This window comes from Vibrio sp. CUB2 (assembly GCF_001557945.1).
In the GTDB taxonomy this organism is placed as follows: Bacteria; Pseudomonadota; Gammaproteobacteria; order Enterobacterales; family Vibrionaceae; genus Vibrio; species Vibrio owensii.
Window position 1 is genome coordinate 57,672 of record NZ_LNRB01000016.1, and the last position, 57,671, is coordinate 115,342.

General features: G+C 46.4%; 50 protein-coding genes (2 of these 50 cut by a window edge). 17 read left to right on the forward strand and 33 right to left on the reverse strand.

All coding sequences use genetic code 11. The features are described 5' to 3' along the window. The 3 genes from treB to gmhB all read right to left on the reverse strand — a co-directional run. A protein-coding gene (gene treB / locus ATB78_RS21560) for a PTS trehalose transporter subunit IIBC (protein WP_061010442.1) crosses the window boundary here: on the reverse strand, nucleotides 1–1,164 show its 5' portion. It extends 261 nt beyond the left edge of the window; 1,164 of the gene's 1,425 nt are visible here — the first part of the coding sequence; its start codon is at nucleotides 1,162–1,164; the stop codon falls past the left edge of the window. A 175-nt stretch (nucleotides 1,165–1,339) separates the two neighbouring features. Then, entirely contained in the window at nucleotides 1,340–2,287 is a 948-nt protein-coding gene (gene treR / locus ATB78_RS21565; RefSeq protein WP_061010444.1) for a trehalose operon repressor TreR, read from the reverse strand. 74 nt (nucleotides 2,288–2,361) lie between these two features. Continuing rightward, a complete protein-coding gene (gmhB, locus tag ATB78_RS21570; protein WP_005381961.1) occupies nucleotides 2,362–2,913 on the reverse strand; it encodes a D-glycero-beta-D-manno-heptose 1,7-bisphosphate 7-phosphatase in 552 nt (183 codons plus the stop codon). 343 nt (nucleotides 2,914–3,256) lie between these two features. On the opposite strand from gmhB, the gene metN reads away from it, so the two are divergent. Genes metN through ATB78_RS21585 form a run of 3 tightly spaced genes read left to right on the forward strand, consistent with a single transcriptional unit; the run spans nucleotide 3,257 to nucleotide 5,800 of the window. After that, nucleotides 3,257–4,291, forward strand: a complete 1,035-nt coding sequence (gene metN, locus ATB78_RS21575) for a methionine ABC transporter ATP-binding protein MetN (protein WP_005440122.1) — start codon at nucleotides 3,257–3,259, stop codon at nucleotides 4,289–4,291. Then, nucleotides 4,281–4,958 carry a methionine ABC transporter permease gene (locus tag ATB78_RS21580; protein WP_009705638.1) on the forward strand — a complete coding sequence of 226 codons (678 nt, stop codon included), beginning with the start codon at nucleotides 4,281–4,283 and terminating at the stop codon, nucleotides 4,956–4,958. The genes metN and ATB78_RS21580 overlap by 11 nt, the downstream gene beginning before the upstream one ends. 32 nt (nucleotides 4,959–4,990) lie before the next feature. Continuing rightward, nucleotides 4,991–5,800 (forward strand): MetQ/NlpA family lipoprotein, encoded by an 810-nt coding sequence (locus tag ATB78_RS21585; RefSeq protein WP_039841788.1) that lies wholly within the window; start codon nucleotides 4,991–4,993, stop codon nucleotides 5,798–5,800. An 87-nt stretch (nucleotides 5,801–5,887) separates the two neighbouring features. Here the strand turns inward: ATB78_RS21585 and ATB78_RS21590 are convergent, their stop codons facing one another. The 4 genes from ATB78_RS21590 to syd form a co-directional block, all read right to left on the reverse strand. Next, nucleotides 5,888–7,078, reverse strand: coding sequence for a YibE/F family protein (locus ATB78_RS21590; protein WP_061010446.1), 1,191 nt, complete (start codon nucleotides 7,076–7,078; stop codon nucleotides 5,888–5,890). Between the two features lie 90 nt (nucleotides 7,079–7,168). Continuing rightward, nucleotides 7,169–9,364 (reverse strand): 5'-nucleotidase C-terminal domain-containing protein, encoded by a 2,196-nt coding sequence (locus tag ATB78_RS21595; protein WP_061010448.1) that lies wholly within the window; start codon nucleotides 9,362–9,364, stop codon nucleotides 7,169–7,171. 317 nt (nucleotides 9,365–9,681) lie between these two features. Beyond that, nucleotides 9,682–10,458 (reverse strand): Zn-ribbon-containing protein, encoded by a 777-nt coding sequence (locus ATB78_RS21600; protein WP_061010451.1) that lies wholly within the window; start codon nucleotides 10,456–10,458, stop codon nucleotides 9,682–9,684. A gap of 2 nt (nucleotides 10,459–10,460) precedes the next feature. Then, complete coding sequence (gene syd, locus ATB78_RS21605) at nucleotides 10,461–11,006, reverse strand: SecY-interacting protein (protein ID WP_061010452.1); 546 nt, start codon at nucleotides 11,004–11,006, stop codon at nucleotides 10,461–10,463. A 107-nt stretch (nucleotides 11,007–11,113) separates the two neighbouring features. Between syd and queF the strand changes: the two genes are divergently transcribed. The 5 genes from queF (at nucleotide 11,114) to xni (ending at nucleotide 18,503) form a co-directional block, all read left to right on the forward strand. Beyond that, nucleotides 11,114–11,959: an NADPH-dependent 7-cyano-7-deazaguanine reductase QueF gene (gene queF / locus ATB78_RS21610; protein ID WP_020196465.1), complete on the forward strand. Its 846-nt coding sequence runs from the start codon at nucleotides 11,114–11,116 to the stop codon at nucleotides 11,957–11,959. 160 nt (nucleotides 11,960–12,119) lie between these two features. Beyond that, nucleotides 12,120–14,402: a hypothetical protein gene (locus tag ATB78_RS21615; protein WP_061010454.1), complete on the forward strand. Its 2,283-nt coding sequence runs from the start codon at nucleotides 12,120–12,122 to the stop codon at nucleotides 14,400–14,402. Nucleotides 14,403–14,500: 98 nt separating this feature from the next. Then, complete coding sequence (locus ATB78_RS21620; protein ID WP_009705632.1) at nucleotides 14,501–16,066, forward strand: GGDEF domain-containing protein; 1,566 nt, start codon at nucleotides 14,501–14,503, stop codon at nucleotides 16,064–16,066. Nucleotides 16,067–16,285: 219 nt separating this feature from the next. Next, on the forward strand, nucleotides 16,286–17,662 hold the full coding sequence (gene ppnN, locus ATB78_RS21625) for a nucleotide 5'-monophosphate nucleosidase PpnN (protein ID WP_061010456.1): 1,377 nt from the start codon (nucleotides 16,286–16,288) through the stop codon (nucleotides 17,660–17,662). 58 nt (nucleotides 17,663–17,720) lie between these two features. Beyond that, nucleotides 17,721–18,503 carry a flap endonuclease Xni gene (gene xni / locus ATB78_RS21630; RefSeq protein WP_020196462.1) on the forward strand — a complete coding sequence of 261 codons (783 nt, stop codon included), beginning with the start codon at nucleotides 17,721–17,723 and terminating at the stop codon, nucleotides 18,501–18,503. A gap of 78 nt (nucleotides 18,504–18,581) precedes the next feature. Here xni and rlmM read toward each other — a convergent pair whose 3' ends face one another. The 7 genes from rlmM to pomA all read right to left on the reverse strand — a co-directional run bounded on the left by rlmM (nucleotide 18,582) and on the right by pomA (nucleotide 25,474). Beyond that, entirely contained in the window at nucleotides 18,582–19,673 is a 1,092-nt protein-coding gene (gene rlmM / locus ATB78_RS21635; protein WP_020196461.1) for a 23S rRNA (cytidine(2498)-2'-O)-methyltransferase RlmM, read from the reverse strand. Continuing rightward, on the reverse strand, nucleotides 19,670–20,068 hold the full coding sequence (locus ATB78_RS21640) for a DUF423 domain-containing protein (protein WP_005440144.1): 399 nt from the start codon (nucleotides 20,066–20,068) through the stop codon (nucleotides 19,670–19,672). Before ATB78_RS21640 ends, rlmM begins: the two co-directional genes overlap by 4 nt. Further along, the gene (locus ATB78_RS21645; RefSeq protein WP_061010457.1) at nucleotides 20,058–20,681 is read right to left on the reverse strand and encodes an alpha/beta family hydrolase; all 624 of its coding nucleotides are present in this window, start codon (nucleotides 20,679–20,681) and stop codon (nucleotides 20,058–20,060) included. Before ATB78_RS21645 ends, ATB78_RS21640 begins: the two co-directional genes overlap by 11 nt. Further along, a complete protein-coding gene (locus ATB78_RS21650) occupies nucleotides 20,662–21,582 on the reverse strand; it encodes a transcriptional regulator GcvA (protein ID WP_009705628.1) in 921 nt (306 codons plus the stop codon). Before ATB78_RS21650 ends, ATB78_RS21645 begins: the two co-directional genes overlap by 20 nt. A 521-nt stretch (nucleotides 21,583–22,103) precedes the next feature. Next, nucleotides 22,104–23,552: a tRNA uracil 4-sulfurtransferase ThiI gene (gene thiI / locus ATB78_RS21655; protein ID WP_032802606.1), complete on the reverse strand. Its 1,449-nt coding sequence runs from the start codon at nucleotides 23,550–23,552 to the stop codon at nucleotides 22,104–22,106. 200 nt (nucleotides 23,553–23,752) lie between these two features. Beyond that, on the reverse strand, nucleotides 23,753–24,697 hold the full coding sequence (locus ATB78_RS21660) for a flagellar motor protein MotB (protein ID WP_020196457.1): 945 nt from the start codon (nucleotides 24,695–24,697) through the stop codon (nucleotides 23,753–23,755). 15 nt (nucleotides 24,698–24,712) lie between these two features. Further along, nucleotides 24,713–25,474: a flagellar motor protein PomA gene (gene pomA, locus ATB78_RS21665; protein WP_020196456.1), complete on the reverse strand. Its 762-nt coding sequence runs from the start codon at nucleotides 25,472–25,474 to the stop codon at nucleotides 24,713–24,715. A gap of 265 nt (nucleotides 25,475–25,739) precedes the next feature. On the opposite strand from pomA, the gene xseB reads away from it, so the two are divergent. From xseB to dxs, 3 genes are read left to right on the forward strand one after another with little or no spacing between them, the layout of a single operon-like run. Then, entirely contained in the window at nucleotides 25,740–25,982 is a 243-nt protein-coding gene (gene xseB / locus ATB78_RS21670; protein ID WP_005427560.1) for an exodeoxyribonuclease VII small subunit, read from the forward strand. 21 nt (nucleotides 25,983–26,003) lie between these two features. Beyond that, nucleotides 26,004–26,888, forward strand: coding sequence for a (2E,6E)-farnesyl diphosphate synthase (gene ispA / locus ATB78_RS21675; RefSeq protein ID WP_005440174.1), 885 nt, complete (start codon nucleotides 26,004–26,006; stop codon nucleotides 26,886–26,888). Between the two features lie 19 nt (nucleotides 26,889–26,907). Next, nucleotides 26,908–28,773 carry a 1-deoxy-D-xylulose-5-phosphate synthase gene (gene dxs / locus ATB78_RS21680; protein ID WP_061010459.1) on the forward strand — a complete coding sequence of 622 codons (1,866 nt, stop codon included), beginning with the start codon at nucleotides 26,908–26,910 and terminating at the stop codon, nucleotides 28,771–28,773. A 91-nt stretch (nucleotides 28,774–28,864) separates the two neighbouring features. Here the strand turns inward: dxs and pgpA are convergent, their stop codons facing one another. The 14 genes from pgpA to ATB78_RS21750 form a co-directional block, all read right to left on the reverse strand. Further along, nucleotides 28,865–29,368 carry a phosphatidylglycerophosphatase A gene (gene pgpA, locus ATB78_RS21685; RefSeq protein WP_005440178.1) on the reverse strand — a complete coding sequence of 168 codons (504 nt, stop codon included), beginning with the start codon at nucleotides 29,366–29,368 and terminating at the stop codon, nucleotides 28,865–28,867. A gap of 58 nt (nucleotides 29,369–29,426) precedes the next feature. Then, nucleotides 29,427–30,392: a thiamine-phosphate kinase gene (gene thiL / locus ATB78_RS21690; protein WP_009705623.1), complete on the reverse strand. Its 966-nt coding sequence runs from the start codon at nucleotides 30,390–30,392 to the stop codon at nucleotides 29,427–29,429. Nucleotides 30,393–30,470: 78 nt separating this feature from the next. Continuing rightward, nucleotides 30,471–30,938 carry a transcription antitermination factor NusB gene (nusB, locus tag ATB78_RS21695; RefSeq protein WP_005440182.1) on the reverse strand — a complete coding sequence of 156 codons (468 nt, stop codon included), beginning with the start codon at nucleotides 30,936–30,938 and terminating at the stop codon, nucleotides 30,471–30,473. After that, the gene (gene ribE, locus ATB78_RS21700) at nucleotides 30,938–31,408 is read right to left on the reverse strand and encodes a 6,7-dimethyl-8-ribityllumazine synthase (protein ID WP_005440184.1); all 471 of its coding nucleotides are present in this window, start codon (nucleotides 31,406–31,408) and stop codon (nucleotides 30,938–30,940) included. Before ribE ends, nusB begins: the two co-directional genes overlap by 1 nt. A gap of 169 nt (nucleotides 31,409–31,577) precedes the next feature. Then, nucleotides 31,578–32,687 carry a bifunctional 3,4-dihydroxy-2-butanone-4-phosphate synthase/GTP cyclohydrolase II gene (gene ribBA, locus ATB78_RS21705; RefSeq protein ID WP_005440186.1) on the reverse strand — a complete coding sequence of 370 codons (1,110 nt, stop codon included), beginning with the start codon at nucleotides 32,685–32,687 and terminating at the stop codon, nucleotides 31,578–31,580. 158 nt (nucleotides 32,688–32,845) lie between these two features. Further along, nucleotides 32,846–33,499 (reverse strand): riboflavin synthase, encoded by a 654-nt coding sequence (locus tag ATB78_RS21710; RefSeq protein WP_061010462.1) that lies wholly within the window; start codon nucleotides 33,497–33,499, stop codon nucleotides 32,846–32,848. Between the two features lie 11 nt (nucleotides 33,500–33,510). Next, complete coding sequence (gene ribD / locus ATB78_RS21715) at nucleotides 33,511–34,635, reverse strand: bifunctional diaminohydroxyphosphoribosylaminopyrimidine deaminase/5-amino-6-(5-phosphoribosylamino)uracil reductase RibD (RefSeq protein WP_061010464.1); 1,125 nt, start codon at nucleotides 34,633–34,635, stop codon at nucleotides 33,511–33,513. 7 nt (nucleotides 34,636–34,642) lie between these two features. Continuing rightward, nucleotides 34,643–35,092, reverse strand: a complete 450-nt coding sequence (nrdR, locus tag ATB78_RS21720; RefSeq protein ID WP_005424846.1) for a transcriptional regulator NrdR — start codon at nucleotides 35,090–35,092, stop codon at nucleotides 34,643–34,645. 126 nt (nucleotides 35,093–35,218) lie between these two features. Beyond that, nucleotides 35,219–36,469: a glutamate-5-semialdehyde dehydrogenase gene (locus ATB78_RS21725; protein WP_027726718.1), complete on the reverse strand. Its 1,251-nt coding sequence runs from the start codon at nucleotides 36,467–36,469 to the stop codon at nucleotides 35,219–35,221. A gap of 15 nt (nucleotides 36,470–36,484) precedes the next feature. Then, a complete protein-coding gene (gene proB / locus ATB78_RS21730; protein WP_005440196.1) occupies nucleotides 36,485–37,624 on the reverse strand; it encodes a glutamate 5-kinase in 1,140 nt (379 codons plus the stop codon). Nucleotides 37,625–37,746: 122 nt separating this feature from the next. Next, on the reverse strand, nucleotides 37,747–38,136 hold the full coding sequence (gene crl / locus ATB78_RS21735; protein WP_009705620.1) for a sigma factor-binding protein Crl: 390 nt from the start codon (nucleotides 38,134–38,136) through the stop codon (nucleotides 37,747–37,749). A gap of 118 nt (nucleotides 38,137–38,254) precedes the next feature. Next, the gene (frsA, locus tag ATB78_RS21740; protein ID WP_041060356.1) at nucleotides 38,255–39,502 is read right to left on the reverse strand and encodes an esterase FrsA; all 1,248 of its coding nucleotides are present in this window, start codon (nucleotides 39,500–39,502) and stop codon (nucleotides 38,255–38,257) included. Between the two features lie 90 nt (nucleotides 39,503–39,592). Further along, the gene (gene tet(34), locus ATB78_RS21745; protein WP_005440202.1) at nucleotides 39,593–40,057 is read right to left on the reverse strand and encodes an oxytetracycline resistance phosphoribosyltransferase domain-containing protein Tet(34); all 465 of its coding nucleotides are present in this window, start codon (nucleotides 40,055–40,057) and stop codon (nucleotides 39,593–39,595) included. A gap of 305 nt (nucleotides 40,058–40,362) precedes the next feature. Continuing rightward, nucleotides 40,363–41,652, reverse strand: a complete 1,290-nt coding sequence (locus tag ATB78_RS21750) for an NCS2 family permease (protein ID WP_005440204.1) — start codon at nucleotides 41,650–41,652, stop codon at nucleotides 40,363–40,365. A gap of 1,035 nt (nucleotides 41,653–42,687) precedes the next feature. Here ATB78_RS21750 and ATB78_RS21755 point away from each other — a divergent pair. Continuing rightward, nucleotides 42,688–44,160, forward strand: coding sequence for an aminoacyl-histidine dipeptidase (locus tag ATB78_RS21755; RefSeq protein ID WP_039841822.1), 1,473 nt, complete (start codon nucleotides 42,688–42,690; stop codon nucleotides 44,158–44,160). Nucleotides 44,161–44,237: 77 nt separating this feature from the next. Here the strand turns inward: ATB78_RS21755 and ATB78_RS21760 are convergent, their stop codons facing one another. Further along, nucleotides 44,238–44,777: a DUF3332 domain-containing protein gene (locus ATB78_RS21760; protein ID WP_005440209.1), complete on the reverse strand. Its 540-nt coding sequence runs from the start codon at nucleotides 44,775–44,777 to the stop codon at nucleotides 44,238–44,240. A 330-nt stretch (nucleotides 44,778–45,107) separates the two neighbouring features. Between ATB78_RS21760 and ATB78_RS21765 the strand changes: the two genes are divergently transcribed. From ATB78_RS21765 to ATB78_RS21775, 3 genes are all read left to right on the forward strand, one after another. Continuing rightward, complete coding sequence (locus tag ATB78_RS21765; RefSeq protein ID WP_005440211.1) at nucleotides 45,108–46,178, forward strand: succinylglutamate desuccinylase/aspartoacylase family protein; 1,071 nt, start codon at nucleotides 45,108–45,110, stop codon at nucleotides 46,176–46,178. Between the two features lie 249 nt (nucleotides 46,179–46,427). After that, on the forward strand, nucleotides 46,428–48,614 hold the full coding sequence (locus ATB78_RS21770; protein ID WP_061010466.1) for a TonB-dependent receptor: 2,187 nt from the start codon (nucleotides 46,428–46,430) through the stop codon (nucleotides 48,612–48,614). A gap of 108 nt (nucleotides 48,615–48,722) precedes the next feature. Then, entirely contained in the window at nucleotides 48,723–49,136 is a 414-nt protein-coding gene (locus ATB78_RS21775) for a hypothetical protein (protein WP_061010467.1), read from the forward strand. An 85-nt stretch (nucleotides 49,137–49,221) separates the two neighbouring features. On the opposite strand, the gene ATB78_RS21780 is transcribed toward ATB78_RS21775, so the two are convergent. Further along, complete coding sequence (locus tag ATB78_RS21780; protein WP_009705616.1) at nucleotides 49,222–49,524, reverse strand: DUF3622 domain-containing protein; 303 nt, start codon at nucleotides 49,522–49,524, stop codon at nucleotides 49,222–49,224. Between the two features lie 411 nt (nucleotides 49,525–49,935). Beyond that, nucleotides 49,936–53,832 carry a phosphoribosylformylglycinamidine synthase gene (gene purL / locus ATB78_RS21785; protein ID WP_061010469.1) on the reverse strand — a complete coding sequence of 1,299 codons (3,897 nt, stop codon included), beginning with the start codon at nucleotides 53,830–53,832 and terminating at the stop codon, nucleotides 49,936–49,938. 323 nt (nucleotides 53,833–54,155) lie between these two features. Between purL and mltF the strand changes: the two genes are divergently transcribed. After that, nucleotides 54,156–55,760 carry a membrane-bound lytic murein transglycosylase MltF gene (gene mltF / locus ATB78_RS21790; protein WP_061010471.1) on the forward strand — a complete coding sequence of 535 codons (1,605 nt, stop codon included), beginning with the start codon at nucleotides 54,156–54,158 and terminating at the stop codon, nucleotides 55,758–55,760. A gap of 287 nt (nucleotides 55,761–56,047) precedes the next feature. After that, nucleotides 56,048–56,182, forward strand: a complete 135-nt coding sequence (locus tag ATB78_RS30285; protein WP_005447629.1) for a hypothetical protein — start codon at nucleotides 56,048–56,050, stop codon at nucleotides 56,180–56,182. A 100-nt stretch (nucleotides 56,183–56,282) separates the two neighbouring features. Here the strand turns inward: ATB78_RS30285 and tadA are convergent, their stop codons facing one another. Together tadA and ATB78_RS21800 are read right to left on the reverse strand one after the other, a co-directional pair. Then, nucleotides 56,283–56,816, reverse strand: coding sequence for a tRNA adenosine(34) deaminase TadA (tadA, locus tag ATB78_RS21795; protein ID WP_061010473.1), 534 nt, complete (start codon nucleotides 56,814–56,816; stop codon nucleotides 56,283–56,285). Between the two features lie 377 nt (nucleotides 56,817–57,193). Next, nucleotides 57,194–57,671, reverse strand: the 3' end of a protein-coding gene (locus ATB78_RS21800) for an AbgT family transporter (RefSeq protein WP_005440222.1). It continues 1,082 nt past the right edge of the window; 478 of the gene's 1,560 nt are visible here — the last part of the coding sequence; its start codon lies off the right edge, out of view; it ends in the stop codon at nucleotides 57,194–57,196.

The following is a 57,671-nucleotide window of genomic DNA, read 5'->3' on the forward strand; positions in this document are numbered from 1 at the left end:
ATACATCGCTGGCTCAGTCACACCAAGGTAAGCTGAGATAGCCGCAGGTACTGAGATATCACGCTCGCCATGTTTTTTACTGATGATAATGATGCCAACTACCGCAGACGCTTGAGCAATGTTTGAAAGCGCAATCAGAGGCCAAATTGGCGTGCCGCCCAGCTCTTGCATCAGTTGAAGGTCAACCGCGTTGGTGGTGTGATGAATACCGGTAATTACCAATGGCGCGTATAGGAAGCCGAAGATGGTAGAGCCAATCATTGCGAAGTCACCCGTCATGGCTGCTTTTGCTGCGAATGCAACGCCGTCACCCAGCATACGACCGAATGGACCAATGATAGAGTGCGCAAGAATCACAGACACGATGATAGAGACAAACGGCACAACCACTAGGTAAAGGTAAGACGGAATGATGCGTTTTAAGTTGGTTTCAATAAACGCCAGTGCCATACCAGCGAGCATTGCCGGAATCACTTGTGCTTGGTAGCCCACTTTCTCGATGGCGAATAAGCCAAAGTCCCATACTTCAGGCACTTGCTTACCAATTAGATAGGCGTTCATTAACTGTGGCGAAACCAGCGTGACACCCAATGTGATACCCAGAATTGGAGTACCACCGAGTTTTTTCACTGTCGACCAACACACGCCAACCGGTAGGAAGAAGAAGATCGCCTCACCAATTAGCCATAAGAAAGAGTGTACCGTAGCCCAAAACTGGCTGATTTCCGTTAGCGTTTGACCATCAAACATCTTGATGTCGCCAATCACGTTACGGAAGCCAAGAATCAGACCACCGGTGATGATCGCAGGTAGCAGTGGTACAAAGATTTCAGCAAGGTGGGAAATACCACGCTCAACGATGTTCATGTTTTGACGAGCAGCGTTCTTAGATTCATCTTTGCTCGATTCACTTTTGCCGCTTAGCTCGATCAGTACTTTGTAAACTTCATCAACTTCAGTGCCGATGACGACCTGAAATTGACCTGCGTTGGTAAAGCAGCCCTTCACCATAGGCAGTGCATCTAACTGTTTTGTATCGGCTTTGTCAGTGTCATTCAACACGAAACGCAAGCGAGTTAAGCAGTGGCTTACACTGGCAATATTGTCCGATCCCCCGACCAGCTCAATAAGACGCAGTACATCTTGACGCGCAATCTTACTCATAACTTTGTCCACCCTGTATTGGATACATTCAATTCATCGTTTTATTTTTATAATGGGAACATTCCCATTTGATGATTTAAATAGTGCCATTTCGCATTCAAAAACAAAATGGGAACAGTCCCATTAATTGAGAATGATCACAGTATAATTTTAGAGCAGATCATCGAAAGGTGGATTAATGACGGATAGGCTGCTGGGTAAAATGCACCACAGACTCATCACCATTTAATTGATTAATCAGCATGTTAGCGGCCTTTTCACCAGCATGAGAGTAGCCAGGATCCACGCTGAAGACATTAGGGAAGAGAAAAGAAAGCAATTCGTTACCACCGACACCGGTAACCACCACATCCTCACGTCCCACTTCTTGCAGACGTTTAATTACACCGAGAGCGATAGTGTCACTGGCACAAGCGATGGCTTGCGTATCGGATTGAAGGACTTGATCCACCAGCTGATAAGCACTTTCGTGGTTGAGCTTGCCGGTTTGGAAGCAAGGTTCGATGCGCTTTTGCTCACACCAAGTTTGGTAAGCGTTGAGGCGAGCAAGACCCGTGGTGCGGTCTTCTGGATCAACACCAATGTAGGCAATACGAGAAATAGATTGTTGTTCCAGATGAGAGAGCGCCATATCGATAACGCCTTGGTTGTCGTAGTTGATCGAGGAAACCATTTGCGTGTCCATCGCGATCACGACAATGCGATTGCCCCACTCCGCCAAAGCTTGCTCATCACATCCAGTAAAGCCAAACACGATCACCCCATCGACATTGCGACGTTTAAGCACATCCAAATGCTCATTGGTTTTATCGCGATCGAATTGGCTCTCCATGATCACCACGTCATACCCTGCTGAGTACAAAGCGTTGAGCATGGTCCCAACAGCGCGGTTTTCCGATGGTGAATCCAAACGAGAGATGATTACACCGATCACTTTCTGGCTGCCACCACGCATCGACTGCGCCGACTTTGATGGGACGTAGCCTGATTCACGAATGATTTGCTCTACCTTCTCACGCGTTTGCGGTTTTACCTTGGGATCATTGGTAAGCACACGACTAACCGTCGATTTGCCCACGCCAGCCAATTTCGCGATATCAAGAATGGTGAGTTTTTTGCTCATAAGTGTTCAGACTAAAAGAAGGAATCAAACAAAAGGGAAGCAGCGGCTTCCCTTATCTCAGTCAGTAATGAAGATTACTTGTTTAGGTACGCAGGCACGTCTGCAATGCTATCTAATACTACCGTTGCAATCGCTTCGCCTTGTTCTGTTACTGGCTTACCAGTGCGAACCAAAATCTTAGTGCCAACGCCTGCCGCTTCTGCTGCCATCATGTCTTCGGCTTTGTCACCGATCATCACAGATTTCTCCATGTCGATCTTCAAGAAGTCACGTGCAGAAATGAACATGCCTGGTTTTGGCTTACGGCACTCACAATCTTGCTTGTACTCACCAATGCCATGTTCAGGATGATGTGGACAGTAGTAGATGCCATCGAACTCAACGCCATTATCAGCGAAGTTCCAGTCCATCCACTGAGTCAGAGATAAGAAACGGTCTTCGCTGAATTTACCACGTGCAATGCCAGATTGATTGGTCACAAGCACCAACAGGTAGCCTTTATCTTTCAGCGCTTTTGTCGCTTCAAAGACACCGTCAATGTACTCAAAATCATGTTCGTCATGAACGTAGCCGTGGTCAACGTTGATCACGCCGTCACGATCGATAAAAACAGCAGGTTTTGCCAAAACGTATTTCTCTATTTACTCGGTTTCATCAGATTATTACATACCTTATAAGCACTCACACTATCTAATTGGCGTGAGTGGGCGACAAAACAGTTGATTTGTCGCCCGAGAATCGGTAAATCTTGAATATCCCTCTTTTATATTCCTTTCCGCCAAACATCCTCTGTTTTATTTTCCCAACAGAACATCCATACATTTAGACGTCTAGACGTAAAAATATCTATTGACTTACTACTGCTTAACCCATAGCATCAACTGAGAATTGAGATAGAGTTCAAAATTTACTCCTGTTAAAAGCCGTTTTTAACAGCGAAGTTCCCAGTATCTCTGTGCAGGTTGAAACATGATAGAAATAAAAAACGTCAATAAAGTGTTCTACCAAGGCAGTAAGGAAATTCTTGCCCTTAAGGACATTAATCTAGATATCGCGAAGGGCACCATCTTTGGTGTTATCGGCTCATCGGGCGCGGGTAAAAGTACCCTGATCCGTTGTGTGAACATGCTGGAAGCCCCAACATCGGGTTCCATCATCGTAGATGGCGTTGATCTAACCAAATTAAGCAAAAAGCAATTGGGAGAAACTCGCCGTAACATCGGGATGATCTTCCAACACTTTAACCTGCTGTCGTCTCGCACCGTTTTCGACAATGTCGCACTCCCTCTTGAGCTAGCAGGCAAAGACAAATCGCAAATCACAACAAAAGTCACTGAGCTACTTAAGCTTGTTGGTCTTTCAGACAAGCATGAAAGCTACCCAGCAAACCTAAGTGGTGGTCAAAAGCAACGTGTGGCAATTGCACGTGCACTGGCATCAGACCCTAGCGTTCTGCTGTGTGACGAAGCAACCAGTGCGCTGGATCCAGCAACGACTCAGTCCATCTTAGAACTACTCAAAGAAATCAACCGCAAGCTAGAAATCACCATTCTTCTGATCACTCATGAAATGGAAGTGGTTAAGAGCATCTGTCACGAAGTGGCGATTATCGGTGATGGTGAGCTAGTAGAAAAAGGCACTGTCGGTGAAATCTTCGCGCATCCGAAGACTGCACTGGCACACGAGTTTATTCGCTCTACTTTGGATCTTTCTATCCCAGAAGATTACCAAGCTCGCTTACAAACCACGCGCGTGGAAAACAGCTACCCATTGGTTCGCCTAGAGTTTACTGGTGCAACTGTGGATGCCCCTCTGATGACGCAAATCGCTCGTAAGTACAACATCGACGTGAGCATCCTAAGTTCTGATCTCGATTACGCTGGCGGCGTGAAGTTCGGCATGATGGTCGCAGAACTGTTTGGTAGTGAAGAAGACGATAACGCAGCAATTGAATTCCTGCGTGAGCACAACGTGAAAGTTGAGGTACTTGGCTATGTCCTTTAATACGATTTCTGAATGGCTGAGCTTAAACAGCAACCTACTTTTAGGCGCAACGTGGGAAACCTTCTACATGGTAGCGGTTGCAGGCATCGTTGGTTTCGCGGTCGGCATTCCTCTAGGTGTGATTCTGCATACCACTAAAAAAGGTGGCCTGCTGGAAAACACCAAACTCAACGGCATTCTTGGCGCGATCGTCAACGTGGGTCGTTCAGTTCCTTTCCTAGTATTGATGGTTGCGATTATCCCAGTAACCAAACTGTTGGTTGGTACCTTTATCGGTACAACCGCAGCAATCGTACCTTTGACCATCGGTGCAATCCCATTTGTGGCGCGTCTAATCGAAGGCGCACTACTGGAAGTTCCATCAGGTTTGGTTGAAGCCGCACAATCTATGGGTGCGACACCAACACAAATCATCACAAAAGTTCTGCTTCCTGAAGCAATGCCGACTATTGTTAACTCAGTGACGATTACCCTAGTAACACTAGTAAGCTATTCAGCAATGGCGGGGACAGTAGGCGGCGGCGGTCTTGGTGACGTAGCCATCCGTTATGGCTTCCACCGTTATGATGTAGTCATCATGGCCGTGACTGTCGTGATGCTGATTGTTCTTGTACAAATTATTCAGTCTATCGGTGATGCAATCGTACGCCGCGTAGACCACAGATAAGAATTGAAAATACCAATTATAAGGAGATAAAGATGAAATTTAGCCTTAAGAGTCTTTTGACTGTTGCAACTGCCGCTTCTGCACTGGTTCTTGCTGGTTGTGGCGAAAAAGAAGTTGACGTGAACAAAGTAAAAGTTGGCGTTATGGCAGGTGCGGAAGCACAAGTTGCTGAAGTTGCAGCAAAAGTTGCTAAAGAGAAATACAACCTGGACGTTGAGCTTGTTACCTTTACTGATTACGTAACACCAAACGCAGCGCTAGATGATGGCTCGATCGACGCAAACGCGTTCCAACACAAGCCATACCTAGACCAGCAAGTCGCTGACCGTGGCTACAAGCTAGTAACGGCTGGTAACTCTTTCGTATACCCAATTGCTGGTTACTCTAAGCAAGTAAAATCAGTGGATGAGATCGAAGATGGCGCTCGTATCGCAGTACCAAACGATCCAACCAACCTTGGTCGTTCACTTCTACTGCTTGAACAACAAGGTCTGATCGAACTGCGTGATGGCGTTGGTCTACAAGCAACAGTACGTGACATCGTTGGTAACCCGAAAAACATCACTATCGTGGAGCTAGATGCAGCACAACTTCCACGCTCTCTTGATGACGTAGCGGTTTCTATCATCAACACGACTTACGCAAGCTCAATCGACCTAACACCTGAGCGTGATGGCATCTTCGTAGAAGACAAAGAGTCTCCATACGTAAACCTAATCGTTGCTCGTGAAGACAACGTTCAAGCAGCTAACGTACAAAACTTCGTGAAAGCATACCAAACTGATGAAGTTTACGAAGCAGCGAAAGACATCTTCAAAGGTGGCGTAGTGAAAGGTTGGTAATCCCCTTTTTCTACAACACTTGAAACTTAAAAAGGGCGCTCATCGGAGCGCCCTTTTTGCATTTGCTTTCATCGCGGCTTTATATCGTTAGAACAACTGAACTTCGCCTTGCTCAACATCCTTTTGCATCTGTTCTGGCTGCGAATCCAATTGAGGATGTTTAAACACATAAGGCGCTAAAAACGCAGTAAAAGGGATAGTAAGCACAATGCCTACACTACCCGCTAACGCATTCACCACTGCAAGTCCCACCAACGGCATGTTCATAAACTGGCTCGCTGGCATGTTAAGCCCCCACACCATCATGATGGTCGTCAATGACCCTCCAGCAAACGCCAAGATCAAGGTGTTAGTCATGGTACCCATGATGTCTCGACCAATGTTCATCGACGCTCTAACCAACTGCTTTGGTTTGAGTTTCGGGTCGGTTTGTTGCAGCTCCGCGTACGCCGATGCAATCGAAATCGCAACGTCCATAACAGCGCCAAGTGCCGCAACGACAATCGTCACGAACATCAACCAACGGATGCCCATCTTCACCGACGTTAGGTAAATCACGTCTTCGCCTTTGTCGAGGTAAATGCCCGACAAGTGTGCCATTTCGCCAAACCACTGCGCCATTACACCCGCAGCGATTACGCCAAGTAACGTGCCGCCCATGGCGCATAAACTCTTCCGGTTATAGCCAGAAACAAGAATAAAACTGACCACGATGATCACCACCATCAATAAGATGCTGACCAACATCGGATTCCAACCCGCAAAAATACTCGGCACCAACACGCCAACGATCAAGGCAGCAGTGAAATAGAGCGCGACCATCGAGTTGATGCCCTCTTTCTTACCAAAGCTCAGCAGCAGCGCACAAAACAGCGCAAGCATCAGGTAAATAGCGTCCGATCGTTTGTGGTTATACGCCCAATAAACGGTGCCATTGGTGGTTTCGCGGATCATCATAATGAAAGTATCGCCTTCACTGACATACACGTTGTGCTGGCGACTAAGAGGATTGGTGACTTCCACCTCTAAGCCTTCGCTCTCTCCCTCAAGGATTTTTGCCATGAAAACTTGTTTACCTGTCATCACATCCGGCACGAGCGGATCAGGCGCAACATGGTTTGAGATTGAACGTGTGACGGTCGCTTCGACAAACTCTTGCTGCTGACGAGATTTAGGACGGAAATCTTCACTCCACGAAGAAGAAAACTGAAAGATAAGCGTGGAGATAAGGGTAATAAGTAGGGTGAAACCCCATCGGTTATAGATTCTTTTGATCATGAAGCACTCTTCTACATCACTCACTAAACGGGCTTTGCCTATGGTGAGTAAAATTAGGCGCGGTAAAGATTACCGCGCCCACATGCAGGATTAATGAGTTGGGTTACAACCTGCGACTTTCTCATCAAGGGTCGCCGCGTCTTTGTTAGGGTTAACAAAGTAGCTAGACGAATCATTGATGTTCACAGACTTAACAATCGCTGGGTATTTCGGGTTTTCCAAGTCAATCGAGACACAGATTTCCATGTTCTTCAATTGATCCCACAGCGCTTTGCCTTCGCCCTCACGCAGTGTCGTGATATCACCGCTTGGTAGGTATTGAGTGAATGACCAGTTACCAACGCTACCACTGAAATCTGCCACGTTGATACCTTTGTTCTCTTCAACATACGCCGTCAGCATGTCGCGAATTGCGTAGACTTGTTCATTCACTGAGTCATAGAACACGTCGTCTTTGCTCGCCCAACCAAACTTCTGGATTTGCGAACCAAAGCGGTAGCTGTTCATCGCCACTTTGTAAGTCGCGTTTGGATCGAACTGCTCGCCACCAATGCTGGTGATGTTTACTCGACTACCTTCATTCGTCACCGTGTTGTTTTCATCTAGCTCTAAAGACGGTTTGCTTAGATCCACAGTGAACTCGATGTCACCATCGAATTGATCGTACAGGTAAGCTGGCGCGTCTTTCTTAAACGACACCGTAATGTCACCCGGTTGGTACTGGTTGAAGTAAGAGTATGACCACTCAATGAAGCGTTTTAGGTTCGCACCAGTCATCTCAACGCCAAGCAAGGTGTTGTCATACTTGTACAAGTTGGTCGATTTACCTTTGGTGTACACTTCACCATCGATAAGGTTAGATTGATCAGAGAACAGCGACGCAGCAGACACAACCGCACCATTATCTTTACCAACCGCATCTTCAATTTTCTGCATTTGGATTTGGTTAATCACGTCCATTAATGGCGTATCAACCACTTTCGCAAGGTGAATCGTCGAGTACAAACGCTCTGCCGTGTAGTTGTAATCCGTCGCAGTCGCTTCATCAGGGTAACCTGTTGTGCTTGGTGTGAAGTTACCCGTTACACGGCCAAGCTCGCGAGTGGCGTCTTCAACCGAGATATCGTGCACGTATTGGAATTTCGCTTGCAGCGCTTGCTCTTCTTCCACTTTCTTCGTGCCAATGTTGGTCAACGTGGTGTCTTCCATCGTCCACTTGCCATCGACTTTCTTCAATTGAATTTCAGCTTTCGCTAGGTAAGCACCCCACTTGCCTGGTTCAATGATTTTCACACTTTGCGCGCGATTGTCTTGGTTGTATTCGCCAGACTTCGCTTTATCTTCAATCAGCGTATTTTCACCGCCAATTTCTGATGTGGATTTGCTGATTGGTGCTACAGTGCCGTCTGCGTTCACTTGCTCGATGTAGTTCGCGTGTTCGTGACCCGCTAAGATGACGTCGAATTTATCTGCCATTGCTGACGCGATTTCGTAAACGCCCACACCACCGTCTTCTTGTCGACCAAGGTGAAGCGCACCAACAATCACATCTGGATTGTATTCAGACATCAGTTGATCAACCGCTTCTTTGGTTGCATCTAATTCGTTCTCAAACTTCAAGCCTTTGAAGTGATCCGGTGCAGATGCTTCCCAGTTCGGCACGTTCGATGGCGTTAGACCAACGATCGCCACTTTCACGCCTTCCACTTCAAACATTTGGAACGCACGAATGTAGTTCACATCGTTGCTTTCCCATTTGATGTTTGAAGACAGTACCGCACCATTAAAATGATCGAGGTTGCGATCGACAAACGAACGCTCAAAGTTGAATTCATGGTTGCCTGGTACCCAAACGTCAAAGCCAAGAGAGTTCATGCTCTCAACCACTGGGTGAGTTGGATCATCGTTGAATAGTTGCGCGGAGTTGCCCTGAACCGTATCACCGATATCAATCAGGATCATGTTTGGATGTGCCGCTTTTTGATCAGCAAGCAAAGTGGCCACACGAGTAATACCAGCGTCATCGTCTTCTGCGTTCAGCGCGTAGTCAAAACCAAACAAACGACCGTGTAGATCCGATGTTGCGGCGATAGCAATGGTTACTTCATCCGCTTGTGTTGCTTCACCTTTCACAACCACATCTGGCGTGTTGGTTAGTGTTTTACCTTCTGCGACTACAGGGCTGTAATCCGACGGTACCTCTACGTACTTGGTGTCATCGTCGTTACAACCAGCCATTAAGCCGACAACAGCAATGCAGACTAGGCTTCGTTTAAATAAAGTCATCTCAATTCCTTCCAGATTATTTTTTTATATATATTTTCGGAAGGGGCCCTCTTCCCAAAACCTCAAAAAGGATATGGATATTATTTGAAATTTTTGAGAAGCAAACGTTTCAATGCTTATAAACCATGCAACTGAGTTACATTTTTCTTTAAAAATGAACAAAGATCACAATCAAGGGGATGAGAGGAATGGTCAGTGAAAATGCTTTTTGAATCAATATATTGACAAAATCAATAATAGATAATTTAACTAAGCAGCTTCGATCCATTTATCGCGATAGAAAAAAGCTGGCATAGACGCCAGCTTTAAAAAATAGACTACTTGATGTGGTCCCAAGAGATGTTGGAAACGATTCGGCAATCGTCGCACTTAAAGTAGAAGATGTCGTGTAGTGGCTCACCGAGTAACCACTCACCACCACACTTTGGACACTTACGCGCTTTTTCCGCTTCAAGTGACTCACCACCAACTCGATATTGGTAGTAATAGGTCGGGATCTTAGTGAGGTATTCAATACGACCTCGCAAATCCCATCCACGGCGGAACAACACACTGTCAGCATCGCAAATTTCGTGCAATGCCGCATGTTCTGCACGGCAGCCACCAGCCATTTGGATTTCATCACACGCTTGCCATTCGGTTTGCCATTTCACCACCGCTTTGTGGTCACCATTCAGTGTTGCACCATTGCGGTAAAGTGGAATTGGCAACAGTGTCTCGCCACTGCGCAGTGGAGAACAAGTATGAACGTACGTGGTGTAGAGCACTTGCCAGCTTGGTGTTTCTTCTTCCGCCGCTTCTTCTGAGTTCAAATCACGACCCAACATGCGCATTTTCGGCGCAAGCAGCGACGCTTCTGACAAACGGTTCATGCACACTTTGACGAAATCAGAATGGTAGCGAGGGTGCAAACTGTCTTGCTCTGGGCAAACCACGCGAACATAAAATTCGCCATCACCCATTACGATAGGAAATTCACGACCCAAAACTTGTCCGTTGTAACGCAATGCGTCCATCAGACCATTAATCGCTTTATCAACCGCGCTTACGGTGGTGTTATCAAAACACTCAAACTGCAACTCAACAACGTACATGCTTACACCGCTGCCTCAAGTTTGCTTAGAAACTCGGCCAGTGTTTCAGCCAATACGTCACGTTTATCAGAACCCAAGCGCTCAAGAATGACATTACCGGTTAAGTTACAGATTGAAATCACATCCAGCTCGGCATCAGTCGCTGCAATAAATACCGTCGGCTTTAGTTTTAGGCGACGCTGAGTTACCAAGTGACCAAGAATGTTCTCTTGCAGACGAGTAAAGTCATCGTCACTCCAAACTTGCAGCAGTGTCAGTTCATTGCCTTGCCAAGTCGCTTCCATATCTGCGCTGTATTGCGAACCATAGAAAAGCTTGATGTCTTCATGCAATGTCAGCTCAATTGCGTTCTCAACGTTGGTGAAGTCTGCCATCTCTTCACGTGGAACCGATTTCCACAAAACGACCTCATCACGTTTCTCTTCTACACATGGAGAAACAAGATCAGCAAGCTCTTCACTGCGTGGCAGTTCGTTGTGTTTGTCTTGCCAAGCTTGTTGGTAGCGCAGGCTAAAGTCCTGTAGAGCCTGAGGAACGGTTTGGGTCATGAAGGTCTCCTGGTTTGTTTTTATCAGGTTGCGGTATCTGCCGGATGGCAATTAATCAGCGGATTCAGTAAAATTCTCGCCATTCTAATCGAAAATGACCACAAAGTATGAGCAAATATTCTGACGCTAAAGAGCTTGCTGGCCTGACTCTGGGTAAAAAGACCGAGTACGCAAACCAATACGACGCAAGCTTACTGCAACCGGTACCTCGCAGCCTAAACCGTGACGACCTTGAACTTGGCGACAGCCTACCGTTTATGGGCCACGACATTTGGACGCTGTACGAGCTATCTTGGCTAAACAGCAAAGGCTTGCCTCAAGTTGCGGTTGGCGAAGTCTACATCCCAGCAACCAGCGCAAACTTGATTGAGTCAAAGTCGTTCAAACTGTACTTAAACAGCTACAACCAAACGCGTTTCGCTACGTGGGAAGAAGTGACTGAGCGTTTGACGCAAGACCTATCGGCATGCGCAGGTGAGCAAGTACTTGTGGAAGTAAACCCAGTAACGCATTACACCAACCAACCTATCGTAACGATGGAAGGCGAGTGTATTGACGATCAAGACATCGAAATCACCAGCTACGATTTTGACGCTGCACTGCTTGAGGGGGCGGCTGGTGATGAGCAAGTAGAAGAAATTCTTCACAGCCATCTACTGAAATCTAACTGTTTGATCACCAACCAGCCAGACTGGGGCAGCGTAGAGATTCGCTACCAAGGCGCTAAGCTTGATCGTGAGAAGTTGCTTCGTTACCTCGTTTCATTCCGTGAGCACAACGAGTTCCACGAGCAATGTGTGGAGCGTATTTTCACTGACCTGATGAAGTACTGCCAGCCAACGAAACTGACGGTATTTGCACGTTACACACGTCGTGGTGGTTTGGATATCAACCCTTACCGCTCAACGGAACAAGACAAGCCCGCTCACAATAACCGCATGGCGCGCCAGTAATCTGAGTTGAGAATCAAAAGTGCTTGAGTTCCTCACTCAAAAACTAATTGCTTAAATACTCAAAAACGCTCAGCTATCTGTTGGATTGCTGGGCGTTTTTCTCTACTATTGTTTATTCAAAAACACGTAAATTACGACACAGTTCGAGGGAACGAAAAGGATGTTTTGGGACAGTTCGCGTCTATTTAGGCTGATTGGCTTTCTTTGCTTATTGTTAGCACAGCCACTTCACGCGACCATTTTATCTTCCGCTTTGCTTAATGAAGCTCAGCAACTGGCTGAGACCGACCCTGTACAGGCAAAGCAAGCGGCCAAAAACTACCTTTTGCAACGCGAACTGACAGAACGTCAAGGCAACGGCAGCCCTTCTTCAATGTCTCGTGAAGAGACCGACCGAAGCATCCGCACGCCAAGCAGCACGATTGAAGCACACAAAATCATCGCGCAAGCCGACTACACAATGGGCAACATTCGCTCTGCCATCAACAACCTTGATGAAGCAGAACGCCTCGCCAACGAATATCAATTGCCGTACATGAATCTTGATGTGCAACTGATGCGCAACCAAATGATTTGGATGTATGACAAAAACTATGCAGCCGCAGAAGAAAAGCTCGACCAAATCGAAAAACAGATTGAAGAAGCCAATCCAGTATTACAACGCACCGACAGTGTTCGTTATCGTTTGGTCATGCAGCGAGCACTATTAGCAGCCAACAGTGGTGACAGCGTTAATGCCGATCGCTTATACACAAAAGCGAAGACCATGCTGGAAGACAACCGTTCTGATCTGACTCTGATTGATTACCACACCGCCGTTGGCGAGTTTTATCTGAACGACAAGAAATACAACCTTGCTCTTTCTGAGCTGCTCTACGGTTACTGGCAATCCATTGAGAGCGATAGCGGCGCACGCCTTGCGAAAGTAAATCGCTTGTTGGCTCGCTTGTTCCAAGAACGCCGAGTGTATGACAAAGCGATTGAATACCTCTCTCAGGCGGCAGATTATTACGACAGCTACCCAAGTTCACCGATTTTGGCCGACGTGCTAGAGCAAATGGGTGACATCTATTTCTACCAAGGCAAGTTTAATCTGGCTTTGGTGCACTACTTCAACGTACTGGACCATGACAGCACCAGTAAAAACATCAACCGCATCATTAAGATTCGTCTGAGCTTAGCGGCCACTTACTTACAGCTCTACAACTATGCATTAGCAGAACAGTACCTAGACCGCTCAACCGATCTATTGGAGTACGCAGACCTACCTCAACTGGAAGCCAAAGCCGCCTTGTTGCAGTCTGGCTTGGCGTACCATCAAAACGACAGTAAAGACGTCATTGAAAACGCTAAACGAGCGCTCGATTTAATTGAAAAAGCCCCAGATGATACTGGCTTTATCAAACAACAATCTTACCGCTTATTGGGGCTAGGCTATGAACAAGCTGGCGAGTACCAACTGTCATTACAAGCGTATAAGAAATACGCCAGCCTAGTGCGCCTAGAACAAAAGCAGCTTAACCAAATCAGTGAAGATGCGTTCCGCCAACAAAAAGAATTTGCCGAGCAAAGTATTCATCACGTAGGCCAAGCTGAGAAATTGGCACAAGTCGAAATGGAGCATCGCAAATTCCAAAAAATCTCGTTTGCGTTGTTCATTACCGTCTTGGTCATGTTCCTGTTCATCATGCGCCGTGGTGTCATCAATCAACGCCAAACCGCTGAGATTGAAAAACTGCGCAATGACCTGTTTACCCACTCCCGTTCTCGTCTGCGTAACCTGCGCATGTTGAATGTGAAATTGTCCCGCTCATTGAAGAAATCGAGCGACACCTTCGAGCAGTGGCAAATGGGTGAATTGATTCACGAGCCTTTGAACGACCGTTTGCGCTTCGTGATGATCGATCTGCCATTCCTACGCAGCATGTACGTTCAGCATGGTTACAAAGCCGGTTTAGAGCTAGAGCGTGCTTTTGGTGAGTTCCTAGCAGAACGTATCCAGAAACCGACACGTTTGTACCATTTCTCCGATGCAAACTTGTTATACATCGAGCCAAATGCCGATCGTGACGCATCAGCAGAAGCGACGTTCGAAAAATTCCAAAGTTGGGTGGATGAGTTCGCGGCCAAGCACAACGTCAACCGCATCATCCGAATGGGCATCAGTGACTACCCATTCTTACCACGTGCATACACGGCAATTAACGATGAAGAATTACTCGATCTATTGCTGCTCGCCACACACATTGCGCGTGAAGTCAGCTTAAAAGATAAACACAGTCATTGGGTGTTCTTGAAGGCCATTGATAATGCTCCTGCAGCGAGCTTTGCAACCGGTGACATAAGGACTGCGTGCCAACACGCCATCAACCAAGGGCTAATTAAAATTCATTCTTCGTACAAGAATGAGGACGACATCAAAAAAATATTAAAAAACGGATAATTAACCAACGGTTGAGCGTGATCAGTGATGACGCTATAAAGTTTTTTGTTATTATCAAATAATCGTCAGTAGTACATGGACTTAACCGTAGTCACTTCATGGGAATCTTGGAATCCGATATTCAGTCGCAGCTTCATCAGCTGAGTTGTCAACTTGACCAACTCAGGCTGACTCATCGTGATACTTCGCTCAAATTTCAACGTGAGCAGCAAGTTCTTAAGCGAGTTGTGGCATCATTGTCTTCTGCTTGTCAGGGTTCAAACTCTCAAGTAACCAACTACCTGCGCGAAATTCAGCAAGAACTGGAACATCAAAAAGATGTCAGTACGCTGATACCTCGCTTAGCAGTGCTAGAAAGAATGCTCAAACAGCAGTCTAAGGCGATGGAAAAACAAAACGGTTATCTCGACGAACAAATCAAACACAGTGGTGAAACGCTTCAACGTATCACCGGCTTGCCTGCACAACTAAAACGTGAATTGCGCAATCTGATGAGCTTTTCTGAAGTTCACGCAGGTAAGAAAGTTGACCAAGCCACCAAGCTACTGAGCATCTACGAGCGCGCGCTCAAGATCATCACTTCCAATTCTCGCCTTAACCTTGGTGAGTTAGAACACGGCCCAGATAAGTCCCAACTAGAGTGTCTTGCAAGCGACTTGCAGCACACCATCACCGAACTCGATTTTGAAGGTGAGTCTGGCGACCAACTGTTGGATATCCGAGCTAAGTTGCTGTTGGGGGTTAACGCAGAATCTCTGATCGAACTGACTTTAAATACCCTTAAATTGGTCGTAGAAGCGACTAAATACGAGCGCAAATCATCAGAGCAATTCTTAGAGCAGTTGAATACCTCACTGTCTAGCAATCTAAAGACGGTTCATCAGAACGTCGACCAGCATCAAACCTACTTTGAACATCGCCAAGAGCTGAACTCAGAGATGACCACTTTGGTTGAACGCAGCCAAGAATCTCTGGAACACGCACAAGATCTCGAAGAGTTGAAAGGTGAAGTATCACCATTGCTGGCCAAGATGGCCTCTTTGACTGAGCGCTTAAGAATGACCGAAGAGCGCGAACAAGCCCTCCAAGAACGCTTAAGCTACAGCAAGAATCAGCTCGAAGCCGTATTTGAAACGACTCAAGACTACCGTCGCCGCTTGGAAGACCAAGCACAACGTATGCTGCTAGACCCTTTGACGAAGGTATACAACCGTGCCGCCTTCAATGATCGCTTAGAGTTGGAATACCGTCGTTGGATTCGCTCACAGCAAAATCTTCGCGTAGTTCTGTTTGATGTTGATAACTTTAAAGCGGTTAACGACAGCTATGGCTACACCGCTGGCGATAAAGCACTCAAGATCATTGCTCGCACCATGAGCAAACGCGTTGCTGATACGGAAACCGTAGCTCGTTTCGGTGGTGAAGAGTTTATCTTACTCATCCCAGAGCAAACGGAAGAGTACACTCTTGAGCTGATGAAAAACATCCAGCGCGACATCAGTAAACTGCCATTTAAGTTCCGTGAACAGAACATCATGATCACCCTAACGGCCGTCTCTACTTGCTTTAAAGAAGCGGACAACCCTGAATACGTATTAGATCGCCTTGCCAATATGCTCAAAGACGCCAAGCAGCGCGGCGGTAATCAGGTGAACTGGGGTTAAAAAGCGTTTAAAAAACAACCAAACAAACGCTTTTTACGTCTTGTTCTGTCATATTGCCTCAAATTTTCAACGGGTTATCACGTTTCTCCTCTTTTAGTCTGCTAAGCTGTTTAAACGCTATAAAACAAAGTCTGCCAACCACTGAGTAGAACGATACGTACAAGCTAAGTAGGTGAGTTGGTTTATTCCCTCAAAAGAACGCATTAGCAAGGAGGCCTTATGATTACCCATATAAGCCCCGCAGGTAGCATGGATCTGCTATCACAACTGGAAGTTGAACGTCTTAAAAAAACCGCATCAAGTGAACTTTATCTGCTCTACCGTAACTGTACACTTGCGGTCCTCAACTCCGGCAGCCACACCGATAACTCAAAAGAGCTATTAGACAAATACCTTTCGTTCGATGTTAACGTCGTACGTCGTGAGCGCGGTATCAAACTTGAACTAGCGAACCCACCTGAGCATGCATTTGTCGATGGCGAGATCATTAAAGGCATTCAAGAGCATTTATTCTCGGTTCTTCGTGACATCGTGTATGTCAACATGCACCTTGCGGATAACCAGCGTCTGAACCTCACCAATGCCACTCATATTACCAACCTCGTGTTCGGTATTTTGCGTAATGCTGGAGCACTAACGCCGGGCATTGAGCCGAACCTAGTGGTGTGTTGGGGAGGTCACTCGATCAACGCGACCGAATACCAATACACACGCGAAGTTGGTAACGAACTTGGCCTGCGTGAACTGAACATATGTACTGGCTGTGGTCCGGGTGCGATGGAAGGCCCGATGAAAGGGGCAGCGATTGGTCACGCTAAACAGCGTTACACAGAACAGCGCTACCTCGGCCTAACAGAGCCTTCAATCATTGCGGCTGAGCCACCAAACCCAATCGTGAACGAGCTGGTGATCATGCCAGATATCGAGAAACGTCTCGAAGCCTTCGTTCGTATGGCGCACGGCATCGTTATCTTCCCGGGTGGCCCTGGTACTGCCGAAGAGCTGCTGTACATCTTGGGTATCATGATGCACCCAGAAAATGCTGACCAACCTATGCCGATCGTCTTAACCGGCCCGAAAGAGAGTGAAGCTTACTTCCGCTCTATAGATGCTTTTATTGCTGATACATTGGGTGAAGAAGGTCAGAAGCACTACCAAATCGTGATTGATGACCCAGCAGAAGTGGCGCGCATCATGAAACGTTCAATGGAAGAGGTTCGCCAACATCGTAAAGAGAAAGGCGACGCATACAGCTTTAACTGGTCGTTGAAAATCGAGCCTGAGTTCCAGCTGCCGTTCGAACCAACTCATGAGGCAATGGCAAGCCTAGATCTGCATTTGAACCAACAACCGCAAGTACTGGCTGCAAGCCTACGCCAAGCCTTCTCTGGCATCGTTGCGGGTAACGTCAAAGCGGAAGGGATTCGAGAGATCGAACGCAAAGGCCCATTCACCATCAACGGTGACCCAGTATTGATGACCAAACTCGACAAGCTATTGAAAGATTTCGTAGAGCAACACCGCATGAAGCTACCCGGCGGTACCGCTTACGAGCCATGTTACCGTATTGCCCATAAGGAAAATGGTGGTCGATAGATAACTCAGCTTTGGTTACACTAGGGGCATTACGCCCCTTTTTTATTGCTAAGTCATTATGTCTATTCATCTTGTTATCATTGATGCCCTAAACCTGATTCGCCGCGTGCACTCAGCGCAACCTGATCCAACTGACATAGCAAGAACCATCACCACTACAGGTAGAACCCTGACTCGCATTCTGTCTGAAGCGCAGCCGACGCATATCATCGCGGTATTCGATCATCACGAACAAGACCGCGGCTGGCGTGCAGAGATCCTTCCGGATTACAAACAGAACCGTAAACCTATGCCTGAACCATTGATGCAAGGCTTAGACGCGATTCAACAAGCGTGGTGGGAACAAGGCATTGATTCACTACTGTCTGAAGGTGATGAGGCAGACGATCTTGTTGCTACACTCGCAACCAAAGTCGCGAGTCACGGCGAAAAAGTCACAATTGTCTCGACCGACAAAGGCTACTGCCAACTGCTCTCCCCGACTCTGCAGATCCGAGATTACTTCCAGCACCGTTGGCTAGATGAACCGTTCATCGAAAAAGAGTTTGGTGTAAAACCATCTCAGCTTGCGGATTATTGGGGATTGACGGGAATCAGCTCAAGCCAAGTTCCGGGCATTCCGGGTGTTGGCCCTAAAGCAGCCAAAGAGATCTTAACTCAATTCGAAGACATTGAAGCCGCTTACGCGAGCGAAGAACTGGTCCCTAAATATCGTAAGAAGTTTGATGAACATATTGAGTCAGCCCGCTTATGTAAAAAAGTCGCGGCGTTGAAATGCGATATCGAACTCGGCTTTAACCTACAAGACATTCGCTTTACCGGACCAAATAAAGCGCAATAGCAGCCAACTTCAGACATTAAAAAAGCGCCTATTGCAGGCGCTTTTTTGCTTCTAATCTATCGCATATCAATGCTTAGATTAGTGCGGAGAGATGTTAGACAGACACTGAATGTGAATCGTGATCTCTTCGCGATCATGGTACAAGTGCTTAGCTTGCAGCTTGAATTTCACCTTGTTCTCAATCAGGAACATTTTTAGGTTTTCAAGATCTTGCAGCACTTCGTCGTAACGACCTTTCATTGGAAGCTTCAAGTTGAAGATCGCTTCTTTCGCCCAACCTTTTAGCAGCCATTGGCCCATAAGGTGCGCAACGCGTGCTGGCTTCTCAACCATGTCACACACAATCCAAGTAACGTTCTTACGGTCTGGTTCAAACTTAAAGCCATCCACCATGTGGTGCTTGATTTGACCCGTTTCCATCAGGCTATCCGCCATCATGCCGTTGTCCACACAGTGAACAAACATCGAACGTTTTACTAGTTGGTAAGTCCAACCACCCGGACATGCACCTAGGTCAACACCCCACATACCTGGCGCTAAACGCTCATCCCACTCTTCACGAGGAATGAAGACGTGGAATGCTTCTTCTAATTTCAAAGTAGAACGGCTTGGCGCGTCTGCTGGGAATTTAAGGCGAGGAATACCCATAAAGAACTGCGAGTTGTTGCCCGGGTATGAGTAACCGACGTAACAATGACCCGGAGCCACAAAGCAGATGTGCAGCACAGGCTTCTTCGCGTTGTCTTTGTTCCACATCAGACCTTTACCACGCATCGCTTGACGCATTGGTACCGTGAACTTACGGCAGAACTTCAATAGCTCTTTTGCTTCGTTCGTGTCTGGGGTTTCAATGCGCAGATCGCCACAACGTGGGAATTCTTCGATTTCTGACAGTTCAGCAAGAATTGGGCTGATGCGGTCGTCGCTTGGTAGCGCTTCAAACTCAGCCGCCACAGCAAACATCTGACGTGCAAAAATCAGGGCGCTAAAGTCCAAACCTTTAGCAAGCTTGTCTGCGTCTCCATCTTGGTAACACTCGAAGACAACATAACCTGAGTTTTTCTTCACACGAGGGAAGCCATACACTTCCAACTGTGTCGCTTTGTCCTGAATTTCACCAGCACACTCTTTCTCAAAGCCAGAACGGCAATAGAGCATTAGTTGTTTCACTTGGAGACCTCTTTGATATTAAACGCAGCAAAAAAGAACAGACACCAACCGATCATGAACAAGAATCCTCCCATAGGAGTAATGGGTCCAAACCACTTAATGCCCGTCAGCGCCAGCGCGTAAAGACTGCCGCTAAAACAAAAGATGCCGATGATAAAGCAAATCGCGGCGATGAAAAAATACTTTTGTGCTTTTTGTCCCAAATTCAACAGCAGTAAGATGGCACACAATGCGATAGCTAAAGTATGGATGAATTGGTACAAAACGCCGGTTTCAAACACGCCTAATAAATAAGGGGATAACTTCGCTTTCAAACCGTGCGCTGCAAATGCACCTAACGCCACCGATGTTAGGCCAGAAAGACCAGTAAACGAGAGTAACCACTTACTTTTCACGGTACACCTCTTTAATAAAGGCCGCTAACTGCTCTACCGTCGAGGCAATGTTGCCTGCTTCTGTGTAACCCGAACTCTTGCGTGGCTTAAAGCTGTGGTCACCATCGGGCAAAAAGCGCACTTTCACTTGCTCTGACAACGCAAAGCCATCGAATTCTTCGCGCTTGCCGAATGTATCGCGCTCACCTTGTAGAATTAAGGTTGGCTTTTCAATGTTGGCCAGATGCTCGCCTTTGTATTTCTCTGGTTTGCCCGGAGGGTGAAAAGGAAAACCTAAACAGGCAATACCCGCCACCAGCTCATTATCGGCAAGCAAGCTCGACATGCGACCACCCATCGATTTGCCACCAATAACAATAGGTTGAGAAGTAAAGTAAGTGATCACTTCTTCATAAGCTTCCAGAAGCTTTGGCGCACGATCGGGCGGACGCTTCTTGCCATCTTCCGCTCGCTTAACCATGTAAGGGAAATTAAAACGCACCACGCGTATGCCCTGCTCAACTAATCCTTTGGCAACGGCAGACATGAAATCGTGTTCCATGCCTGCACCAGCACCATGAGCAAAAACAAATAGCGGTCCGTTTTCAGGTCCCTCAACTATCCAATGGCTCATCCAATACTTCCTCTTGTTCTTTTCTTGCAGTGGCCAACATCCAATCCCTAAACGTTGCGATACGTCCCATGTCCGCTTGCTGTTCGTGACACACTACATAGAAGGCATTCTTTGACACCAACACCTCATCAAATGGCGCAATTAAGCGTCCCGCTTCCATTTCAGGTTTGGCTAATACGTTGTTTCCAAGTGCGACACCTTGTCCGTGCGCAGCCGCTTGAAGCACCATGGTCGAGTGGCTGAAAATAGGGCCATGATTTACATTGATACCTTCAATATTGTGCTGACGAGCAAACTGCTTCCAATCTTTACGAGAGGTATCATGTAACAAGGTATGCAATTTAAGGTCACTTAGAGATTCTAATGGTTTGTTACCTAAAAGTAACGAAGGTGAACAAAGTGGGATCAAAAACTCTTGATAGAGTTTATCGGCACGCAAACCGGGCCAATTACCGCGACCATAGTAGATAGCCACATCAACATCATCAGTCAGTGAACCTTCGTCCATATCTACCGCTTTAATACGTACATCAATGTCCGGTTCTTGCGCGTTAAAATCAGCCAAGCGCGGAACCAACCACTGAATAGCAAAGCTTGGTGGCAAACTGATGGTCAATGCACCTTTTTCACTACGTTCCAATACCTTATCGGTCGCTTCTGCAATCGAAGTGAAGATATCTTTAATGTCTAGGAAGTAACTTTGCCCTTCTTCGGTGAGCAAGAGAGAGCGATTTCGGCGACGGAAAAGCTTCAAAGATAAGAACTCTTCTAACGCTTTTATTTGGTGACTTACTGCCGCTTGGGTGACGAATAGCTCTTCAGCAGCACGGGTAAAACTGAGATGACGAGCAGCCGCTTCAAAAACGCGAAGCGAATTCAACGGAGGCAATCTGCGAGACATTATGGGACCTCAAGTAGGATTAGTTTTTTTTATCTGAAACATTATAAAATGTCCGTTGCCGAACAGCCAGATAAATTCTATATTTCATCCCGCAACACGAGCCTGAACGGCTTGATTCCATTTGTGAATCAATTGGCTTCGTTGTTGCGATGTTGTGTTTGCAAACTCGTATTTCGAGTTAGGTAGATTTCTACCATATGTTTTGTCCACACTCCCTGTGACAAAACAGATACTTCCTGTATTTATTTTGACCTGTCTGTCAAATTTCTTGCACCGCCTTATTAGGCGGTGTTTTTTTATCTAAAAAATCTCACCTTCTTCTTCCTTCAGAAAATGGCATCAGCATCACTTTTGCGTTCTCATTTCGGATTAATTATCGTTATATCAATACAAATTCCGAAGGATGCGATTGAGGTCAATCTTATCACTTCACAAAGAATAATTTTGCGTGTGCTAGAACGAAAAAAGCGCAAACTGATTTCTCAATTTGCGCTTTTGTGACTGTCTGTTTTACAACACGATTATGGGCGGTAAACCTTCACGTTGTTGAAGCCTTGTTCTTGCAAGTAAAGCGCTTGCAGACGGCTCATCACACCACGGTCACAGTACAGTAGGTATGTCTTAGCTTGGTCTAGATCACCAAACTGAGTACCCAGCTTGTAGAATGGAATGTGTTTCACATCAACGCCATCGATTTCTAGTGGGCTATCGTCTTCCTCTTCAGGGCTACGAATATCCAACACGATTGCATCGCCTTCTACTGCTTGTACTTGCTCAACTTCTGGTGCCGCTTGCTCAGATTCTTTCGCGATGTCACGGATGTCCATCATGCGAGCTTCTTGAACCACTTGCTCAAGGATGCTGAAGTCGAATTTCTCTTCTTCTGCTTCTAGCTTGCCTTTCACCGCTTTCACAGTTGGCTTTTTAGAGATAACACCACAGTATTCTGGCATTGTCTTCGCAAAGTCTTCTGTACCGATTTCACGCGCTAGGTTGATGATGTCTTCTTTGTCCCAGTTGATTAGCGGACGAAGAATCAGCGTGTCTGTCACGTTGTCGATGTGGCGTAGGTTCGTTAGCGTCTGGCTTGATACCTGACCTAGCGCTTCACCGGTTACCAATGCTTCGATCTTCATCTTCTGAGCGATCATGCCAGCAGCACGCATGAACATACGCTTCAGAATCACGCCCATTTGACCGTCATCAACTTTCTCTAGGATTTCTGCAACTACTGGCTCGAAATCAACCGAGATGAAACGTACTTTTGCTGAAGAACCGTATTTATTCCATAGGTAGTGAGAAACCTGCTTAACGCCGATCTCGTGTGCTGGACCACCTAGGTTAAAGAAACAGTAATGTACTTTTGAACCACGTTTGATGTGCAGGTAGCTTGAAACACCAGAGTCGAAACCACCTGAGATCAGGCTTAGTACGTCTTCTTGTGTACCTAGTGGGAAACCACCTAGACCTTTATGACGCGCCAACACTTGGTTTAGCTTGTCGTTAGTCACTTCAACGTTGATCGTTACGTCTGGCTTGCTTAGCTTAACTCGAGCGCTTTCTACCGCTTGGTTAAGACCACCACCTACGTAACGCTCTAGTTCAATAGAAGTAAAATCGTGCTTACCGCGACGCTTAGCGCGCACAACGAACGTTTTACCTTCAATTAATGAACCGCTAAGTTCCAAAACTTGCTCGAAGATGTCGTGCAAGTCTTTGAATTCGGTTTGTTTTACTTCAAGAATGTGGTGAATACCTGGCGTGTGCGTCAGGATTTCTAAAACTTCAGCGTGAAACTCGTCACTCTCAGAGGTCACTTCAATGTGATCACGACGGTTGAATACCGCGACAGATTCCGTACGGCTCTTAACGATGTTACGAATGTTGCACTCTAAAATCTTTGTGAAGCGCTTACGCACAGATTCACTTTTTACAAAAATTTCTGGATGGGGCTTTACAATAAATTTCATAGTCTAGTTCGCAGGTTAGGTTCGCAATCAACAATGAGTGATAACTCCGCACTAGGTGTTCATACGCAACAACATCATGAGTTGTTCACACCCAGCTTTGTGAGCTCACTTTTAAAGGCGCAAGATTATACACCCAAGCGAAATGGAAAGACAAAAAAAGCGAGCCAACGCTCGCTTTTAGTATAAGAACAAATGTTCGGTTATTGAATTACTGGCACTTCATCACTGTAGAGTGGCTCGCCTTGCATGATGCTGATTTCAACGCGGCGGTTTAGCGCTCGGTTCGCATCAGAATCGTTTGGAGCCAATGGCTCAGTATCTGCCATGCCACGCACACGTAAGCGTTGATGCGAGAATCCCCTAACCTTCTCCATTTCTTGAGCAACCGACACCGCACGTTGCGATGACAGATCCCAATTGGAGCGGTACAGTTCAGAATCCAGCGGTTGGTTATCCGTATGACCTGATACTCGAACAATACCCGGGACATCTTTGACCAGTTCCGCGATTTGACGCACTAACGGTCTAAACTTCGGTTGTAAGAACGCAGAACCCTCTGGGAAAGCGCCTTTCTCACGCATTCGAATCACGATCTGCTGCCCAAGGTTTTCAACTTCTATGGCCCCTTGTTCAATCTCACGTTCCAACGCTTTCTTGATGCTTTCCATCAAGGTGTCCATCTCTTGCGAAGTTTGCTCAGACTGCTGCTGTTGCATGTCTGATTCCGCCGATTGGTTGTTTTGCGTTGACGTTTCAGGTGATTGACCACCCGTCAGCTTACCTTGGTCGCGCTTGGTGCCACCCGCTCGGTCAGATTCTCCCTCGTGAAATTCTAACGTCTGCTGAGTGATGTCCATGGTCTGCTGCATGATGACATCAATTGGCGTTGGCTCCGGGCGACCCGGTCTAAACTCTTGGGCAATGATGCTGGTGCCTTTTGGAATGTCCTTCACCTCAAGTTGGTTCTGAACACCGAAAGCAAACTTCATCGACCCCGCGATCTGTTTGAACTTCAGTACGTCCATTTCCGAAAACGAAAGCAGCAGTACGAAGAAACACATCAGCAATGACATCAAGTCAGCGAATGTCCCCATCCATTGGGGGAGGCCGGGTGGCGGACAATCACATTTATTATCTTCATCCATCAGATGACCTCCAGATTAGTCGTCAATCTCAAGAGCACGTTTGCCCTCGTTGAGGTAGTTCTTCAGGTAACTATCGATAACTCGCGGGTTTTGACCATCTTGAATGGCAAGCACTCCATCCATGATCAAACGACGGTTCAATGTTTCTTGATCACGTCGTAGTGACAATTTGTCCGCAATCGGGAAAAACAGCATGTTAGAAAGCACCGCACCGTAAAGCGTGGTCAACAAGGCAACCGCCATCGCAGGACCGATCGCTTTTGGGTCATCCATATTCGAAAGCATGGCAACCAGACCAACTAACGTACCAATCATACCCATCGCAGGCGCTACATCGCCAAATGCGCGAAATACACCAGTACCTTGAGTGTGACGCTCGTCGGTCAGTGCGATGTCTTTTTGTAGCGCGGCACGCACTACATCGGCATCATGGCCATCCACCAACAAATCGATGCCTTTTTGCATAAAGCTGTTGTTGATTTCCATCTCTTCTAAAGCAAGGAAGCCGCCTTTACGTGCTGCGTCTGCCATTTCTACAATCTTCGCGATCAAGTCTTCCGGCTCGTCCGCTTTAAACATGAATGCTTTGCCCGCAATTTTGGTTGCGCCGAAGAACTGCCCTATGGTGAACTTCATCAATACTACAAACGTTGAACCACCAACGACGATTAGGATTGAGGTGACGTCGATGAACATGCCGATGCTGCCACCTAGCACCATCGCCATAATGACGAATGCAAAACCACCAATCAAACCTATTAGGGTTGCTAAATCCACAAAGCACTCCTCTCGCTATACTCAAATATTGCCTAGTCAGGCGAATTATTACTTGTATCGACAACTAGAACAGTTTTTTTAGAAAAATCTTGGTCAATACATCACAAAATGATCGTTTAGGCTCGAACTAAATGATCGAGATTGTCTTATCAGACCCGTTGAGCGCTAATTTTGTGACAATTATGTAAGGTTAAATTTGACCAACTTAGTAGGCTAAGGTAACTTGCGTGCATTCTATTAGAGGCTTGATTAAGGCAGATAAAAGATGGCGGTCAAGAAACCAGAAAACATGACCTTCGAAGCGACCATTGAAGAGCTAGATAGCTTGGTTGATCAACTAGAGAATGGCGATCTTGCCCTAGATGATGCTCTACGTAAATTTGAACGTGGCATTGCACTGGCTCGTGCTGGTCAAACTAAACTGAGCGACGCCGAACAGCGCGTAAGCATTCTTCTTAGCGAAGATGATGAAGCACCACTGAGTGACTTCAACCCTGAGTCAGAATAATAATCAGTAGTGAGCAATGTGATGCAAGAGACATTGACGTCTTATCAACAAAGAAATAACCAACAATTAAACCTGTGGCTGGAGCAACTTCCTCATCAAGAACAGCCGCTGATTCAAGCGATGAAATACGGCCTGTTGCTAGGCGGAAAACGTGTTCGTCCATTTCTTGTTTACATCACAGGTCAAATGCTGGGTTGTAAGCCAGAAGATCTCGACACTCCCGCTTCTGCGGTTGAGTGCATTCACGCCTACTCTCTTATCCATGACGACCTGCCTGCGATGGATGACGATGAACTGCGCCGTGGACAACCTACTTGCCACATCAAATTTGATGAAGCGACCGCAATTCTCACCGGCGACGCACTCCAAACTCTTGCCTTTACTATCCTTGCTGAAGGTGAACTGAATCCGAACGCTGAAAGCCAGCGTATAAAAATGGTACAGGCACTGGCGCAAGCGTCTGGCGCGAGTGGCATGTGTCTTGGACAAGCGTTGGATTTAGGTGCAGAAAATCGTCGTGTTTCTCTCGCAGATTTGGAAGAAATTCATCGCAATAAAACCGGAGCGCTGATTAACTGTGCGGTAAAATTAGGTGCTTTAGCCGCTGGTGAAAAAGGCCTAGAAGTTTTGCCACACTTAGAACGTTACTCAAAAGCGATCGGTCTGGCGTTTCAGGTTCAAGACGATATTCTTGATATCATCAGTGACACTGAAACACTGGGTAAGCCTCAAGGTTCAGACCAAGAGTTGAACAAGAGCACTTATCCATCGTTGCTGGGTTTAGAGGGAGCAATGGAGAAAGCTCACACTCTGCTACAGGAAGCGCTTCAAGCATTGGAAGCAATCCCATACAATACTCAGTTACTCGAAGAGTTCGCCCGATATGTCATCGAGCGCAAGAACTAAACTATAAGCGCGCATTTATATGACTCTTGATATTTCAAAGTACCCAACACTGGCGTTAGCAAATACACCGGAGGAGTTGCGTCTTCTTCCGAAAGAAACATTGCCAACATTGTGCGATGAACTACGTACGTATCTGCTAAATTCAGTGAGTCAGTCTAGCGGACATTTAGCGTCTGGCTTAGGCACGGTAGAGCTAACCGTAGCTCTGCATTATGTTTACAACACCCCGGTTGACCAGTTGATCTGGGACGTGGGCCATCAGGCTTACCCACACAAGATTCTCACTGGCCGTCGTGATCAGATGCCAACTATCCGTCAGAAAGACGGCCTTCACCCATTCCCATGGCGTGAAGAGAGCGAATACGACACCCTTTCTGTTGGTCACTCCTCTACTTCTATCAGTGCTGGTCTTGGCATGGCCATCAGTGCGCAAAAAGAAGGTGAAGGTCGTAAAATCGTGAGTGTGATTGGTGATGGTGCGATCACAGCAGGTATGGCATTTGAAGCCATGAACCATGCTGGTGACGTTCATCCGGACATGCTGGTGATTCTGAACGACAACGAAATGTCGATCTCAGAAAACGTCGGCGCGCTGAACAACCATCTTGCTAAAGTGCTTTCTGGCAGCTTGTACACTTCTATCCGTGAAGGCGGTAAGAAAGTGCTGTCTGGCGTTCCACCAATCAAAGAGTTGGTGCGTCGTACTGAAGAGCATCTAAAAGGCATGGTAGTTCCAGGTACTCTGTTTGAAGAGCTTGGCTTTAACTACATCGGCCCAATCGACGGTCACGATGTCAATGAGCTCGTCAAAACGCTGAAAAACATGCGTGAGCTAAAAGGTCCTCAATTCCTGCATATCATGACCAAGAAAGGTAAAGGTTATGAGCCAGCAGAGAAGGATCCGATTGGCTACCACGGCGTACCAAAATTTGACCCATCACACAGCAGCCTACCTAAGAGCAGCGGTGGTAAGCCGACCTTCTCTAAGATCTTTGGTGATTTCCTTTGTGATATGGCAGCTCAAGATCCTAAGCTGATGGCGATTACGCCAGCGATGCGTGAAGGCTCTGGCATGGTGCGTTTCTCGAAAGAGTACCCAAGCCAATACTTCGATGTTGCCATTGCAGAGCAACACGCTGTGACGCTTGCTACCGGTATGGCGATTGCGGGTGATAGCCCAATCGTTGCGATCTACTCAACCTTCCTACAGCGTGGTTATGATCAACTGATCCACGACGTTGCGATTATGGACTTGCCGGTGATGTTCGCTATCGACCGTGCTGGTCTGGTTGGTGCAGATGGTCAAACTCACCAAGGTGCGTTCGACTTAAGCTTTATGCGTTGTATCCCAAACATGGTGATCATGGCACCAAGCGACGAAAACGAATGTCGCCAGATGCTGTACACAGGCCATAAGCACACAGGTCCAAGTGCCGTTCGTTACCCACGCGGTAGCGGTATGGGCACAGAAATCGAAAAAGACTTCACTGCACTTGAAATCGGTAAAGGTCGTATCGTTCGTAAAGGTGAAAAAGTGGCGATTCTTAGCTTCGGTACCTTCTTAGGTAACGCGCTAGAAGCGGCTGAAAACCTAAACGCAACGGTAGCAGACATGCGCTTTGTTAAGCCACTTGATGAAGCCTTGATTCGCCAACTAACCGCTGAGCACGATGTTCTGGTTACGCTAGAAGAAAACGCGATTGCAGGTGGTGCTGGCGCGGGTGTGATTGAGTTTATGATGAAAGATAAGATCATCAAGCCAGTACTCAACCTTGGCTTGCCAGATCGCTTCGTTCCTCAAGGCACACAAGACGAGCTACACGAAGAGCTTGGCTTAGATGCGAAAGGCATCGAGAAGTCGATCAACGATTACTTAGCCAAGTAAGCGAACGAATTACAACGAAGTAAATACAGAAAAGGGATGCCGTGGCATCCCTTTTGTTTATCTGTCGCTTTTAAAGCTTTAAAGATAGGTATTACATCCAACCTGCGTATTTCGCCACTAAGAACAGCGCGATGCCCGCCATAATGCCAGCCACGATATCATCAATCATGATACCTAAGCCGCCATGAACACGTTTATCTAACCAACCGATTGGCCACGGTTTTACCATGTCAAAGAAGCGGAACAAGATAAAACCTGTGAGTAACCATTTCCACTCTGTTAGCGGAATATTCAGTGCAGGCACTAAACTCATGGTGATCCAAAAACCTGCAAATTCATCCCACACGATCGAACCATGGTCGTGCACACCCATATCATCGGATGTCACCTGACAAATTTTAATGCCAACCAAACAAGATATAAGCACAACAACCACATAAATAGGAAAAGGCAATTGAGCAAGTAACAAGAACAATGGAACCGCCGCAAGCGTCCCCATGGTGCCGGGAACAACAGGCGATAAGCCGCTACCAAAACCTGTCGCTAATAAGTGCCACGGGTTCTTTAATGAAATCAGAGAGAGAGGGTTGGTCATTTCCTTTAAACCTATACTGCGAGTTTGGTTTCAATCTTAGGCTAGAGCCTAGCTCAGATCATTTGAAGTGGTCAAAGCCACTGAGATCCCAATCAAGAGGTTGATTGTTATCATGCAGCTCAAACGTACCTTTTGGTCGTATCTGGCCAATGCACGTTACTTTACACCCAGTGTGCGACAAAGCACTTTGTAGTGAGCCATGGTTTTGCTCTGGCACGGTAAAGCACAGTTCGTATTCTTCACCACTGGATAAAGCATACTGCTGCGCGCTGACCTTATCATCTAAAAACTGAACCAATTCTGAAGATATTGGTAGTTGGGAAACATCCAAACTGACTCCAACCTCGGAGCGCTTAAGAATGTGCTTAATATCAGATATCAAACCATCCGAGATATCAATCGCCGACGACGCGAGTCCAACTAACGCTTGCCCTGCTAAAACTCGAGGCGTACTGAGATAATGTGCCTTCTCTAACTCAGGCGCAGCAACTCGAGTGCGTAATGTGTTATCGAGCACAACATCGAGCCCCGCTTTCGCATCACCAAGGTTACCCGTCACGTAAACCCAATCTCCGACTTTTGCACCTGAGCGAGTAAGAGCTTTACCCTCAGGTACAAAACCTTGCACCGTCAAGGTTAGACTTAATGGCCCCTTTGTCGTGTCACCGCCAATTAACTGAATCCCGAAGTAATCAGCAAGGTCAAAAAACGCATCACAGAAAGGCGCTAACCATGCTTCGTCAGGCTCTGGCATCGTCAATGCAAAACTGACCCAAGCCGGCGTTGCTCCCATTGCCGCTAAATCACTGATATTAGAGGCAAGCGCTTTGTGAGCGACCCAAGCAGGATTCGCCTCCGCGAGAAAATGAGTCCCCGCCACCAGCGTATCGGTACTAATAGCTATCTGCACATTCGCAGGCGCCTTTACTAACGCACAATCGTCACCCGCAGCGAGGTGCACGTCTTTACGCTGGCTTTGACGCCCAACAAAATACTTATCGATTAAACTGAATTCACCAGACATTGTTCACTGACTTTTTGATGTAAAAGTTTTTGATACAAAAAAGGTCAGCATGTGCTGACCTTTTTAATGAAGAAATCGTTATTTCTTACGTACGTGTGGCGCCGCTTTATCTAGCACACCATTTACAAATTTGTGGCTGTCTTCTGCCGCGAATACTTTAGCAAGTTCAATCGCTTCGTTGATTACCACTTTGTAAGGAACATCTTCGCGACGAGTCATCTCGTACATAGCAAGGCGAAGAAGAGCAAGTTCCATCATGTCTAGATCCTGCATTGGACGAGACACGTATGGACGGATTTTGCTATCTAGCTCAGAGTGGCTAAGTACAACACCGCTTAGTAGTTCACGGAAGTAAGCTACGTCTGTTTCTGGAGCAGCTAGTGCAGGCTCAGATGCGTGAAGTTCTTCTTCATCGTATTTGTCGCCAGACAAAAACTGTTCTTCGATCGTGGCAACATTATCTTTAGTAATTTGCCATGAATAGATCGCTTGTAGCGCGAATTGACGTGCGTTACGACGTGCGGCTGGTTTCACACTGGCCCCCATTAGGAATCAATTTCAGATAGTACATTAATCATTTCAAGTGCGCTTAGTGCAGCCTCTGCACCTTTATTACCAGCCTTGGTTCCTGCGCGTTCAATCGCTTGATCGATAGTATCAACAGTCAATACGCCGAATGCTACTGGAAGGCTGTATTCCAGAGAAACTTGTGCAAGACCCTTGTTACATTCACTACAAACATAATCAAAGTGTGGAGTACCGCCACGGATTACTGTACCTAGAGATACGATAGCATCGTACTTACCAGTTTTAGCAACACGTTGAGCTACTAGAGGTAGTTCTACGGCACCTGGACAACGAACAACAGTGATGTTGTCTTCGCTTACTTGTCCGTGACGCTTTAGTGTATCGATCGCACCAGAAAGTAGGCTTTCGTTAATAAAACTGTTGAAGCGAGAAATAACGATAGCAATTTTTGCATTTGGCGCTGGGAAGCCACCCTCGATCACTTTCATAAGCTTTCCTTTAACTCTATTTATAAGTGAAAATTGTTCATCAAGTGAGAATCGCCGGATTCTATCACAAATTTGTGAGCAATATCTAATGGAAATTGGAGACGAATCACGAGTTCCTAGCCACCACTATGCTAAGTGAGCTGACGACTAGGAACGGATCGCTTGGTAATTATTCGCAGATGTACTCAACGACGTTGAGACCAAATCCGCCAAGTGCGTGGTATTTCTTGTTAGTAGAAGAAAGCAGACGCATATCGTGGATGCCTAGATCAGCAAGGATTTGCGAACCAACACCAACACGACGAGATGTACCTTGCTTCTTCGCTAACGTTGGCGCTTCGCCTTTATCTTGTGCTTCAAACATTTTCACGCGATGGATAAGCAGGTCTGTTGACTCTTCGTTGCCAAGAACAACCAACACACCACCTTCTTCGCCGATGCGCTTCATTGCCTTCTCAAGAGTCCAGCTGCGTTCTGCATTACGGTCGCTGCGAAGCACATCCGTAAATACGTCTTGTAGGTGAACACGAACCAACGGCGCTTCAGATGCTAAATCACCTTTACACATTGCGTAGTGTACTTGGTTGTCGATCGTGTCTTTGTAAGTCACAAGCGTGAATTCGCCAAATTCCGTTGGTAGCGCACACTCAGCAACGCGTTCAATCGTTGTTTCTGTGTTGTTGCGGTATTCAATAAGATCCGCAATGGTGCCTAGCTTAAGATCGTGCTTTTCTGCAAACACTTCTAGGTCTGGGCGGCGTGCCATCGTGCCATCGTCATTTAGAATTTCTACGATAACCGATGCCGGCTCAAATCCAGCAAGACGAGCCAAATCACAACCCGCTTCTGTATGACCAGCACGAGTTAGAACGCCACCATCTTGAGCAGCAAGAGGGAAGATATGACCCGGCTGCACAAGGTCAGCCGCTTTCGCGTTTGGCGCAACCGCAGCTTGAACAGTGCGAGCACGGTCAGCAGCAGAAATACCCGTTGTTACACCTTCAGCCGCTTCAATAGAAACGGTAAAGTTCGTAGTGTATTGCGCGTTGTTGTCTTGCACCATCGGCGGAAGACCTAGGCTTTCACAACGAGCTTTAGTCATAGTAAGACAGATCAAACCACGACCATGCGTAGCCATAAAGTTGATAGCTTCCGGCGTAATGTGCTCGGCAGCCATGATCAAATCACCTTCGTTCTCACGATCTTCATCATCCATTAGGATGACCATTTTGCCCGCGCGAATATCATCAATAATCTCTTGTGGCGTGCTGATAGGCATATTCTGTTTCCCGTTATTCAAAAATTTATTATTGCAGCAGCAATGTGTTTAACGTCTTGGTTAGGCGTGGATGCTGGCTTTAGTTAGCAACGAGTTTGAACCTAACCTTTATTAAGTCAATTAACCTGATAACGTTCTGTGATTATGGTCTGCTTCGCTTAAGCAAAACCATTTTGCTGCAAGAATTCCATCGTGATGCGAGATTCTTGCTTCTCTTCCTTTTGACCTTGTAACAAGCGTTCCATGTAGCGAGCTAATACGTCTACTTCTAGGTTCACTTTACGGCCAACTTGGAACTGATCGATGGTCGTTTCTTCACTGGTGTGAGGAACAATCGTCAGTTTAAAACCATTCTTACGTAAGTCATTCACCGTCAGACTAATGCCGTCTACCGTGATAGAGCCTTTCTCTGCCACATACTTAGTGATTTCGGCAGGCATCTCTACCCAGAACTCAATCGCACGACCCACTTGGTTACGTTCAACAATCACACCCACGCCATCAACATGGCCTGAAACAATGTGACCACCAAAACGTGTCGTCGGCAACATGGCCTTTTCTAGGTTCACTTTATCGCCAACTTGGTACGCAGCAAAACCTGTTTTGTTCAGCGTTTCCAATGATAAGTCTGCACTGTAATAGTTGCTACCGAAGTCTACGACCGTCAAGCAGACACCATTAGTAGCGATACTGTCGCCTAACTTCACGTCAGCCATATCCAACTTGCCAACTTCTACCGTTACGGTGATGTCTTCGCCTTTTGGCGTAATCGCAGTTAGTTTGCCAACTGCTTCTACAATTCCTGTAAACATAATGCTTCTTTCTAGCTTTGGTTGCGTTTGACGGTTGCGGTGATGCGAATATCCACACCCACCATTCGAACGTCGGTAATAGTTAAGTCGATAACTTGCGCCATCTCAGTCAGGCCAAGCGCGCCAATCAAACCTCGTCCATCGCTGCCCATCAACTTAGGCGCAAGATAAACGATCAATTCATCTACAAGATTAGCTTTGATTAGTGAGCTCGCGAGTGTCGCCCCTGCTTCAACCCACAAATGGTTAATATGAGATATGCTTGCGGCCGCTTTAAGTGTTGCCGCCAAGTCGACTTGGCCGTTTTTATCTAGCTCAGGCGCAATATCGCCACCTTGGCTAACAATAATACGCTCACCATCGGTATTGAATAGCTTTAGATCATCGCTAAGTTGAGACTGACGATCCAGAATAACACGAGGGGGCTGGCGAACTTCATCTTGTGGGTAGCTCGCTTTTACACTGTTAGGCAGGTCTTCCCAACGCACATTCAGTGATGCATTGTCATCAATCACTGTTTTACTGGTTGAGAGAATACCGCCACTCAATGCACGGTAACGCTGCACATCTTGGCGAGCCTTTGGGGAGGTGATCCATTGGCTCTGGCCATTGCTGAGCGCACTTTGTCCGTCTATACTCGCCGCCATTTTTAGCTGAACGTATGGCATGCCCGTTTGCATAAATTTGATGAAGCCTTTGTTCAGCTCAATGGCTTCGTTTTCTAACAAACCAACCTGAACTTCTACCCCAGCATCACGCAGCATTTGGAAACCACGTCCTGCAACTTTCGGGTTTGGGTCTTCCATCGCACAGACAACACGAGCCACTTTGGCTTTGATTAACCCTTCAGCGCAAGGCGGTGTGCGACCATAATGAGAGCAAGGCTCCAATGTCACATAAGCCGTTGCGCCTTCGGCTTTATCACCCGCCATACGCATTGCATGGACTTCAGCATGAGGTTCACCCGCTCGGTGATGATGACCTTCGCCAACTATCTCACCGTCACGGACAATAACGCAGCCTACGTTAGGGTTGGGTGCTGTGGTGTAAATGCCGCGTTTCGCCAATTTGAGCGCACGCGACATCATTTCGAAATCTTGAGGGGTAAATACTGAAGAGAGAGATTGTTGAGCCATGATTCAATCAGTCTTCTAGGCGAGCAATTTCTTCACCGAATTCACGGATATCTTCAAAGCTGCGGTAAACCGATGCGAAACGGATGTAAGCGACTTTATCCAGCTCTTTCAATTGATCCATCACTAGATTGCCAATCATCTCACTTGGTACTTCACGCTCACCCGTTGCACGCAGCTGAGACTTAATCATGCTGATTGCGAGCTCGATTGAATCGGCACTAACCGGGCGCTTTTCTAGTGCGCGTTGAATACCACCAACCATTTTATCTTCGTCAAACGGTTCACGGTTGCCGTTAGACTTAATCACTTTCGGCATCACCAATTCGGCCGTTTCAAACGTGGTAAAACGTTCGCTACACGCCAAACATTGGCGACGGCGACGAACCTGATGGCCGTCCGCAACTAAGCGGGAATCAATTACTTTTGTATCGTTCTCAGAACAAAAAGGACAATGCATATCACCTCCAAATAGCATGCGATTGGGGTAGTCCCAAAAGCAAGACTAGTGTAGCGGAATTGCTATGTTAGAGAAAACAAAAAGGGGCATCTCAGCCCCTTTTCAATCAATAACAGACAGTTTCTGTTAACTGCGTGCTAGGTAGTTTGCTTTACCAACCCATTTGTAGCTGGTTAGTTCTTCTAAACCCATTGGACCACGTGCGTGCAGCTTCTGAGTAGATACCGCTACTTCAGCACCTAAGCCAAACTGTGCACCGTCAGTGAAGCGTGTAGCTGCGTTTACATAAACCGCTGCAGAACCGACAGAATTGATAAACAATTCTGAGTTCACCAAGCTGTTGGTCATGATCGCATCAGAGTGGCTCGCGTTATGAATACGCATGTGGTCAATCGCTTCTTTCACGTCTGCAACCACTTTCACGCCAAGTGTGTAGCTTAGCCATTCCGTATCAAAGTCACCTTCCGCTGCATCACGAATTTGTGTTGCTTGAGCCATCAGAGCTTTTGCCTTTGGTTCAGCCACGAAGGTAACTTTATCGTTCATGCGCTCTACGATCATTGGTAGGAATTGCGCCGCAACATCTTCATGTACAAGCAAAGTGTCTAGCGAGTTACATGCAGATGGGCGTTGAACTTTCGAGTTTTCAACTACGTTCAGAGATTTCTCTAAATCCGCAGATTCATCAACGAAGATATGGCTGATACCAAAACCACCAATGATCACCGGAATTGTGCTGTTCTCTTTACACATTTTATGCAGGCCAGCCCCACCGCGTGGAATGATCATATCAACGTAATCATCAAGCTTAAGCAGTTGAGAAACCAACTCACGGTCTGGCTTTTCAATGTATTGTACAGAGGCTGCTGGCAAGTTCGCTTTCGCCAATGCTGATTGGATAACTTTCACCAGCTCCATGTTGGAGAAGAACGTCTCTTTACCACCACGTAGGATGCTTGCATTGCCTGTTTTTAGACACAGTGCTGCGATATCGATGGTTACATTCGGACGCGCTTCGTAAATCACACCTACCACACCCAGTGGTACGCGACGACGAGACAGTGACATGCCGTTTTCTAGCACTTTGCTGTCGATTTCGCTGCCCACAGGATCGTTTAGGCTGATCACGTTACGAACGTCATTAGCAATGCCTGTCAAACGCTCTTCGTTAAGTAGAAGACGGTCTAGTAGCGCATCGGTTAGACCCGCTTCACGGCCGAGTTCGATGTCTTTTGCATTTGCAGCCAAAATCGTTGCTGCATTTGCTTCTAGCTCATCAGCGATGATCGCTAGTGCTTGGTTCTTTTGTGCTGTTGACGCTGTCGCCAATTCGAAAGCTGCATCTTTGGCAGCTTTACCCATATTTGTTAAATCCACTTTGCTTCCCTCAATCTATTCTTGAATGACGACAAGATCATCGCGATGAATCACTTCTGAGCCGTAGTCATGACCCAAAATAGAGATGATGTCTTTACTGTGCTTACCGGCAATTTTCGCTAGGTCTTCACTTGAGTAGGCGCTAATACCACGAGCAACCAATTTACCCTGTGCGTTTGTCACACGTGCAACTTCACCACGAGCAAAATCACCACTGACTTTTACAACGCCTTTTGCAAGTAGGCTGCTGCCTTTACCCACAACGGCGTTCACTGCACCATCATCGATAATGATGTCGCCCGATGCCGCAGGACCAGCTAAGATCCAACGTTTACGGTTTTCTAGTGCTTCTGAACAAGGTAAGAAACGTGTGCCTTGTGGCTCCGAACTCAATGAATCGAAGATAACATTTGGCGCACTACCCGCAGCGATAATGACCTCAATCCCCGCACGACGAGCAATATCTGCCGCTTGAAGCTTGGTTGCCATACCGCCTGTACCTAGCGTGGTGCCACTACCACCCGCAATTTTACGCAAAGTATCATCGATGGTTTTCACTTCTTTGATCAGCTCAGCATTCGGATCTTTACGTGGGTCTGCGGTAAACAAGCCCTTTTGGTCAGTCAGGAGCAGTAATTTGTCTGCACCACACAAAATCCCCACCAAAGCAGACAAGTTATCGTTGTCACCCACTTTGATTTCGTTTGTCGCAACTGCATCGTTTTCGTTCACGATCGGAATAATGTCGTTTGCAACCAGAGCATTGATGGTGTCACGTGCGTTTAGGAAACGCTCACGATCATCCAAGTCAGCACGAGTTAACAACATCTGACCAATTTTGATGCCATAAATGCCAAACAAAGACTCCCATGTTTGAATCAAGCGGCTCTGGCCAACGGCTGCAAGCAACTGTTTGCTCGCCATCGCGTTGGGCAGTGCGGGGTATCCAAGATGCTCACGGCCTGCTGCAATTGCACCAGACGAAACCATTACTACTGAATGGCCTTGTTTCTTTAGTTCAGCACATTGACGAGCCAGCTCTACCATATGAGCACGGTCTAACGCCAAAGTGCCGCCTGTCAGCACACTTGTACCCAGTTTCACAACGACGGTTTGTGGTTGTGAAATCACTGCATTCTGTTGATTCGTTGTCATGATGTCTTCTGAAATGAAAAACAAATAAAGAGTGAACGTTTTAGCAATCAAATGGGGATTTAACAAGCAGAAAAGGTGCGAAAACGCACCTTTTTGTCTTATAGAGGAAGAAAACAGCCAAATTAGGCGAAATCAAACGATTCTGTGTGATATTCCACTTCCAGTTTGAAATGCTCAGCCACTGTATCGATAAGCTTTTGATGGAAGGTACTCTGAGTGAGGTAAACTTCTTCTGTCACCTTATCTGGCAATGGTTCTGAGGTCCAATCCCCTTCTTTGTTGTATTTACCGATGTGGTATTTTGCCGTAAAGCCACCTTCAATGGACTCCAAGTCCATCCACCAGCCCCAAAATTCACGTTTTTCTGGTGACTTTTTATCGTCAACACAGACAGATAGGCAGTCAAAATAGTAATGCCCTTCTTGTGATTGTGGTTCGCGCAGGTAAGGACCTATCGCCTTCAACTTTGACATCAAGCGAAAGTGAGTCGGCCCTTGAGTCGTCTCTGACATAAGAATCTCCGTTTCCATAGTAAGGATATTGAGCTATCCAAGAATGATTATTATTTTTAATTATCATGAGCTTATTTTTTGCTCATCTATATCACTCTTAACTAAATTAGGAGATTTGTCATCTTAATAATTCCTCCTCCAACCACTTTATGGCCAAATCGAGGGATTGCTCATAACCTTTTGTAATTGTCTTGGAACTGATTTTCTTTGCCTGCCCATATTGGCTAAACAGCGCAACCAACTGGTTATCACTGTGCGGTGAAACAGGGTCGCCTTCCAAGCTCAGCGCAAGAATAGGCACCTTCGTTTTGCGGCTGCTCAAAAAGCCTTGTACCTTCAACGACCACGCCATCATCTGACCTGCCATGCTATTGATGTCCACGGCGCTCTTACCCAAACGAGACGCCAGCAGATCTAGGTACATCTTCGGCATCTGCTGCAGTTTCTTCGGTGAGGTAAACAGATCGTGTACCGGTGCGCCTAATGCTACACAAGCTTTGATCTTCTCCTGCTCAACGAAAGAAAGACGAATCATCGCATTGCCGCCGAAGCGGAAACCAATCAACCCCACCTTATGATGATCCACCCAAGGTAAAGAGAACAACTCATTGAGTACAGCTTGGTGCAGACAACTCGAGTCTTCCGTTAAAGGCCAATGTGAGCTGTGACCGACCGATGGCATATCAATGGTCAACATCGCAATGTCTTTTGGCGCAAGGTGATTACGGAACAAACGCCACATGTCGGTTTGCAAACTATCCAGTCCCGCACTGACCATGACAACAGGAAGTTGTTTATCTGTGCGTGGCAGATGTAAGTTCGCGATGATCTTACGCTTTTGGTAAGGCACTTCGATCTGCTTAATAACGTACTGAGTTTTCTCAGAACCTTCGGTATAAGCTTTGTTTGCCAACACTTGAGCTTGAGCCGCTAAGTTGTCGTTCTTTAAATGTGGATAGCCCGCAATACTGAAGCACAGTGATGCCGTAAACAGTTCATCAGCAGCCTCTTCACCTTTCATTTCACCCGCACGGCGCTGGTGTTCCATTCCAAGTTTGATCCATTCAAACGTCCAGTTACCGCTGTGGTAGCCCATGACAGTGTCGAGCCACTGGTCTTCGGTACGCGAATGCTTGGACGACGCAATCTTAGACAGAACACTTTCCATTTCGATTGGTGACAAACCTTGCCACGCCCATTGAAGGCGCCTTAAGTGGCGATACCAAGCGCGGTCGCCATGCTCTTCTCGCTCATCAAGAATCTTTTGGCTGGTCGGCATGTACTGAGTAAGTGCGGAGGTTTCTTTCGCTTGCTTGTGTTTTACAAACAAAGTTTCAGAGAGGTTTTTACTGACGTCTTCTGGCATAGGAAGAACTCTAGGCTGGTTGCGATAGCGTAATAATAATAAAAAAAATGCCCCTATAAAGGGGCATTTCTCAATATTCTTAGTGCAAACTTATTTTTGCTTACGGTTCACTGGCTCAGCAAACTGGATAGACATATCCCAAGGTTGCTCGATCCAAGTGTCTTGAGCGATGTCTACTACGTAATCGTCTAGTAGCTCAACACCTGCAGGCTTAGCACATACTGCGATAAGTTTCGCTTTCGGGTACATTTCACGTAGCTTGCGTGCTGTGTCACCGCTATCTACTAGGTCTTCAACGATTAGGAAACCTTCGCCGTCACCTTCTGGTGCTTTAACTACTGTCATATCACGCTGGTGATCGTGGTCGTAGCTAGAGATACAAATAGTATCAACGTGACGAATACCCAGTTCACGCGCTAGGATTGCACCAGGAACTAGACCACCACGGCTTACCGCCCAAATACCTTTCCATTGCTCAGCTGGCATTTGTTTCTCAGCCAGTTCACGGCAGTAAGACTGCATCGCATCCCAAGTGATAATGAATTTTTTACTCATTGTAATAACCTAATAATTTCAAAATATGCATCCCCTCTATCTAGCTGTTGGCGCTGAAATGGACTCAACAAGCTAAACTTTCCACACCAGAGGAAATGGGGGTTTCAAGCTGCGCAAACGATTATTCTACCGAAACCCATGGCTAATACCAACGCTGATATCAAAATTCTCCGCCAATTCCGCAGAAAAACCGAGTTCGGTGAACAATACAAATTAGAAAAGTGGATGAATTTGAATACAAATCCCCCACAAACAAAAAGCCAGTGCGAACTCAAGCTCGCACTGGCTTTTTTCAATCGTTGGAATTAACCGACCATGTATTTCACGATGAAGATAGCAGACATCACCCACACACTCATCGATACTTCACGGCCTTTGCCACTGAACAGTTTGATAGCAGCGTAAGCGATGAAACCTAGCGTGATACCTTCTGCAATCGAGAAAGTAAGAGGCATTACCAAACAAGTAACCACAACTGGCGCAGCTTCTGTTAGGTCACGCCAGTCGATACCAACAAGACCAGAAAGCATTAGGATCGCTACGTAGAACAGCGCACCAGATGTTGCGTAAGCTGGAATCATACCTGCTAGTGGCGAGAACAACAGAGCTAGAAGGAACAATACGCCAACAACCACAGCTGTTAGACCAGTACGACCGCCTGCTGCTACACCAGAAACACTCTCAATGTATGACGTCGTGTTAGATGTACCTAGTAGAGCACCTACTGAAGTCGCTGTTGAGTCAGCAAGTAGCGCTTTGTTTAGACGTGGAATGTTGCCGTTCTCGTCAGTTAGACCTGCTTTTTGTGAAACGCCAACTAGCGTGCCTGCAGTGTCGAACAAGTCAACGAATAGGAAAGCAAATACTACCGAGATCATGCCAACTTCGAACAGACCAGAAAAGTCTAGCTGCATGAAGGTTGGTGCAATGCTTGGTGGTGTAGACATGATGCCGCCCCATTGAACGTCACCAAAGATAAGACCAAGAATTGTCACACCCAAAATGGCAATCATAACCGCACCTTTCACACCACGGTGAACCAGCGCGATAGTCATAAAGAAGCCAATAGCCGCAAGTACAGATGGTAGCGAAGTGATGTTACCCATAGAAACTAGCGTTGCTGGGTTATCTACTACGATGCCTGCGTTTTTCAGTGCGATGAACGCAAGGAAAAGACCGATACCGGCAGAGATACCTGTACGAAGAGAAAGTGGAATGGAGTTGATGATCCACTCACGGATCTTGAACACACTCAAGACAATGAATAACAGACCAGAAACAAATACTGCTGCTAGCGCTACTTGCCACGTGTAACCCATACCCAACACAACAGAGTAGGTAAAGAACGCGTTTAGGCCCATACCTGGAGCCTGAGCGATTGGGTAGTTTGCTACTAAGCCCATGATGAAACAGCCAATAGCTGCAGCAAGACACGTCGCAACGAACACGGCACCACGATCCATACCAGTATCTGCAAGGATAGCTGGGTTTACAAAGATGATGTAAGCCATAGTTAGGAAGGTAGTGATACCTGCGATGATCTCAGTGCGCACGTTGGTGCCATTTTCACTAAGTTTAAAGAGCCTTTCGAGCATGATCGAATCCTGTAAAAGGTAAAAAAAGTAAACGGTTGCGTAATCGATTGGCTCGAATTATAAAGTTATCAAATAACAAATTCCAGATAGAATTTTCACTCTAATGGGATTTTTTTCTTCGGATATGAAACCTATTCGCTAGTGTTTTAAACAGGCTAAAAATTTAGGCCTTAATAAACAACAACTAACAGAGTTATGTTCTGTACAACCCAACGTGTACAAACTGAACAATGTATTAAACTTTCAAACGCAAACCGGAGGTTTTGGACGTAAAACACCCACAGAATTGGTCAGGAAATGAAATATGTGGAAGAAGCAGCAGTAGAATGCGAGCTTGGTGGCGAGAAAGTAGCCGAAGTTTGGAATTGCAGATAAAAAAACGCCACTCAATTTGAGTGGCGGTGAATCATGTCAGCACTATGCACTGAAAAAAAATTCCAATTTATAGGGGTGAACAAATTTGTTCGAGTCACATGCGTTGGCTTCAATTAGTAACCAAAGCTTGTTGGGTATACAAAGTTACCGGTGTAAACAGATTTACTGTTCCAGAACATTGCACTTGGTAAACCTTTCATAAATATCACCTTCTAAATCAATTAATACTGTTAATTTGGTTGATTTCTCGGTTCCTTGGAGGCGATAAACGGACTCATCCTTTGAGCATTTCATTCTTCTCTCAGAAGCTGGTTACAAATATACCACCAAGAAATTTAATTACAAGCATTTTAGTGACCAAAATCACAAAACATTGATAAATTGATCTTCATCAAGAATTAACTGTAATTAAATTACAGTTTAGTAAATTAAAAAATAGCAAAACTTTCAATTCATACTAAGTGCGTTGCATTAGTGTATTGCATTGTGTTCATAATCTGTGACAGTTCTAGGGCAAATCCTTTTCACCACAACTACTAGAACGGCTTTTGTGGTGGTATGCTGATGGCAATTTCAAGCCAATACCGATTAGCATTTACTGCTAAACACTCATTAAATTTACGGTTTAAATTTGGCAAAGCACATCAAAAGGAGTCTTCCGTGTCTGAATTCCATTCTGAAATCAGTACCTTATCACCTACTCCACTTTGGCAGTTTTTCGATAAGATTTGTTCAATTCCTCACCCTTCAAAGCATGAAGAGGCGCTAGCTCAGTACATTGTTACTTGGGCAACAGAGCAAGGTTTTGACGTACGCCGCGATCCAACTGGCAACGTGTTCATTAAGAAACCAGCTACTCCTGGCATGGAAAACAAGAAAGGCGTGGTTCTTCAAGCGCACATCGATATGGTGCCGCAAAAGAATGAAGATACTGATCACGACTTCACAAAAGATCCTATCCAGCCATACATCGATGGCGAATGGGTAACAGCAAAAGGCACAACACTTGGTGCAGACAACGGCATCGGTATGGCTTCTTGTCTTGCAGTTCTTGCTTCTACTGAAATCAAACACGGCCCTATTGAAGTGCTGCTAACGATTGATGAAGAAGCTGGCATGACTGGCGCATTTGGCCTTGAAGAAGGTTGGCTAGAAGGCGATATCCTTCTTAACACGGATTCAGAGCAAGAAGGCGAAGTCTACATGGGTTGTGCTGGCGGTATCGACGGCGCAATGACATTCGACATCACTCGCGATGCCATTCCAGCAGGCTTTGTTACTCGTCAGCTAACGCTAAAAGGCCTAAAAGGTGGTCACTCTGGCTGTGATATCCACACAGGTCGTGGCAACGCAAACAAACTGATTGGTCGTTTCCTTGCTGGTCACGCACAAGAGTTGGATCTTCGTCTTGTTGAGTTCCGTGGTGGCAGCCTACGTAACGCGATCCCTCGTGAAGCATTCGTTACGGTTGCTCTACCAGCAGAAAACCAAGATAAGTTAGCGGAATTGTTCAACTACTACACTGAGCTACTAAAAACTGAGCTTGGTAAAGTTGAAACTGACATTGTGACTTTCAACGAAGAGTTCGCGACTGATGCACAAGTATTTGCAGTTGCAGATCAACAACGTTTCATCGCGGCGCTTAACGCGTGTCCAAACGGCGTAATGCGCATGAGTGACGAAGTTGAAGGTGTGGTTGAAACGTCACTTAACGTTGGTGTTATCACAACAGAAGAGAACAAAGTAACCGTACTTTGCCTAATTCGCTCACTGATCGACTCAGGTCGTAGCCAAGTTGAAGGCATGCTTCAGTCTGTGTCTGAACTTGCAGGCGCGCAAATCGAATTCTCTGGTGCTTACCCAGGTTGGAAACCAGATGCAGATTCTGAAATCATGGCAATCTTCCGTGATATGTACGAAGGCATCTACGGTCACAAACCAAACATCATGGTTATTCACGCAGGTCTTGAGTGTGGTCTATTCAAAGAACCTTACCCGAACATGGATATGGTTTCTTTCGGTCCAACCATCAAGTTCCCGCACTCTCCAGATGAGAAAGTGAAGATTGATACCGTTCAACTGTTCTGGGATCAAATGGTTGCACTTCTAGAAGCAATTCCAGAAAAAGCGTAATCTTAACCAGATTCGATAAATACGAAAAAGGGTGCCGAGGCACCCTTTTTTATTGCGAGCTCAGAAAAAGTCGCAACTTATGCACGAGTTTGCGCGTATGACGCTAGCTCATCCATAGAAGTCTTAGCAACAACTTCACCATCAATGTAGTAAGTAACAAACTCACCTTCACGAACACCCATTAGTGTCGCTTTTTCACCGTTGTTGTAAGTGATGTCCATTTGAACTGTGTTTTCGTCGATCTGTTGCATTTGACCTTGTTCGATAACACGGTTATTCGTAATAGGACCAACAGGAGCTGTCGTTAGAGACTTATCTAACTGGTGGTTTACGTCGATGTAAGTGTCCATCTTCTTATCAAAGATGTGTGGCTTACCGTTTAGCGGGTTTTTACCAGTCCAGAACTCTAGCGAGTTGAACACAATGTAGTCAGCCGCAATCGCAACACCGTAAACTGGCGCCATTAGCATGTTTAGACCACCACGAGCGTAACGGTTATCAACGGCTTTCAAGTTGAAGCCCATAACGTAACCCGTTACTGCGTTGCTGCCTACACAGCCAGAAAGAGAAACTGCTACTGCAGTTAGTGCGCCAATTTTAGCGATCGCCTTTTTCATTAAAACCTCTAGTTAAATAGTATTAGGTCAAAAATTCGGCGGGGATAGTAGCGGATAAAAACAAGAGGTAAAAGACAGTTTTTCGCCAAAAAAATATTAGTATTAAATTTAACACAGCTTTATTTTTTCTATGAATATAACGAATCAAAAACCAAGGCAAGGCTACTCAATCGATACTAGATTTCACCCAATAAACTTACACAAGCCATACATTCGGTGAATTTTTGATCTTTTCGATAAAAATTATTGTTCGTCACATCAAGAAGAATGATTAGTGTGATTTTGAACCAGTTGTTACATTGTTGCTAACGTATTTGACAGAGATGGTTTATGGCCAGAAGTAAAAAAAGCAAAGTATTTGAGCTGCTCGGGCACCAAGTACAACCAGGACAACGACTAGAAACCGAATTTGAAGCGGCACAGCTTTACACGCACTCGCCTCTTTCTATTCCTGTGGAAATTATCCACGGTAAACAGGAAGGCCCTGTTTTAATGGTAAATGCAGCGATCCATGGTGATGAGCTTAATGGCGTAGAGATCGTTCGTCAGATGATCAACCAATTGGATCCAGCCAAACTAAAAGGCACGGTGATTGCGGTTCCTATCGTCAACGTGTTTGGCTTTATCCATAAGTCGCGCTACCTTCCAGATCGTCGCGACCTAAACCGCTGCTTCCCGGGCAGTGAGAAAGGCGCATTGGCATCACGCATGGCGCATGGCTTCTTCAATAACATCGCCAAGCGTTGTGACTATATTTTGGATCTTCACACGGGTGCGATTCACCGTACTAACCTACCTCAGATCCGTGCGAACTTGAGCAACCCAGAAACACTACGCATTGCAAAAGCATTTGCGACACCAGTGATCGTAGACTCAGCTCTACGTGACGGCTCTCTTCGTAGTGAAGCGGAAAAGTGCGATATCCCAGTACTGACTTACGAAGCGGGTGAAGCTCTGCGCTTTGACCCATTGTCGATCAGTGCAGGTGTACTAGGTGTGCAACGTGTAATGCAGGCTATCGGCATGCTACGCGCGAGCCGCAAAAAACTACCAGAGCCAATCATCGCAAAATCCACCAGCTGGGTTCGCGCATCGGGCAACGGTATCCTACGTACGGTTGTGAACTTGGGTGATAAAGTAGAAGAAGGCGAGACTCTCGCTTACATCAGCTCGCCTTTAGGTCATGACGAGCTAGAGCTGTTGGCACCAAAAGGCGGTATCGTTATTGGCCAGCAAACACTGCCACTGGTTAACGAAGGTGATGCAATCTTCCACATCGCTTACTTCAAGCAAGATGATGACATGGTTGAGCAAACGGTAGAAAGCTATATTGAAGAGCTAACTGAGTTCGATGTCGACCAAGTGACGACGGGGCAAATCCCACTAGAAACGCAACAATAATTGCGAACTAGCAGAAACCAACTTCCAAGCCCAGATTTCATCTCTGGGCTTTCTTTTGTCGTAAAAATAGACACTCTCACTATCCAGCAGACCAAAAACCAAACAATAATCCAATTTACCGTCAAATAGTGGGTATAAAAGTTTACAGTGAAACTAAAAATCATTATTGATAATTAATCTCATTATCATTTATTAATCTTTTCAGCATTCATATAATCCCCGCCTCTCAAATTACTATAACAAATGAATATGAAACGATTATCGACCCATCGCTTAAAAGTAAGCCTTGTCTCGCTCGCAGTGCTCAACTCACTTTCTCTCCATGCAGCGGAAAACGCCGACGAAGAACTTGAAGTCATTGGTGTCCACTACGCCAAACCGATTACCGTCGCAGAACCTGCTGAAACCATCATTGATTGGACCCAAATCGAAGAGCAGCAATACTCTAACTTTGCAGCAATGATTGACGCCGTACCTGGTGCCACGCTTGACGGAGGTGCTCGTTCTGGTGGTGAGCGTATTAACATTCGTGGCTTCGACGACCCTAGTGACATCGCCGTATTCGTTGATGGTGCTCCAATAGGTTTCCAACAATACCGTTACGGCACCTTCTTCTTCGACCCCTTCTTGATTGGTGAAGCGAAAATCATCAAAGGTGCGCACGACTACCGCGCGCTAAACGGCAAATTTGGTGGGTCTATCCGAATCAAAACCAAAAGCGTTGATGACTTGCTCGAGGGCGATCGCAACTTCGGCGTTCGAGCATCAACGGGTTATAACAATAATGGCGATGAGAACTCATACACACTCTCCCTTTATGGCAAAAATGATGCTGGCTTCTACTTCCTAGCTAACGGCTCAGTAAAAGATTCCGACGATATTAAAGTCGGCGGCGGTGAGACTCTGGATTACTCGGGTTACGAGCAAGAGAACATGCTCGTAAAAGTTGGCTATGAAAATGATGACCACGAATTTGAAATCAGTCATACACGTTACCAAGATGAAGGTCGTAAACCATGGGCTAACCGTCGTGGTCAAATGCCAACCATTTCGGATTACAACATCAAAAAATATGGCTCGTTAGAAAAAGCGCAATACGCTTACACGGTCTACAACGAATACAAAGACAATACGACGACAGTCTCCTACCACTATATGCCAACCAACCCTTATATTGATTTCAATATCAAATTGGCTCGCTCGGAGAATGATCGCCACTGGGTTCGTCCTGATATCGCTTTCGAGAAAATGTTCGTCTCAGTTGGCAGCTACGGCCACGAATCTTGGTTGAGTTATCAACGCGATTACGTCGACGTATTCAACCAAGTTCAACTTGGTGACCACACACTAGTCACTGGGCTTCAGTACCAAAAAACGGATCGTGACTCCTTGGTATTTAATGCTTCTTATGATGATAAAGAAGCAAAAAACTACGGTTGGTATACTCCGTACTACGAACCATCGGGCACTCAGTCTATATACGCGGCCTACATTGCTGATCACTATCAAGCAACCGACCGCCTGACGATTACCCCCTCTCTGCGTTATGAGTACATCACGAGCGAAGGTAAAGGTAACGCGGCGCCAGATTACAATGATCCAGCAGCAGGCCATGATTACAGTGAAACAAGCCATAACGGCTTTAGTCCACGTTTGGATGTCGATTTTGACGCGACCAACAATACTCGTTTGAACTTCTCTTATGCCTACGCCTTAAAAGCTCCAACCGTCGATAACATTTACTCTGTGCAATATGCCCGAGCAACAGCCACAGCAACGGCACGCGATCTCGATGTTTCTCGTATTCATGCTTATCAAGCCAGTGTGATTAATTTGGCCAAAGGATTGGTTAGCGAGCGCGACAACCTCGCAACAGAACTGACATTGTTCTACAACGATGTGAGTGACACTGTTGATATCCGAACTGGTGAAAACTTAGATAAAGACAGCGGTGATATTCAAAGTTGGAGCACAAACCTAGATGGCTTCAAAAACTACGGCTTCGAGTTGATTTCGCAGTACCGCATCGCAGATTTCTATTCTGATTTCTCAGCAAGTTACATTCGCGGTAAAAACAAAGGCAGCCTATCAGACTCTACGGGCTCTGATGATGACTACCCAGGTGTACCACCTCTGAATATTAACCTTGGGTTGGGCTACGAGTGGATTCCGGGCCTGCGAACAGGTTGGGAAGTCCGTTGGTACGATGCACAAACGAAAACCAAAGCGGAAGGCGACAACCTAAAAGTCAAATCACCAAGCGAGCAGTACACATTACAAAATGCTTACGTTGTCTGGGACGTACAACAAGTTAAAGGTCTAAGTGTCGGAGCAGTCGTCAACAACCTAACTGATCGTTATTACGAAGCTTACTTGTCGAATGGTGTGCCTTCTCCTGGCCGAGAAGTGAAATTGAATCTGACTTACCAGTACTAATTCGATACTCACCAACCAATAGCAATCTAGCCAAACTCGGAGTAACCGCTTGCTCCGAGTTTTTATTTTTACTCAAAGCCATTTTTAGTACGTTCGCCGGTGAAGAATATGACAAGAACACAAAAAGCAAAAACAACGCTTGTTGCAATAAGCCTGTCCTGCGTTGTTACGCCCTGTCTAGCACAACAAAACCTCACTCAATATTTAGAACAACAAAGCAATAATTTATCGCAGGAAGATCATTACTTAGCTCCCGTTTCGAAGAACTTAGATCTTGATGCTAAAGCAGACACAATTGTATGGAAAGACGACCAAACGCCTAGAGATTGTCAGTACGCCAAAGGAGAGGCTACCGAAGCAAGAGATTACGACTACGGTGTGGCAAACAATCTATCAGACGGGTTACACCACATTGATTTACAGCCTGTTCACACGCCGAAAAAGCTGCGCAAAGATCATATCTACAATACTGCGTCATCGGGTAGCTCAGTCAAGTTCTCAGTTTCTTCTGACTGCTTATAACGACACAAATAAAAATGCCCCGAGATAACCTCGGGGCATTTTCAAATTCATAATCGATGGTATTCAACCATCAAGCACACTGCGATTATTCTTCGTCAGCGTCTGCTTCACGAGCTTGACGAGCTTCTTCTTTGCGAACTTTTGCCGCTAGTTGCTCTGCTTCGCGCTCTTGACGTTGTACTGCTTTACGCTCGTTACGAACTACTTGGTTTTGTACAAAACCCGCTAGTTCCTGCTCAGCCCAAGCTTGTGCTTTCTCTTCGCTGTCAAAACCAGTTTCACGTTTTGATACCACTACTTTACGAGAAGTCACCTGACGAGTGATCTCTGCGCTCCAACCGTTACGTTTTTCAGTTACGCGGATAGCAAATTTTGGATTTTTAGCCATTTCTTTCATTTCCTAAGGGATTAATCAGGGATTCGGTCAACTTGATAACTCCATCTAAGCTGAGCTGTTTAACACCATCCCTTGGTAAGCGCGGTATTAGAGCATAAAAGTTACCGAAACGCTGCAAGTTTTTTACGGGAGACGGGAGACGGGAGACGGGAGACGGGAGACGGGAGACGGGAGACGGGAGACGGGAGACGATTTCATTTTGTCTATTTAGGAATTAATACTGTCAACACCTTATGAGTCCATGTATCTAGCACTAGTATTCCAACACATACCTCTCGATTCCTACAGCGAAGTGTTCCCGACTCTCGAAACGCTGCACCCTGTAGGGCTTCGACCTAAAAGAAAGCGCCGGTCTCTCAACCAGCGCTTTACTATTTTCGTTAACCGTTGACTAAGTCATGGTTAGCCGATGTTCTTGCGCGCGTTTTGGAACATACGCATCCAAGCGCCGTTCTCACCCCAACCTTCTGGAGACCATGAGTTCGCAACTGTACGGAATACACGCTCTGGGTGCGGCATCATGATAGTTACGCGGCCATCTTGAGTCGTTAGACCCGTGATTGCGTTTGGCGAACCGTTCGGGTTGTTCGGATATTGCTGCGTTGGGTTACCGTGGTTATCCACGTAACGAACGGCAACCGTACCTGAAGCTTCAATCGCTGCTAGGTGGTCAGCATCACGTACTTCTACGCGACCTTCACCATGAGACACTGCGATTGGCATACGAGAACCGGCCATACCGTCGAAGAACACAGAATCAGATTTCTGAACTTCTACTAGACTAAAGCGAGCTTCAAAACGCTCAGATTCGTTACGAACGAAGCGTGGCCACAGGTCTGCCCCTGGGATTAGCTCTTTCAGGTTCGATAGCATCTGACAGCCGTTACACACACCTAGAGAGAACGTATCTTCACGCTGGAAGAAACCTTCAAACTGGTTACGAGCTTGCTCGTTGAACAGGATAGACTTAGCCCAACCTTCACCCGCACCAAGTACGTCACCGTAAGAGAAGCCACCACAAGCGACTAAGCCCTGGTACTCTTCTAGAACCGCTTGACCGGTTAGGATATCGCTCATGTGGATATCTGTTGCTTCAAAGCCTGCACGGTCAAAGGCTGCTGCCATCTCAACGTGAGAGTTAACGCCCTGCTCACGCAGAATTGCCATCTTAGGCTTAGCGCCTTTCGCGATATATGGCGCTGCAATGTCTTCGTTCACATCGAAGCTTAGCTTAACGTTCAGACCTGGGTCCGAGTTGTCTTTCTTAGCTTCGTGCTCTTGGTCAGCACATGCTGGGTTGTCACGTAGACCTTGCATCTTGTGCGTTGTCTCAGCCCAGATAGTACGTAGTTCAGTGCGGTTACGCTCAAGAACAACTGTCTCACCAGAAGTAATCACTAGCTCATCAGATGCTTCTACAGAGCCAATTACGTGTGAACACGCTTCAAGACCGTTTGCTGCAAGAGTAGAAAGTACAGCGTCTAGGTCATCGTTCTTAACCTGAAGTACCGCACCTAGTTCTTCGTTGAATAGCGCCGCTATTGCATCTTCACCAAGGTCAGCGATGTCAGCTTTAACGCCACAGTGACCCGCGAATGCCATCTCAGCTAGAGTAACGAATAGACCACCGTCACCCTTATCGTGATAAGCCACTACTTGATCGTTTGCTACTAGAGTTTGAACTCCTTCGTAGAAACCTTTCAGTTGTGCTGCGTTGTCTACATCTGCTGGCTTATCACCAAGCTGCTTGTAAACCTGCGCAAGTGCTGTTGCGCCTAGACGGTTTTGCCCGTTACCTAGGTCGATAAGAACCAGTGACGTGTCACCTTTATCTGTGTGCAATTGCGGTGTGATTGTCTTACGAACATCTTCAACACGAGCAAACGCAGTGATGATGAGAGATAGCGGAGAGGTTACTTCTTTCTGTTCGCCGTTCTCTTCCCACTTGGTCTTCATCGACATTGAGTCTTTACCCACAGGGATAGTCAGACCAAGTGCTGGACATAGCTCTTCACCCACAGCTTTCACCGCTTCGTAAAGACCTGCATCTTCACCCGGGTGACCGGCTGGAGACATCCAGTTTGCAGACAGTTTAATATGTTTGATATCACCGATGTTTGTCGCTGCAATGTTTGTGATTGCTTCACCAACCGCTAGACGAGCCGATGCACCAAAGTCTAATAGAGCAACTGGTGTACGCTCACCCATCGACATTGCTTCACCGTGGTAAGTGTCGTAACTTGCTGCAGTTACCGCGCAGTTTGCTACTGGAACCTGCCACGGACCAACCATTTGGTCACGCGCGACAAGACCTGTTACCGTGCGGTCACCGATAGTGATTAGGAATGTTTTTTCTGCAACCGTTGGAAGGCGTAGAACGCGATCCACGGCTTCGTTCAGCTCGATGCCGTCACGGTTAACCGCCGGGTTGTTTGCTTTTAGCGTTTTCGCATCACGGTGCATCTTAGGCGTCTTACCAAGAAGCACATCCATTGGCATGTCAATTGGCGTGTTCTCGAAGTGTGAATCTTCAAGTTTAAGCTCACGCTCTTCAGTTGCGATGCCTACTACTGCGTATGGTGCGCGCTCACGCTTACAGATTGCATCGAATACTTCCATGTTCTCTGGCGCAACCGCCATTACGTAGCGTTCTTGAGATTCGTTACACCAGATCTCAAGTGGGCTCATGCCTGGTTCGTCATTTGGTACGTCACGCAGTTGGAAAATACCACCACGTTCGCCATCGTCGACAAGCTCTGGAAGTGCGTTAGAGATACCGCCCGCACCCACATCGTGGATGAATGCGATTGGGTTAGCATCACCAAGTTGCCAACAACGGTCGATCACTTCCTGACAGCGACGCTCCATCTCTGGGTTTTCACGCTGTACTGAAGCGAAATCTAAGTCTTCTGCTGATTGACCAGATGCCATTGAAGAAGCAGCACCACCGCCAAGACCGATGTTCATTGCAGGACCACCAAGTACGATTAGGCTTGCACCTACTGGGATCTCTTTCTTCTGAACGTGCTCGTCACGAATGTTACCCATACCACCAGCAATCATGATTGGCTTGTGGTAACCACGAACCTCTTCACCTGCGTGAGAGTTAACTTTTTCTTCGTAAGTACGGAAGTAACCAAGTAGGTTTGGACGACCAAATTCGTTGTTGAACGCCGCGCCACCTAGTGGGCCTTCTAGCATGATGTCTAGAGCATTAACGATGCGACCTGGCTTACCGAAATCTGTTTCCCATGGCTGTTCAAAACCAGGAATACGTAGGTTAGATGTTGTGAAACCAACAAGACCGGCTTTTGGCTTACCACCAATACCAGTCGCGCCTTCGTCGCGGATTTCACCGCCTGAACCTGTAGAAGCACCCGGCCAAGGAGAGATAGCAGTTGGGTGGTTGTGCGTTTCCACCTTCATTAGGATGTGCGCTTTCTCTTGGCTGTAGCCGTACTGGCGAGTTTCTGGGTTCGGGAAGAAACGACCTACATCAGAACCTACCATTACGGCTGCGTTGTCTTTGTACGCAGACAGTACGTTTTCTGGTGTCGTTTCAAATGTGTTTTTGATCATCTTGAACAGAGACTTCTCTTGCTTAACACCGTCGATAGTCCAATCTGCATTGAAGATCTTGTGACGACAGTGCTCTGAGTTCGCTTGTGCAAACATCATTAGCTCAATGTCAGTCGGGTTGCGTTCTAGCTTATTTACGAACGCATCGTAAAGGTATTCGATTTCATCATCTGCAAGTGCAAGACCTAGGGTAACGTTTGCGTTTTCAAGCGCAGCACGACCGCCTTTTAATAGGTCAACATCTGCTACAGGAGCAGGTTCTGCCGCTTGGAATAACGCATTTGCTGCATCAAAATCAGTAAATGTCACTTCCATCATGCGATCATGGATGAGTGCTTTTACATCAGCAATTTGAGCATCGTTAAGAGGAGTTGATGTCTCTACGTAGTATGCAGTGCCGCGCTCAAGACGTTTTACTTTGTCTAGACCACAGTTGATTGCGATATCAGTAGATTTAGAAGACCAAGGCGAAATAGTGCCCGGACGAGGCGTAACAAGAAGTAGAAGACCTTCTGGCTCATGCTCTTCGATCGTTGGACCGTAAGTCAGCAATTTTTCCAGTTTTTCCAACTCTTGAGCATCAAGGTCAGACTTTAGATCCGCAAAGTGCATGAACTCAGCGTAAATGCCAGTGACAGGCAGATCTTGTTCACGACAAAGTTCCAGTAGTTTATTAACACGAAACTCAGAAAGAGCTGGGGAGCCACGCAAAATTCTCATGTGCTTAGGTCTCTTATTGCAAGTGATTAAGGTGATATTGGAATAAATTCAGTGGGTTATACTGTTTTCTTCGAAGCTATTCCCGAAGGTTTTTCAAACCTATGCCGATGCCACCTCTTCGTTGCGAGCGCATTATATAGCAATTGTTTTTGTGATGTAACACCAAAAGCAACCGTTTGCGTCATTTTTTTCGTCAAATTTGAATTACGACTAAAATGTCGATAAATCACACAATGTCGCATTCTATCTGTCTGATTCACTTTGCCCCACCTGCTCGCTTTGATATAAAGGCAACTAGAAATTTATCGAGACGTACCGAATTAATGCAAATAAGTCAGTTCAACCGACTCAAGCGCAGCGCCCTACTTTTCGCTTCTGTGCTTTTACTTTCTGCCTGTCAGATTGAGTCGGAACCCAAAAGTGAATTCGAGCAAATCCAAGAGCGCGGTGTCCTACGTGTTGGCACGCTAAACAACCAACTCTCCTACTACATCGGTCCTGATGGCCCTGCTGGCTTGGATTATGAACTGGCGCGTAAATTTGCAGAACAGCTCGGCGTTAAGCTCGAGATCAGACCCGCTTTTCGTCAGGCAGAGTTATTCCCTGCCCTGAAAAAAGGCGATATCGATATTATCGCAACCGGTTTAAACCAAACCTCTCAAGCGGTGCAACGCTTCCGTCCTGGGCCTGCTTACTACTATGTGAGCCAACAAGTGGTGTACAAAAAAGGCCAGCTTCGTCCTCGTGATATCAACCAACTCATTAACTACCAAGAGTCGAAAGATGAGAAAGCGGGCGATGAAGACACTAATGCCGGAGCAGAGACGCTACAAATCGTTGAACAGTCTCAATTTGTTCCAACACTAACGGCACTACAAAAAGAGCACCCAGAACTGCAATTTGAAATTGTTGGTGACGCAGATACTCGAGATCTACTGAAACACGTATCGACAGGTGAACTGCGTTTTACCGTTACAGACTCTGTGGAACTGTCTTTGGCTCAGCGCCTTTACCCAGATCTAGCTTTGGCTTTTGAGCTAACCGAAGAGCAACCCGTTTCTTGGTTCACTCGTCGTTCTGAAGATGAAAGCTTGTATGCCATGTTGATCGAGTTCTTTGGCAACATTAAGCAGTCTGGTGAACTCGCGACGCTCGAAGAGAAATACATCGGCCATATTGAAGCTTTCGACTATGTAGACACGCGTGCCTTTATTCGCGCCTTGGATAACACCTTGCCGAAATGGTCACCACTGTTCCAAAAATACAGTGAAGAGTTCGACTGGCGCTTGATTGCAGCCTTGGCATACCAAGAGTCTCACTGGAAACCGAAAGCGAAATCGCCAACAGGTGTGCGTGGAATGATGATGCTAACGCTGCCAACAGCGAAGAGCGTTGGTGTGACTGACCGCCTAGACCCAGAGCAGTCTGTGCGTGGTGGTGTGGAATACCTTCGCCGTATCGTGGCTCGTGTGCCAGATTCAATTAATGAGCATGAGAAGATTTGGTTTGCATTGGCCTCTTATAACGTGGGTTATGGCCATATGATGGATGCAAGACGCTTAACGAAAGCGCAAGGTGGCGATCCAAATGCATGGGCAGATGTGAAAGAACGCCTACCATTGCTGCGTCAGAAACGCTTCTACAGTCAAACTCGTTATGGTTATGCTCGTGGTGATGAAGCGCGTAACTACGTCGAAAATATTCGTCGCTACTACCAGTCGATCATTGGTCACGTCAGCCAAAAGCCAGCGATTGATGAAGACACAGAAGATCTACAAGTGATCCCGCCACTCAATCCAGATTTGTTAATTTCTGGAGCAGTGGAAACCTTGGCGGAGCAGACTTCTGGAGCGGTGGAAACGATCTCCAACACTGAGGAAAGTTCACCTCAAGAGGCGGAACAGACACCCGAACCAAAAGCGGAATAAACCTTTCGAAAATAGCGAGCTCACAGCTCGCTATTTTTTTATTGAGTCAACAGATAAAGTTATCTAGAATCCATTCTTTCGGGCTAATCTAGCTTGTGCTGCCCCTTGGTGCCTTACCAAGGTTGGGCTCGCATAGCAGAGAGGCTCTTTTGGTCACCTCTCCTCGAACTGATGCCACCTTCGTCCGTAAGCGTGCCTCATCAGAATGTCATCGATTGATAATAAATCAGACACTTTGCCATGCGAGTGTCGGAGAGAGTGTTCGTTGTCTGCAAAAGGTTCTGATAATGAGAAAACGCAGAGTGCAGTCAAAACGTTTGAATAAGACGGTGGCTGCTAACCGCCGTAAGCGCAAGCTTACGTGTATGAAAAAGAAAGTCAGTGCACGTAACCGTGTTTTCGTTCACCTAGTGAATCACTGAGAACTTAAAGCAAACATCTGCTGCAAAGTAGGTGTTTGCTAAAGGCAACTAGTAACTAAAAGCCCAAGTCCCCCACCTTTAAGAAGCCCTTTTCCTTAAACTATTCGCCTTTTATTTCCTGTTCATCATCGTTCGCTCTTTGCGCTTGCTTCTTCGCTTTAATCTCTTTGCGACGACGCTTGAAAAACGCTTGTAACTGCGAGCGACATTCATCCTCTAGCAACCCACTTTCGACTGTCGCGTAATGATACGCCGCTTGGCTTTCGAACAAGTTCAATACCGTCCCTGCCGCACCTGCTTTTAAATCAGGCGCACCGTAAACGACTCGTTTCACTCGGCTATGTAGCAACGCACCAGCACACATTGGGCAAGGCTCTAGCGTGACATACAAAGTCGTATCAAGCAGTCGATAGTTTCCTAAAGCCTCTCCTGCTTTGCGTAACGTCTGGATCTCGGCATGAGCAGTCGCATCATGAGCACAAATTGAACGGTTCCAACCTTCCGCAATGATCTCTCCGTCTTTCACTAAAACAGCACCAACCGGCACTTCCCCTTCAGCTTCTGCTTGCTCTGCAAGCTCCATCGCACGGCGCATAAATAGTTCGTCTTGAGGGGAAAACTGAGAATCTGACAAAAGGAGGCTCCGGTATTTTGGATAGGTCGTAATTTAAAGTGGATTTTAACCTTCAAAGAGAGGAAGGGAAAGAGACGAGAGACGAGAGACGAGAGACGAGAGACGAGAGACGAGAGACGAGAGACGAGAGACGAGAGACGAGAGACGAGAGACGATTTCATTTTGTCTATTTACGGCAAACACTGTCAACGCCTTTTGAGTCATTGCATTTACCTCTAATATCCCAGCACATACCTCTCGATTCCTAGAGCGAAGCGTTCCCGACTATCGAAGCGCAGCGTCCTGTAGGACAAAGTCCGTTCTTCGATTCCCGAAAACAAAAAAGCGCCAGTCTCTCGACCAGCGCTTTTTAAATTAACTTAGTAACTTCAGCGTTCTTACATTGTGTAAGTGTATGGCGCTTGAATACCTAGAGGAATACCTAGCATCCAGTAAGCAACTAGGAAGATAGACCAGCCGATTAGCATAGCAATCGAGAATGGCATCATTAGAGACGCTAGCGTACCGATACCTGTCGACTTCACGTAACGTTGACAGTAAACCACTACTAGAGGGAAGAATACCATCAGAGGTGAAATGATGTTCGATACAGAGTCACCTACACGGTAAGCCGCTTGAGATAGCTCAGGAGAGATACCTACAGCCATTAGCATAGGTACTAGGATTGGACCGATAAGAGCCCACTTCGCTGATGCAGAACCGATTAGAAGGTTTACAGAAGCCGTTAGAAGAATCATACCGATGATAGTTGCTTCACCTGGTAGGTTCATCGCTTTAAGACCTTCCGCACCATATAGCGCTAGCATCGTACCGATGTTTGATTGCGCGAATGCAGATAGGAACTGCGCACAGAAG

Bases quoted from the DNA above. Each gene is read 5' to 3' on its own strand.
- ATB78_RS21595 (WP_061010448.1), bottom strand. From the start codon at position 9,364: ATGACTTTATTTAAACGAAGCCTAGTCTGCATTGCTGTTGTCGGCTTA.
- ATB78_RS30285 (WP_005447629.1), top strand. From the start codon at position 56,048: ATGAGAAAACGCAGAGTGCAGTCAAAACGTTTGAATAAGACGGTGGCT.
- thiL (WP_009705623.1), bottom strand. From the start codon at position 30,392: ATGTCTGGTGAATTCAGTTTAATCGATAAGTATTTTGTTGGGCGTCAA.
- ribBA (WP_005440186.1), bottom strand. From the start codon at position 32,687: ATGCCTATCAGCACGCCACAAGAGATTATTGATGATATTCGCGCGGGC.
- ATB78_RS21590 (WP_061010446.1), bottom strand. From the start codon at position 7,078: ATGATCAAAAGAATCTATAACCGATGGGGTTTCACCCTACTTATTACC.
- ribE (WP_005440184.1), bottom strand. From the start codon at position 31,408: ATGAAAGTGATCGAGGGTGGCTTCCCAGCGCCAAATGCAAAAATTGCT.
- ATB78_RS21770 (WP_061010466.1), top strand. From the start codon at position 46,428: ATGAAACGATTATCGACCCATCGCTTAAAAGTAAGCCTTGTCTCGCTC.
- ribD (WP_061010464.1), bottom strand. From the start codon at position 34,635: ATGGCTCAACAATCTCTCTCTTCAGTATTTACCCCTCAAGATTTCGAA.
- crl (WP_009705620.1), bottom strand. From the start codon at position 38,136: ATGTCAGAGACGACTCAAGGGCCGACTCACTTTCGCTTGATGTCAAAG.
- xni (WP_020196462.1), top strand. From the start codon at position 17,721: ATGTCTATTCATCTTGTTATCATTGATGCCCTAAACCTGATTCGCCGC.
- ATB78_RS21780 (WP_009705616.1), bottom strand. From the start codon at position 49,524: ATGGCTAAAAATCCAAAATTTGCTATCCGCGTAACTGAAAAACGTAAC.
- ATB78_RS21600 (WP_061010451.1), bottom strand. From the start codon at position 10,458: ATGTACGTTGTTGAGTTGCAGTTTGAGTGTTTTGATAACACCACCGTA.
- xseB (WP_005427560.1), top strand. From the start codon at position 25,740: ATGGCGGTCAAGAAACCAGAAAACATGACCTTCGAAGCGACCATTGAA.
- syd (WP_061010452.1), bottom strand. From the start codon at position 11,006: ATGACCCAAACCGTTCCTCAGGCTCTACAGGACTTTAGCCTGCGCTAC.
- nrdR (WP_005424846.1), bottom strand. From the start codon at position 35,092: ATGCATTGTCCTTTTTGTTCTGAGAACGATACAAAAGTAATTGATTCC.
- ATB78_RS21645 (WP_061010457.1), bottom strand. From the start codon at position 20,681: ATGAGCCATTGGATAGTTGAGGGACCTGAAAACGGACCGCTATTTGTT.
- ppnN (WP_061010456.1), top strand. From the start codon at position 16,286: ATGATTACCCATATAAGCCCCGCAGGTAGCATGGATCTGCTATCACAA.
- ATB78_RS21580 (WP_009705638.1), top strand. From the start codon at position 4,281: ATGTCCTTTAATACGATTTCTGAATGGCTGAGCTTAAACAGCAACCTA.
- ATB78_RS21710 (WP_061010462.1), bottom strand. From the start codon at position 33,499: ATGTTTACAGGAATTGTAGAAGCAGTTGGCAAACTAACTGCGATTACG.
- ATB78_RS21750 (WP_005440204.1), bottom strand. From the start codon at position 41,652: ATGCTCGAAAGGCTCTTTAAACTTAGTGAAAATGGCACCAACGTGCGC.
- frsA (WP_041060356.1), bottom strand. From the start codon at position 39,502: ATGCCAGAAGACGTCAGTAAAAACCTCTCTGAAACTTTGTTTGTAAAA.
- ATB78_RS21765 (WP_005440211.1), top strand. From the start codon at position 45,108: ATGGCCAGAAGTAAAAAAAGCAAAGTATTTGAGCTGCTCGGGCACCAA.
- ATB78_RS21760 (WP_005440209.1), bottom strand. From the start codon at position 44,777: ATGAAAAAGGCGATCGCTAAAATTGGCGCACTAACTGCAGTAGCAGTT.
- ATB78_RS21615 (WP_061010454.1), top strand. From the start codon at position 12,120: ATGTTTTGGGACAGTTCGCGTCTATTTAGGCTGATTGGCTTTCTTTGC.
- queF (WP_020196465.1), top strand. From the start codon at position 11,114: ATGAGCAAATATTCTGACGCTAAAGAGCTTGCTGGCCTGACTCTGGGT.
- nusB (WP_005440182.1), bottom strand. From the start codon at position 30,938: ATGGGGGCCAGTGTGAAACCAGCCGCACGTCGTAACGCACGTCAATTC.
- metN (WP_005440122.1), top strand. From the start codon at position 3,257: ATGATAGAAATAAAAAACGTCAATAAAGTGTTCTACCAAGGCAGTAAG.
- purL (WP_061010469.1), bottom strand. From the start codon at position 53,832: ATGAGAATTTTGCGTGGCTCCCCAGCTCTTTCTGAGTTTCGTGTTAAT.
- ATB78_RS21650 (WP_009705628.1), bottom strand. From the start codon at position 21,582: ATGTCTCGCAGATTGCCTCCGTTGAATTCGCTTCGCGTTTTTGAAGCG.
- ATB78_RS21775 (WP_061010467.1), top strand. From the start codon at position 48,723: ATGACAAGAACACAAAAAGCAAAAACAACGCTTGTTGCAATAAGCCTG.
- mltF (WP_061010471.1), top strand. From the start codon at position 54,156: ATGCAAATAAGTCAGTTCAACCGACTCAAGCGCAGCGCCCTACTTTTC.
- thiI (WP_032802606.1), bottom strand. From the start codon at position 23,552: ATGAAATTTATTGTAAAGCCCCATCCAGAAATTTTTGTAAAAAGTGAA.
- ATB78_RS21585 (WP_039841788.1), top strand. From the start codon at position 4,991: ATGAAATTTAGCCTTAAGAGTCTTTTGACTGTTGCAACTGCCGCTTCT.
- proB (WP_005440196.1), bottom strand. From the start codon at position 37,624: ATGACAACGAATCAACAGAATGCAGTGATTTCACAACCACAAACCGTC.
- pgpA (WP_005440178.1), bottom strand. From the start codon at position 29,368: ATGACCAACCCTCTCTCTCTGATTTCATTAAAGAACCCGTGGCACTTA.
- ATB78_RS21620 (WP_009705632.1), top strand. From the start codon at position 14,501: ATGGGAATCTTGGAATCCGATATTCAGTCGCAGCTTCATCAGCTGAGT.
- ATB78_RS21660 (WP_020196457.1), bottom strand. From the start codon at position 24,697: ATGGATGAAGATAATAAATGTGATTGTCCGCCACCCGGCCTCCCCCAA.
- dxs (WP_061010459.1), top strand. From the start codon at position 26,908: ATGACTCTTGATATTTCAAAGTACCCAACACTGGCGTTAGCAAATACA.
- treR (WP_061010444.1), bottom strand. From the start codon at position 2,287: ATGAGCAAAAAACTCACCATTCTTGATATCGCGAAATTGGCTGGCGTG.
- ispA (WP_005440174.1), top strand. From the start codon at position 26,004: ATGCAAGAGACATTGACGTCTTATCAACAAAGAAATAACCAACAATTA.